The organism is Pseudogracilibacillus auburnensis (genome assembly GCF_003201975.1).
Classification (GTDB): domain Bacteria; phylum Bacillota; class Bacilli; order Bacillales; family Amphibacillaceae; genus Pseudogracilibacillus; species Pseudogracilibacillus auburnensis.
This window is the reverse complement of record NZ_QJJQ01000003.1, coordinates 115,343-173,013: the sequence shown is the minus strand read 5'-3', so window position 1 is coordinate 173,013 and position 57,671 is coordinate 115,343. Positions and strand designations below refer to the sequence as shown.

The following is a 57,671-nucleotide window of genomic DNA, read 5'->3' as shown; positions in this document are numbered from 1 at the left end:
CAGGTTCTAATACGATTCGTAGTCCATTTTTACATGTATATGTTTCGATCATGATGGTTCCCCCTGAAATATTGTATTTTTTATCTCTCTTCACTAAGTAAATGCTCAATTGTTCCTATTTCATACTCTTTTTGTTTTATTTCATCTATTAAAGTTTCCAATCCTTGGGCAACTGGTTCTGTTGGATGCATCAAAATCGTTGCTCCTGGATGAATATTTTTGATAACTCGGTTAATCATAACAGAAACAGAAGGATTCTTCCAATCAATTGTATCAACTGTCCAAAGTATTGTTTCCATTTCTAATTCATGGGCAGTCTGGACTACTTGATCATTAAAACTCCCACTGGGTGGGGCGAACCACTTAGGTCGGTACCCAGTAATCGCCTCAATTATTTCATTTGTATTTTCAATTTGATTTCTCATTTCTGCTACTGATATATGAGCCATATCTGGATGATTATATGCATGGTTTCCGATTAAATGATCTTGTTCAACAATCATTTTAACGATGTTTTTATTTTCTTTTGCCCATTTCCCTTCAATAAAAAATGTGGCTTTCACATTTTTCTTGTTTAAAATCGTTAAAATAGTTGGTATATGTTCCGTTCCCCACGAAACATTAATTAACAAGGCGACCATTTCTTTTTCTGGATGTCCTCGGTAAATAGGAGAAGATGGCAATTCATGTAATGAAACCGATGGGGGTACTTCATCAAAAACGAGTAAAGAATCATTAAATTGACCTGACTTTTTCATCTTTTTATATGATTTTTCTATATTTACTTTTCGCCCATTTCTTCCGGGAGTCTTCTTCCAAACGCGATCGACATATGCATCCTCTGGCTCTTCTTCATATTCTTTTGCATTTGTTTTAATTTCCGTTAATAATTTATCACTCTCTTTAGTCGTTGTAATAGTAGGTTTGCCTTCTGCTTGAAAAAATGGATTATTATTAGCTGTAATGATCGTGATGATAGTAAGAATAATAAGGCATGTATACATTTTTCTTTCGTTTGTATTCATTTACGATTCACCCCTTACCATATAATATGAAAGAGGTAAATTGAAATATGACTCGTACAACGAAAACAACGATCATAAGGTAAAAAAAGAACCAAAAGCGCAAGCGGTCGTATTCATAAGTAGGGTCTACTGAATAAATAGAAATTCCACCTAAATCAATAGTTTGTACTCGTTTTTGTTGATATAATGTGCAAGGTAATTTAGGGGAAGCTAAACGATAGCAAAGGTAATGATAACCTTATGCATAAAGTCACTAGAACATGGCGATTAAGGGGATTACCAAAATAAATTGGAGCAATGCTTAGCGTGATAGAAGTGCAAAGGGCTTGATTGTTTGACCAAAAAACCTTTGCACAAAAGTGGAAACTAGAATCCTATTGCAATGAATGACTCTAGTTGGCCGGAGCGAAAGTGACTGACTCCAGCGGGAAAAGCAACAGAGGAACGCATTTTGTTCAGCAGATTCAACTTAAATTCCTATAAAATTAAAAAAGAAACTGGATTTCCAGCTTCTATTTAATCATTCTATTTCGATTTCAATTTTTCTTTTCCATCTCTTTCTTCTTTTAGGACATCTTTTCGGGATAAATTAACTCTTCCTTGTTGGTCAATTTCTTTCACTTTTACCATTATTTTATCACCGATTGAAACGACATCCTCGACTTTATTTGTTCTCTTTTCTTGTAGTTGAGAAATGTGAACTAAGCCATCTTTCCCTTTAAATAATTCGACAAAGGCTCCAAATTTTTCAATTCTTTTCACAGTTCCTAAATAGATTTGCCCGACTTCAACTTCACGAACGAGATCTTCAATAATTTTCTTCGCTGCTTCGTTCATTTCAGGTTCAGTGGAAGAAATGAATACTGTACCATCTTGTTCGATATCAATTTTAACGCCAGTTTCTTCAATAATTTGATTAATTTGTTTTCCGCTTGGTCCAATGACATCACGAATTTTATCTGGATTTATCTTCATTGTAATAATTTTTGGTGCATATTCAGACAGTTCTTTGTTCGGTTCATTGATCGTAGCAAGCATTGATTCTAAAATCTTCATTCTTCCAACTTTAGCTTGCTGTAAAGATTCTTCCAAAATACTCTTCGATAATCCATCAATTTTAATGTCCATTTGTAATGCGGTAATGCCTTTTTCCGTTCCTGCAACTTTAAAGTCCATATCCCCTAATGCATCTTCTAACCCTTGAATATCGGAAAGAATCGAATATTGATTTCCTGTTTTGACAAGTCCCATCGCAATACCGGCCACCGGTGATTTAATTGGTACTCCAGCGTCCATCATCGCTAATGTACTTGCACAAATACTTGCTTGTGAAGAAGAACCATTTGATTCTAATACTTCAGAAACGAGACGGATAGTATAAGGAAATTCCTCATCAGATGGTACCACTTTTTCAAGAGCACGTTCCCCTAAAGCGCCATGGCCAATTTCACGACGGCCAGGTCCTCTAATCGGTCCTGTTTCACCGACACTAAATTGCGGGAAATTATAATGGTGCATAAATCGTTTCGACTCTTCTAAGTCTAATCCGTCAAGAATTTGCACATCCCCAAGTGCACCTAGTGTACATACACTCAATACTTGAGTTTGCCCACGTGTGAACAATCCTGAACCATGTGTCCGAGGTAAAACATTTATACGTGATGAAAGTGGCCTAATTTCATCAATTTTCCTTCCGTCAGGACGTACTTTTTCTTCTGTAATTAGTCTACGTACTTCTTCTTTTAAGAGGTGATCTAACGTCATTTTAACGTGGGAGATCACTTCATCCTCTTCTTCTGCGTATGCCTCTAATGCTTCTTCTTTTACTAATTGAATGGCATCTTCTCGAGCATGCTTTTCTTTCACTTGGATTGCAGCGATAAGCTTCTCTTTTACTCGTCCCTCTACTTTTTGCTTTATTTCTTCATCAATCTCAAATAGTTCAATTTCTGCTTTTTCTGCACCGACACGTTTGATAATTTCTTCTTGAAATTCAACGAGTCGCACGATTTCCTCGTGGGCAAACATAATCGCATCTAACATTACATCTTCTGCGATCTCATCAGCACCAGCTTCCACCATATTAATAGCATCTTTCGTACCCGCAACGGTTAACTCAAGATCGCTTTTTTCTTGTTCTTCGATGGACGGATTAATAATAAATTCCCCATCAACTCGTCCGATATTAACACCGGCAATTGGTCCCTGAAACGGGATGTCTGAAATCGATAATGCAATAGATGAGCCAATCATAGCAGCAATTTCAGATGAACAGTTTTGATCGACACTCATAACCGTACTAATTACTTGGACTTCATTACGAAAACCGTCTGGAAATAGGGGTCTAATCGGACGATCAATTAAACGGGATGAAAGAATTGCTTTTTCACTAGGTCTCCCTTCACGTTTAATAAAACCACCTGGAATTTTCCCTACTGCATATAATCGTTCTTCATAATTTACTGTCAATGGGAAAAAGGGTAAATCTTTCGGTTCTTTTGAAGCAGTTACTGTCGCTAAGACAGCGGTATCTCCATAATGGATCATACATGCGCCATTTGCTTGCTTTGCTAATTCTCCGACTTCAACTGTAAATGAACTACCATTAATTGTTGTGGAGAATACTTGCTTTTGTTCTTCTGCCATACTTTATTGTACTCCTTTCAATACAACATACTGTTATCTATTTTATAGGTTCCATGTAAAAAAGTAAATTTTCTATCCATTTTTAGTATAGCCAGTAAAGCTAAAGTATAATGGAACTTCTTTGGAAAACGAATTTCCGCCTAGAAATTTGCTAGTACTGACGTTATGACGAGTAATCGAAGGAGCATTTTTCAATGCGCCAATGCTTCTCGATTAGACAAGTACTTACAGTCCTAGAATGTTACGCTTTTGTTCTTTACGAAAAAAAAGCAGGATTTCTCCTGCTTTCTTTTTCGTTATCTACGTAGTCCAAGCTTTTGAATTACTTCACGATAACGGGCAACATCACTCTTACGTAGGTAATTTAATAAATTACGGCGTTTACCTACCATTTTTAATAAACCACGACGTGAATGATGGTCTTTTTTATGAGTACGTAAATGTTCGTTTAAATTATTAATTTCATCTGTTAGTATTGCAATTTGTACTTCTGGAGATCCAGTATCATTGTCATGTACTTTAAACTCATTAATAATCTCTGTTTTACGTTCTTTTGAAATAGCCATATTTTGGCCCACCTCCTATTTATTCTCTATCCCCATTCCCCTAGCAAACGTCGGAGTTACATTTTGCCAAGCGAAGGTTCCATTTATTAGAATAACTCGTTTTTAACATTTTTGCAAGACAAAACGTACTGTTAACGGAAATAATTTCGAATTGTTTGTTCATCTTTTTCTAGCTGGGCAACAATTTCCGCTATCCCATTAAATTTTTTTTCATCTCGTATATATTGATACCAAAGGACGACAATTTCTTCTCCGTAAATATCTTGATCAAAATCAAAGATAAATACTTCTACGGACGGCTTTAACTCACCCGAAACAAATGTCGGCTTTACACCGAGATTTGCCATCCCGTTATACGTGTTGTTCTGGTAAATAACTTTCACTGCATACACGCCTTGTTTCGGTAATAATTTTTCATTACTAATTTGCATATTTGCAGTTGGAAAGCCTAGTTTACGTCCTCGTTTGTCTCCTTCAATTACCGTTCCTTTCGTCGTATATACTCGTCCTAACAATGGCTTGATGTTGTCGACTGCCCCTTGATGTAAATATTTTCTAATTCTCGTTGAACTAATCTTTTCCTCTTTACATTCAACTTTCCGAATGACAGATGTCGTAAATTCCCTGTTTGTATATTGCGAAATATTGTCCATATTACCTGCGCCTTTATGCCCGAAGGTAAAATCAAACCCAGCAACAACGTGTTTGATATGCAAATCAATTATAAAATGATTTACAAACTGTTTTGGTGTCAATTTAGATAATTGTTTATTAAATGTAATGATATATAATCGGTCGACATTCATTTCACTTAATAGCCGCTCTTTTTCTCCTACTGGTGTAATATATTGTACTGGTTTATCTGGATCGTTTAAGACGACAGATGGGTGGGGGTGAAACGTAATTACTGCACTTTCCTTTTGTTGTTCTTTTGCTAATTGAACCGCTTGTTGAATAACTGCTTGATGTCCCTTATGTATCCCATCAAAAAAACCAATTGCAGCAATTGTTTCTGGTACATTATTTGCTTTCAGTGTATGTGGGTATGTTAGCTTAATCGTCTGCATTTGTTTCACCTACATTCTCTTATGAATATTAAAAACACGGATCGGTTTTATTTCATTTTTATTTATTTTATGTTTTTCATATATTGCAAGTAACTCATTTTCGTGCATGATGATAAAAGGGTCTGTTTTTGGGCATTTTGTTGGTATTGGTAATTTTTGACCTTGTAACACTTTTTGCTTAAGATCCCTATCAACAAAAAAAACATCTAAATGACGGAGTCCACGTTCGATTGGATATAGCAGTTTTTCTACTTCCTTTTTATGAATCGCCTCTTCTAGTTCGGGAAAAGTGACTGTTTCAGACATCATAAATGAATCACTTTCCGCCCGTTTTAAATAAGACATATGTGAAGGGTATCCAAGTTCTCTGCCAATATCAACACATAATGTTCGGATATATGTACCTTTTGAACAAGTTACTTTTATTCTAAAAGGATTGTTCAGCTTTTCTTCTAATCGAGTTAGTTCATAAATAGTGACAACACGTTCTAGTCTTTCTACTTCTTTATTTTCACGTGCATATTCGTATAATTTTTTCCCTTTTACTTTTACAGCTGAGTACATTGGTGGTACTTGCTTGATTTCTCCGTGGAACTTTTGTAAAACATTATTTATTTCTTCGTTTGTTGGCAGAGAAACTACTTCTTTTTCAGCTACTATCTCACCTTCTCGATCTTCTGTTGTCGTTGAATAACCGAGATAAACGTCTGCGATATAGACTTTTTTTAAGTGTAACAAAAAAGGAATAATTTTAGTAGCTTCACCTATACAAATAGGTAAAACACCTTCCACTCCAGGATCAAGAGTTCCTGTATGACCAACTTTTTTAATATGTAATAATTTACGAACTTTCATGACACAATCGTGTGATGTAAATCCTTTCGGCTTATATAAAGGTAAAATTCCGTTCATCGTTATTTCACTCCATTAATTAGTAGGAAAAAAACATCTGCTGTTATTAGTTTATGTACCAAAAATCTGACTCGTTTAATGAAAAACGAAGTCAGATATGGATTATTCTTTATTTAATTCACGGAGGATGGCATCAATTCGATTTCCATATTCGTGAGCCTCATCAAACTGAAAAGTAATATCTGGTACTTTTCTTAGTCTAATTCGTTTTCCTACTTCCGAACGAACAAACCCACTTGCTTTGGCTAAACCAATCAATGTGTCCTGCTTTTCGTTATCATTTCCTAATACAGAAATAAAAACGGTCGCATGTTGCAAATCATTTGTTAGTTCAACATCTGTCACTGTCACAAAGCCGATACGTGGATCTTTTAATTTTTGATTTAAAATTTCACCAATTTCTTTTTTCATTTGCTCGGCTACTCGATTTGTTCGCATATTTTCCATTTCTTTCACCCCATTTTATGTTCATGACATGATAGAAAACATTTTCCTTACTTGTTTTGCTGCCTTTATTTATAAACGGTCGATCGTCGTAATCGTTCTTTCTAGTTCAGGGTCGTGATCGATTAATTTCAGTACTTCTTGCATCACTTTTTCTGCATGTTTTAGCTCATTGGAAACAGTCACAATCGCAAGTTTTGTTCGTTGCCATAGATCTTGATAATCAATCTCTGAAATAGATACGTTAAAATCTTTACGAATTTTCGCAATTAATCTCTTTAAAATAGAGCGTTTCGCTTTTAACGAATGAGTATGGTAGAGGATACATTCTATTTCAGCATATAGAATCATGTTCTGTCAATTTCCTCCATGACAAAAGCTTCAATGGTATCACCAGTTTTAATATCGTTAAAATCTTTAATCGTAATTCCGCACTCATAGTTTTGTACAACTTCACGGACATCATCTTTAAATCGTTTTAATGCCAAAAGTTCACCTTCATAAAGGACGACACCGTTTCTTATTAACCTTACATTCGCATTACGTGTTATTTTTCCATTTGTCACGTAACTTCCAGCAATTGTCCCGATTTTGGACACTTTAAATGTTTCTCTCACTTCTGCTTGACCAATTACCTTTTCCTCATATTCTGGATCAAGTAATCCTTTCATTGCTGCTTCCATCTCTTCAATCGCTTTATATATAACACGGTGCAAACGAAGGTCAACTTTTTCGGATTCAGCTGCTTTTTGTGCATTCACATCAGGTCTAACATTAAACCCGATGACAACTGCATTGGAAGCAGATGCTAAAATAACATCCGATTCTGTAATTGCCCCTACACCTGTATGAATGATATTAATTTGTACATTTTCGACTTCGATTTTACGAAGAGATGCGGCAAGCGCTTCTGCAGATCCTTGTACGTCTGCTTTGATAATAACGTTTAAATCTTTCATTTCACCTTGTTTAATTTGTTCAAATAAATCATCTAAACTGATTTTCGCTTGGGAACCACGGCTTTCAACAATATGTTGTTGTTGTCTCGTCTCCCCAATTTGCCGCGCTTTCCGCTCATCTGTAAATACTAAAAACTGATCACCTGCTTGAGGAACGGCATTAAGCCCCGTAATTTCAACAGGTGTCGATGGTTCAGCTTTATCGATTCGTTGACCTAGATCATTCACCATCGCTCTAACCCGGCCAAACGTGTTACCAACTACGATGGAGTCGCCAACGGATAAGGTACCATCTTGTACTAAAAGACTTGCGACCGCTCCACGTCCACGATCCAATTGGGCATCGATAACCGTACCAAATGCTGCTTTATTTGGATTTGCTTTTAATTCCTCCATTTCAGCAACGAGTAGAATCATTTCGAGTAATTCATCGATTCCTTCTCCTTTAATCGCAGAAATTGGGACAAAAATAGTGCTACCTCCCCAATCTTCAGGGATTAATTGATATTCAGTTAATTCTTGCATAACACGATCTGGATTGGCCGTTTCTTTATCCATTTTATTTACCGCAACAATAATTGGCACTTCAGCAGCTTTAGCATGATTGATCGCTTCAACTGTTTGTGGCATCACACCATCATCTGCAGCAACAACTAGAATAGCAATATCCGTAATTTGTGCTCCACGTGAACGCATACTCGTAAATGCTTCGTGACCAGGTGTATCTAAAAACGTTACCTTTTTTCCATCATTTTCCGCTTGATAGGCACCAATATGTTGCGTAATTCCACCAGCTTCACCTGCTGTTACTTTCGTATGACGGATGGAATCAAGCAATGTCGTTTTCCCATGGTCTACATGTCCCATAATTGTAACGACAGCGGGACGCTCGATTAGATCTTGTTCATCGTCCTCTTTTCGATATTTATCAAAATCGGTATCCTCTAAAATAATTTCTTTTTCAACTGTCACATTATAATCACTACAAATTAATTCTACGGCATCATCATCTAAATCTTGGTTTTTAGTCGCCATAATGCCTAAAAACATTAGTTTTTTAATAATTTCTGAAACATCTTTATGAAGTTTTTCTGCTAAACCATTCACTGTTAATGTTTCACTATAAACAATATGTTTAGGAGTTTCCTGAACTTGTTCCTGTTGTTTTATCTGCATAGCACCTTTTTTATTTCTTCCTTTTTGTTGTCTATTTTGTTGTCTGTTTTTTTGCTTATTTCCTTGTTTCTTTTGTTGGTTTTTAGACTGATTTGACTGTTGTTTTTGATGTTGTGCTGTTTTCTTACTTGCTTTTTCTGTTTGAGCTTGATTATTCGTTCCTCGAGACGTTTCTTTCGCCTTCGTTTCCTTGTTTTTATGGAACGTTTTTTCTAATTTGTTTCTCATTTCAGCCGTTATAGAAGACATATGGTTTGCAACTTCTACATCTAATTTTTTCAATTGCTCAATGACTTCTTTACTCGTCTTATTCTTTTCTTTAGCATATTCATATATTCGCATTTTACCCATACGTTCACCCCCAAATTTATTTACGAAAGTAGAGATTGTATTTTATTAGCGAACCCTCCATCTAATATAGCAATAGCGACTCTTTCCGACTTTCCTATCGCTTGTGCCAATGTGGCACGATCATCTACTTCAATATAAGGTACATGATATGAATTACATTTATCGATAAACTTCTTTTTCGTTTGTGGAGCTATATCGTTTGCAATTAAAAGTAGTTTTACTTTTTTTGCTTGAATATCTTTAACGATTAACGCTTCACCTGTTGAACATTTTCTAGCCCGATACGCTAATCCAACCATATTTAAATAATTATTGTTCATCTTGTTCACTCGTTAATTTACTTAAATCGTCATATAAGGACTCATCGATTTTCACTTGAAATACTTTTTCCAAGACTTTTTGTTCTTTCGCTTGTTGAATTACGTCTTGATCAATCGTTAAATAGGCGCCACGTCCATTTTGTTTTCCTGTCGGATCGATAAAAACTTCTCCATCTTTATTCCGGACGATTCGAATCATTTCCTTTTTCGGCTTTAATTCATTCGTAACTACACATTTCCGTTGAGGTATTTTTCTTTTTTTTGCCAATGTAAAATCCCCCCGCTAATCGAATAAAAAGTCGTCTTCGTCGATTTCTTGAATTTCCTCCGACAATAACCCTTCGTTTCTTGCAACTGATTCACTTTTAATATCAATTTTCCAACCTGTTAATTTAGCTGCTAATCGAGCATTTTGTCCCCGTTTGCCAATTGCTAGAGATAACTGAAAATCGGGAACAATAACCGTTGTAGCTTTATTTTCTTCATCTACTAATACATCAATTACTTTGGAAGGGCTTAAAGCATTTGAAACATAGACAACTGGATCTTCTGACCATTCAACAATATCAATTTTTTCACCATTGAGTTCATCAACGACTGCTTGAACTCGTTGTCCTTTAGGACCTACACAGGAACCGACTGGATCAACATCAGGATTACTTGCATATACGGAAATTTTGGAACGATCGCCAGCTTCACGTGATATCGACTTAATTTCTACTATACCATCATATATTTCTGGTACTTCCATTTCAAACAATCTTTTTAAAAGACCTGGATGAGAACGAGAAATATATATTTGTGGTCCTTTATTTGTGTTCTCTACCTTTGTGACGAATACTTTAATCCGGTCATGGACATGGTATTCTTCCGAAGAAATCTGCTCTGATTTCGCTAGTTTAGCTTCAATTTTCCCTAAATCAACATAGACGAAATTCGGATCTGTTCGTTGAATAATTCCCGTCATGACATCTTCTTCTCGGTCTGCATACTCACTAAAGATCACACCACGTTCTGCCTCTCTTACTCGCTGTGTGACAACTTGTTTAGCAGCTTGAGCAGCAATACGACCAAAATTTCTCGGTGTTACCTCGATTTCAACAATATCACCGACTTCATAGCTTAAATTAATTTCGCGTGCTGCATCAAGTGATATTTCTTCTTGTTCATCTTCCACTTCTTCGACTACCGTTTTTCTAGCATGAATTTGCATGGTCCCTTCTTCTTCATCGAATTTAACCGATACATTGTTTGCAGATTTGAAGTTTTTCTTATAAGCAGAGATTAATGCTGCTTCCAATGCTTCAAGTAAAATGTTTTTATCAATACCTTTTTCTTTCTCTAAATAATTAATTGCATTAAACAACTCACTGCTCAACCTTTATTTCCCCCTTTTATAACATCACAGCAAGCCTAGCTTTGGCAATTTTTTCAAAAGGAATCTCTACTTGCTTTATGCGATGCTTACATTTGTAATCAATTGTAGCAATATTGTTGGTGAAATCAGTTAATTTTCCTTCATATTCCTTTTCACCATCAATATGGACATATAGTGAAACAGACACATTTTCATTTATATGATCGATAAAGTCTTGTTTCGTTTTTAGTGGTTTTTCGGCCCCAGGAGAACTTACCTCCAAAAAATATGCGCCTTGGATTGGATCGTGCTCATCGAGCTTTTCACTGAGACGCTCTGATACAATCCCACATTCTGTTAAATCCACTCCACCGTCTTTATCAATATAAATACGTAAAAATGTATTTTTTCCTTCTTTTACATATTCTATATCAGCAAGACTTAAATGACGTTCTATTAAAACCGGCTCTAGTAAATCTTTTACTTCAGACAATACAGCTTCGCTCAATTCATTTCCTCCTTTACATCCTTCTTTCATAGTATGAACATGAATAAGATTTTTCATTTCAACAATTTTTGTATCACAATATGATGATGCTTATTTGAAAAACAGCATACACCTACCTAATCATATAAATCGTATCGTAACGCTCGCAAAGATAAAACCCTTGCCGAAACGAAGGCAAGGGGGCTGATTCTCGCTGTTTATAGAAGAAAGAGTGGGATTTCCCACTCTTTGTACTTGACATTAATTCGACATTCCTTTGCTATTATAGCATAAACCAAAAATGAATACAACGATTTTGGTAAATAAAGATAACATATTAAAAAAGCGATAATTGATTTTCCTCTTCCATGCCCTCTAAACAACCATGTGCATCTAGATATTGTAGCACTGTTTTGGAAATTTTGCTTCTTTCTCGTAAATCTTCTTTCGATAAAAATTCGCCATCTTCACGTGCTTTCACAATATTAATTGCCGCATTTGTTCCTAGACCATCTACCACATTAAATGGTGGGATTAAACTATTACCATCAACTAAAAACTCTGTTGCACTTGAACGATATAGATCGACACGTTGGAAATCAAACCCTCGTTCACACATTTCTAAGGAAACTTCTAAAACAGTTAACAAACTTCTTTCTTTTGGTGGAGCGTCATTTCCTTTTTCTTTAATCTCTTGAATTCTTTTTCGAAGGGCTTCCGCTCCGCGAACCATCGTATCTAGTTCAAAGTCACTCGCACGAATGGAAAAGTATGCAGCATAAAAGAATATCGGATAATGCACTTTAAAATAAGCAATTCGTACAGCCATTAGTACATATGCCGCCGCGTGTGCTTTCGGGAACATATATTTAATTTTTTTACAAGATTCAATATACCAATCGGGAACATTATTTTTTTGCATTTCCACAATCCAGTCATCTTGTAATCCTCGCCCTTTTCGTACTGATTCCATAATTTTAAATGCGAGCGATGCTTCGAGTCCTTGTTGCATTAAATAAACCATAATGTCATCTCGACAACCAATAACTTCCCCAATTTCACAAATTCCATTATTAATTAATTCTTGAGCATTACCAAGCCATACATCGGTACCATGAGAAAGTCCAGATATAATAACCAATTCCGCAAATGTACTCGGCTTCGTTTCCTCCAACATTTGTCTAACGAAAGAAGTTCCAAACTCAGGTACTCCAAGTGTGCCTGTTTTACAATCAATTTGCTCTGGTTTAATACCTAGTGGATCGGTACTTGAAAAAATACCCATCACTTCTTTATCATCAAGCGGAATTGTCCGTGGATCAATCCCACTTAAATCTTGTAGTTTACGAATAACAGTCGGATCATCATGACCGAGTATGTCTAACTTTAACAAATTATTTTCAATCGAATGGAAATCAAAATGGGTCGTTTTCCATTCACTTTTCCGATCATCTGCTGGATATTGAATTGGGGTAAAATCATAAATTTCTTTGTCTTTTGGTACAACAATAATTCCACCCGGGTGTTGTCCAGTCGTTCGTTTTACACCTGTACAACCGTGGACAAGTCGATCAATTTCTGCTCCTTTAAAATGGATATTTTTATCTGTTGCATATCCTTTTACATACCCGTATGCAGTTTTCATTGCAATCGTTCCAATCGTTCCAGCCCGAAAGACATTATCTTCCCCAAATAGTTCTTTCGTATAATTATGTGCTTTTGGCTGGTATTCCCCAGAGAAGTTCAAGTCAATATCCGGTACTTTATCCCCTTTAAAGCCTAAAAATGTTTCAAAAGGAATATCTTGTCCATCTTTCATTAACGGTTTATCACAATTTGGACATTGCTTATCTGGTAAATCGAAGCCACTTGCATATGACCCGTCAGTAAAAAACTGATGATAATGACAGCTTGTACAGACATAATGAGCTGGAAGTGGATTTACTTCGGTTATTTCTGTCATCGTCGCAACTAATGAAGAGCCGACAGAACCCCTTGAACCAACAAGATACCCATCCAATAACGATTTCTTTACTAGTTTATGAGAAATTAAATAGATAACTGCAAATCCGTGTCCAATAATACTATTAAGCTCTTTTTGTAGCCGGGCATCGACGATTTCTGGTAACGGTTTACCATAAATCGCTTCCGCATTTTGATAGGAAAGATTGCGAACTTCTTCTTCAGCCCCTTCAATACTAGGAGTATATAAATCTTCTTTGATCGGAGAAATTCTTTCTATTTTTGCTGCAACTTTTTGACTATTTGTCATAACGATTTCTTTTGCTTTCTCTTCCCCTAAAAAAGTAAATAATTGGAGCATTTCATCTGTTGTTCTAAAAGGAGTATTTGGTAATGTGACTCGATTTAACGGATTTCCTTTTTGGGAAGCAATTAAAATTTGGCGGTACATTTTTTCATGTTCATCAATATAATGAGCATTACTCGTTGCTACCACTAATGTATCTGTGCGTTTCCCTAGCTCCAATATGTTACGAATAATATCTAAAATTTGTGCTTCCGTTTGAATTAATTCCCTTTCGATGAGATGACCATAATTTTCTGGTGGTTGAACTTCTAAATAATCGTAAAACTGTGCAACCTCTTCCGCTTCATCGACCGATTTTTGCATTAATGTTTCAAAAATTTCCCCTTGATCACACGCAGAACCGACGAGGATTCCTTCCCGTAATTTATTTAATAAAGATCTGGGAATTCTCGGTACACGATAAAAATAGTTTGTATGAGAAAGGGAGACTAGTTTATATAAGTTTTTTAGTCCAATTTCATTTTTAGCAAGTAGCACACAGTGAAATGGACGCGAGTGTTGATAACTATCTCCTTCTCCCATATGATCGTTTAACTGATTTAGATTTTCTATTTTTTCTTCATACAATAATTCTACTAGCTTCCAAAATAAAAAACCCGTTGCTTCCGCATCATAAATAGCCCGGTGATGTTGAGTTAATTCGACATTCATATGTTTACACAGTGTATTTAAGCGATGATTTCCTAAATCAGGAAGTAAAAAACGAGCTAACTCAAGTGTATCAATGACAGGAGTGTCTATTTTTTTAATGCCAATTTTGGCGTACCCTTGATTTAAAAAACCAATATCAAATGTTGCATTATGAGCAACTAAGACACTATCGCCCACCCAATCATAGAATCGCCTTAATACATCATCTACCTCTGGTGCACCGACGAGCATATCATCTGTTATTCCGGTAATTTCAATTATTTTATCAGGTAAAGCTCGGTGCGGATTAGCAAAGCTTTCAAAACGATCAATAATTTCTCCATTGTGCAATTTTACCCCTGCAAGCTCGATGATCGTATCATAGACAGGAGAAAGTCCAGTCGTTTCCACGTCAAAAACAACATAAGTACCTTCTTTTAAGGCCAAATCAACCGGTTGGTAAGCAATTGGTATCCCGTCATCAACAACATTAGCCTCTACTCCGTAAATAACTTTTATATCATGGTTATTTCCTGCCATATGTGCTTCTGGAAAACCTTGGACTGCAGCATGATCGGTAATTGCGATCGCTTCATGCCCCCACTTTGCTGCTTGTTCGATTAGCCTAGTTGGACTAACGACCGCATCCAACTGACTCATTGATGTGTGGGCATGTAACTCTACTCGTTTTTCCCCATCCTTCGCTTGATCTTGTCGTAACTCGACAGAAATTTGCTGGATATCATTTGCCATCATCGTTAATTCGTTTGAATATAAGTCTGTTTGAATCCGTCCACGAGCCTTTACCCATATTCCTTCTTTAGCAAGTGCAAACATTTGTTCATCTTCATCATTTCTGGAAAATAGTTTAATTTCTAAGGAATCTGTGTAATCTGTCACTTTTAATATTAATAAACTACGTCCCGAGCGTAGCTTTCGTACTTCTGAAATAAAAACAAAACCTTGGACAGTGATGCGACGTTCCTCTTCAATAATTTCTTCCATATGAACTGGTTCATCTTGTATTTGATAGCCGATAATAAAGTTTTGAGCCACTTGCTTTTTACCATTTCGTTCTCTTTTTTCTTGTTCTTGTTTCATTGTACTGACAATTTTTTTATCTTCTTCGGTCGTTTGCTTACGAAAGTTTTCCAGTTCTTTCTGTTCTGTCTTCACGTGAAAAGCTAAAGGGTATTTTTTCAATCCTACCTTTTCGCAAAACTGTTGAAACGGCTGTTCAATTCTTCTCTTTAAAGAAACAGCCTCGGCTTCCGTTTTTACAGAAATATGTATCTGTTCATTTTCCATTATCAGCTCTTGATGCTGTAATAATTCCATATGCGCTGGTAGTAGATCTGGAAGAGACTTTAGAAAGTGTTTCCAGTAGAGCTTTACGTCCTTTTCTTCACAATCTAGATGAACATTATGTAAGGTTAGTTGCACAGTTGCAATGGCTTGAAATGATTGCTGTAATTGCTCGTAAAATAAAGAATAAACCTCAAATGGTAAAACTTGTTGAACTTCGATATGAAAATGCCAAATTTTTTCCTGTTTAAATACAATTAATTTCGTTATTTTACTATCTTTAAAGTGCGTTTCAATTATTTCAGCTGGAAGTTGTAATTGTTTCAGTAATATCTCCATTTTCGCCTGATTTGAAAGGCTCATCTCTCATTCCTCCAGTTCTATTTAGGGCCTCCTGAACAACTAAAAATCGTTCCACACTACCGTTTTCTTCCGTGAAATGTGACCATACCCCTTAGCGTGTACGGGAGGACACTGAAAAAGTCCCTTTGCTGTTGATTTCCACTTCAAGTGGACGCTTTCCACGGGCAACCCCGGGCTTCCTGCGGGATTTTCGGTTGTTGCTTTTCCCGCTGGAGTCGCCACCTTACGTTCCAATCAACTAAGTATGCTCATAACCTTTAGTTTTTCAGTAGCTCGTGCACGGCGCTCTGTCTTCGACGTACAATGTTTATTACGACGAGTAATCGTAGTCGCAAAAATTTTCGATGAGACGAGCGGAATGTGCAGTCCGAAGACGTGCTAGTACGGGTGTTGCTATTCCCGTTAAAGTCAGTCACTTTCGCTCCAAACAACTAGGCTAGTTCATTGCAGTAGGTTTCTAGTTTCAATATACGTACAACAACGGTTTTTTCGTAAAGTAGCCAAAATCCTTGCACTTTTAAAATGGTAAGCATCTATCCTGTTTCTCTTGGAAATACCATTAAAAAACACTATGTTCTAGCGATTTTATGCATAAGGTGCCTTTGCCTTGCTTTCATTTTAGCAACGCCTATTTAGCATTAGGATCAGAAATAAAACATGGCTTTCCAACTAAAAGCAAGAAAGCCATCATCCATTATAGAAAAAGACGTTGAATATCGTTCCATGTTACGACGATCATAAGTAACATTAACAGAGCAAAACCAATGACGTGAACAAGTCCTTCTTTTTGTGGATCAATTGGTTTTCCACGTACTGTTTCAATCGCGACGAATAGGAGACGCCCTCCATCTAGTGCGGGAAGCGGAACTAAATTGATGATTCCTAAATTGATACTTAACATTGCTGTCCACATTAAGAAATTCATAAACCCGGTTTGGACTACTTTATCTGTAACATCATAGATGCCGACAGGTCCTGAAAGCATGTCAATGGATAACTGTCCTGTAACTAGCATGAATAAATTAGTTAATATTAATTTTGTCGTATGATATGTTTGCATAAAACCATATTTAAACGTTCCTAAAAATGACTTTTCAAATCCAGGAGCTAAACCTACTCCAATTTGCCCAACTTTTGCTTTTGCATCTTCTCTTTCCACTTCTTTTGGAATAACGGTTAGTTCTTCTGTCTGTTCTGCTCGCTTTAAGACAAGATCAATTTCTTTATTTGCGCTTTTTTCAATAATAGATATAAATTCTTCCCGAGAAGAAATGGAGCTACCTTCGATTTGAATAATTTCATCTCCAGATTGAATTCCCGCTGCTTCAGCAGGGCTATTAGGTTGAACTTCTCCAATAAAGGTCTGATCATTAGGAACACCTTGGACAAGACCAATGATGATAAAAATGACGATCGCCAAAATAAAGTTCATCATGGGGCCAGCAAATAATTGCATCGCTCTTTGCCCGACCGTTTTAGAAGCAAATTGTCGGTCATATGGGGCAATTTGTGTTTCTCTCTCATCCATAATAAAAAATGCTTTTCTGTCAACAGAAAATCGTTTTCTTTCCGACTCGTCTCCAATATCATAACCATCAATAATAAGTTCATGGTCTAAATCAACAGACTCTACTTCTATTAGATGAGCATTTGGGTGCTTATCTTTATTATTAACGATTATTTTATCCACTTTTCCGTCCTGATTAAACTCTAGCCCAATATGATGTCCAGGTTTTAATTCGATAATCTCTGGATCATCACCTGCGACACGTACATATCCACCAATTGGTAATAAACGAATCGTATATAATGTTTCATTTTTTGTAAAAGAAAAAATTTTCGGACCAAATCCAATTGCAAATTCACGTGCTAACATACCAGCTCGTTTTGCAAAAATTAAATGACCCCATTCGTGGACAGATACGAGAAGTCCAAACATTAAAATGAATGCAATAACCGTATTCAAAGAAAACACTCCTTTTATTCTTGAGACAAATTAAGAAATCTTTGCAAATATGGATCGTATAATTATGTTCACGTTGAACATAATTATACAAATTGCAAAATATGTAAAACAATTACTACAAAAAGCAAACTATCTAGCCTATCTAATATTCCACCATGTCCAGGAAATATTTTTCCAGAATCTTTCACATCATAATGCCGCTTTATTGCTGAGGCGACTAAATCACCAATTTGTCCAAAAATTGAAATGACGATCGTAATGAAAATAATAGTAATAAGCGATTGTTCGAAAGGATAAATCAAATGAAAACTAATTCCAACGACTAACGCAATTCCTATTCCACCAATTGCCCCGCCAATTGTTTTATTTGGACTAATATCTGGCCAAAGCTTTCGTTTTCCAAAAGCCTTCCCGACAAAATATGCACCTGAATCTGTCGCCCAAATAACAAAAAGAATAAACAAAAAGTAGTTTAATCCGACAAATCGTGTATTCATTAAAAAGTAAAAGGCTGTTCCAATATAAATTGTCGCTAGTAACAAAAAGCTTGCTTGATCAAATGTAAATCGATTTTTTGATAAAACAGTAATGGTGAGAAGAAGTACAACAAATAAAACAATGACTTCGAATTTGGTGATCGTAAACGTATAAACCATTATTTCCGGACTAGGGAATAGCAAGAGCCATAAAAACACCGTTGAAATAAGTAAGTATAGCCATCCTTTTTCGGCATGATACATTCTCATTAACTCAAATAGGGCGACTGTTGCTAAAAAATAGGCAATAACGATAAAGGGCCAGTGACCGTATACGATAATTGGTGCTATGATAATTAAGGCGATGAACGCAGTTAAGATTCGTTGCTTCATGATTGATTCAACTCCCTCATATTCCCCCATATCTTCTTTTACGACTTTGATAATCAAAGAGGGCTTGTTCAAATATTTCTTCATTAAAATCCGGCCATAATACATCCGTAAACCAAAATTCTGCGTAAGCCAACTGCCATAATAAAAAATTACTTAATCGTTGCTCGCCACTTGTTCTAATGAGTAAATCAGGATCTTGCATCTTATTCGTATACAAATAGTTTGAGAAAACTTCCTCATTCAGATTTTCAATGTTCATTTTACCGTTATCCAAATCCAGAGCAACATGCTTGATTGCCCGCATGATTTCATATCTACTTCCATAGTTTAATGCAAAGTTTAATAATAAACCATCATTATTTTTTGTTTTTTCTTTCGCGTGGTTAATCGCGTCTTTTGTATGGTTGGGCAATTTGTCAAATTCACCGATCGTATCAATTTTTACATTGTTTTCGATCATTTCTGGTAAATAGATATGCGAAAATTCTTTTGGGAGTTTCATTAAAAAATCCACTTCTGGTTTTGGTCTTTTCCAATTTTCCGTGGAAAAAGCATATAAAGTTAAAATTTTCACCTCATGTTTAACGGCAGCTCGTACTATCTTTTGAACGACAGTCATGCCTTCTTTATGACCTGCTATACGTGGTAGACCTTTCTTGCTTGCCCATCTTCCGTTTCCATCCATAATGATCGCAATATGATTAGGTACATTTTCAAGTCGAGTCTTTTCTACCACTTTTTGTTTACTGTTAAAAAAAGAAAACCATTTAGACATCTTCTATCCCCCAAAAGGATTGAACTCGTATATTAATTACAATTTCATAGATTTTTATTATTTTATATGCGTTACATAAATTATATGACTATCTATTTGTAATTATTATTTTCAGGTTCGGAGTAGAAATCCTTTGTCTTTATTTTGCATTCTGCACGTAGGAGTATGACTAAAGTTTATGTTCCCAATACATACCTTAGCCTCCCTCTAAATTATACTCAATTGTACATTAAAAAGTGAAATAAAAGCCCTCTTGAATCAAGAGGGCGGCTTTGATCAATTTTTTATCTGTGGTGCTATTATTTTAAACGCTTGTTGTAAAAGCAGCGTAATAAGAATGATAGTGCACCTTAAATAAAGTACGTATTTTACTTATGTTTTTTATTTTTTAAACTTCCATAATCTCTGTTTCTTTATTTGTTGCTAGTTGATCAATTTCAGCAATGAAACGATCTGTTTCTTTTTGTACATTATCTTGTGAAGTGCGTAGTTCATCTTCTGTAATAACTGTATCTTTTTCCAACTTCTTTAACTGTTCATTTGCTTCCCGACGAATATTTCTCACTTGAACTCTGGACTCTTCGGCATATTTGCCAACAACCTTTGTTAAGTCTTTTCTTCTTTCTTCTGTTAAGGCTGGAATATTAATCCGAATAACATTGCCATCACTTGAAGGTGATAAACCAAGATCCGCTTTTTGAATCGCTTTTTCAATATCACCGACAGATGATTTATCAAATGGAGTAATGACAAGAAGTCTCGCCTCTGGTGCCCCAATTTGAGCTAGTTGATTTAAAGGTGTAGGTGCACCATAATAGTCGACAAATACAGTATCAAGTAAACTTGGATTTGCTCGTCCTGCACGTACTGTAGCAAGATTTCGTGTAAAGGCTTGGATCGCTGTTTCCATTTTATCACGCATATTTTTTAACACATCATTTGGCATCCTTATTTCCCCCTTATTGTCGTTCCAAGTACTTCCCCTTGAACGACCCTTTTAATGTTACCTTCTTCTGTAATAGAAAATACGATTAATGGGATATCATTATCCATACATAGTGATGAAGCGGTTGAATCCATTACTTCAAGTCCTTCATTCAACATGTCCATATAAGATAGTTTATCATATTTTTTAGCTTGTTTGTTTATTTTCGGGTCATCACTATATACCCCGTCAACATTATTTTTTGCCATTAAAATCACTTCTGCTTCAATTTCTGCTGCCCTGAGTGCTGCTGTCGTATCTGTTGAAAAGTACGGATTTCCAGTTCCAGCAGCAAATATTACAACGCGTTTTTTCTCTAAATGTCGGATTGCCTTCCTTCTTATGTAAGGTTCCGCAACTTGTCTCATTTCAATCGAAGTTTGTACTCTCGTAGGTATCCCCATCGATTCTAAACTGTCTTGTAATGCGAGTGAATTCATTACCGTTGCAAGCATTCCCATATAATCAGCATTTGCACGATCCATTCCCATCTCACTACCTACTTTACCTCGCCATATGTTTCCGCCACCAACAACAATAGCGATTTCAATGCCTAACTCAGCTACTTCTTTCACTTGTTGTGCAATGGACTGAATGACACCAGGCTCAATTCCATATCCTTTATCACCACTAAGGGCTTCACCACTTAACTTTAGTACAATTCTACGATAGCGCGCTGTCATAATAACCTCCACAAAGCATAATATTATTTAGTTGAATCAAATTCTGTAACTTTTATGTTGAGAAATAGGGAACACCACCGTGTCCCCTATTTAATCTTAAAAATTACTTTTTCATTTGGCTCATTACTTCTTCAGCAAAGTCTTCTTCTTTTTTCTCAATTCCTTCGCCAACTTCATAACGAACAAATTCTTTCACTGTTGCACCTTTATCTGAAACAAATTTCTTTACTTTTACATCTGGGTCTTTAACGAATTGTTGATCTAATAAGCAAATTTGTTCGAAAAACTTACCTAAGCGACCTTCAATCATTTTCTCTACAATATGTTCAGGTTTCCCTTCATTCAATGCTTGTTCTTTTAAGATTTCTCTTTCCCTATTTACTTCGTCTTCTTTTACATCCTCACGTGAAACATAGCTCGGATTTGCAGCCGCAATGTGCATTGCTACATCTTTAGCAACTTCTTCATCTGTTGTACCTTCAACCACAGTTAATGCACCAATTCGTCCACCCATATGCAAGTAAGAACCGAAAGCATCGTTATCTGTTTTAGTTAAAAGAGCAAAACGGCGTAACGTAATTTTTTCTCCAATCGTAGCTACAATAGAGTTAATATATTCTTCGGCCGTTTGACCAACTGCTTCAACCGTTTCCTGTAAAGCCGCTTCTAAATTTGCAGGCTTGTTTTTCGCAATATGACTCGCTAAATCAGCAACTAACTTTTGAAATTTATCGTTTTTTGTAACAAAGTCTGTTTCACAGTTAACTTCTAATAAAACAGCGTCATTTCCATTTACTTCGATGAAAGCTGTACCTTCAGCAGCGATACGTCCAGCTTTCTTAGCCGCTTGAGCTGCACCACTTTTACGTAAAAAATCAACCGCTTCCTCCATATTTCCATTTGTTTCTGTTAGTGCTTTTTTACAATCCATCATACCTGCACCAGTTTTTTCACGTAACTCTTTTACCATTTTTGCAGTTATAGCCATTTTATTTTCCTCCCGTTATGAATCTTTTTCCATAGTTTATACATCTTTTGGATGAACAAACCAGAAAATGCGTTCTTTCGTCTTCATTTCTGTAAAAAAGGTGATAAAAGGTTGTCCCCTTATCACCTCTTGCTAGCAAAAATTATTATTCTTCTACAGCTACTTCTTCCGCTTCTTTTACTTCTTCCTTTGTTACTGCTTCTGTTTCCTCTAACTCTGTTCCTTGCTTTCCTTCAACGACAGCATCGGCCATTTTACCTGTTAATAATTTAACGGCACGAATTGCATCATCGTTTGCTGGAATAACATAGTCTATTTCATCTGGATCACAGTTTGTATCAACAATTCCGATAATCGGAATACCAAGTTTACGAGCTTCTGCAATTGCAATACTTTCCTTACGTGGGTCAATAACAAAAAGCGCATCCGGTAACTTTTTCATATCTTTAATTCCGCCTAAAAACTTCAAAAGGCGTTCTTTTTCTTTCAATAAGTTAACTGTTTCTTTTTTTGGAAGAACATCAAAAGTTCCGTCTTCTTCCATACGCTCAATTTCTTTTAATCGATTGATACGTTTACGAATTGTTTGGAAATTTGTTAACGTACCACCTAACCAACGTTGGTTTACGTAAAACATTCCTGAACGGTTTGCTTCTTCACGAACAGATTCTTGTGCTTGTTTTTTCGTTCCAACGAAAAGTACTGTTCCACCATCTTCCGCAAGTTGTCTTACGAAATTATAAGCTTCTTCGATTTTTTTAACCGTCTTCTGAAGGTCGATGATATAAATACCATTTCTTTCTGTAAAAATGTATTTCTTCATCTTTGGATTCCAGCGACGAGTTTGGTGACCGAAATGAACACCAGCTTCTAGTAATTGCTTCATTGAAATAACTGACATTTAAATTTCCTCCTTTGGTTTTTCCTCCGTTTAAATCTTGTTTCTATATAACCGAATGAAACGGCACCATATATAGAAATCATTAAACGTGCGTAATCTTTGTCAATTTATTACCACTGATTAAAGTAACATATTAAAAACAATTTATCAAGTATTTTCAGCTTTATTGCTATGTAATTTTAGAATTAATGCAACCTCTGTTTTACCACGGTTTAATGTTTTAGCAATGTCATCAATTGATTGCCCTTGGTTATACATACTAAAAATTTTACTTTCTATAGAAGTTTCTAAAAGTTGATCGTTTTTTTCTTCTTGTAATAAATTGAAAAAATTGTTCTCTTTATAATGTTCAGCCTTATTTGTTATCGATCTGTTTTTAGTAAGAGTCATTTCTTCTTTTTTTCCTTCGTTTTTTGGAGGTGGTTCGTTTATTAACTGACTTTGCAAACGTTCATTTTCTATTCGAATCTCTTTAAGAAAATCCGCAAATAATATTTCGAGTTCCTGGTCCTTACTACGTTTAGATAGCTGTAATTGTTGATATAAATGATAAACTGCCATAATAAGTGTAATGTGCAGTAAAAAACTAATGATGAGTAATAATGAAACCATGTAATCCCTTCTATCCACTATAATCAAATTTTGTTCCTAAATAAGGATGATCTACTTTTTGTTCATTGTCTTGATTGTTTTTTTGTTTCTGCTTTTTTTGTTTTTGCTCTTCTTCTCGTTTACTCGTTTCATCCTCATCGTTTATCATTTTCTTTTCCACATTGTCAAATTCATTTACTCTTGAGCGATTGATTATTTCTTCACGTAACTGTTGTTGGGTTAGAGTATCTTGAAATTGCTGAGATTGCCTCATCATTTGATCTTGCATTTTCCCTGCATCCTGTGATCTCGGAATCGCTACTTGCAATTCAATTGACTTAAAACTCATCTACTATCCCCACCCTTTAATTATTGAGAAATAATTATTGGTATGATTATATCACAAGCTCAACTTTTGCAGAGTAAATGGACAAAAAGTCTTCATAGAATAAAGTAGGATGAAGATACAGTGCTCAAGTTGACTTCCGATTAATTGTTTGCTCTAAGCGGTTTGTACATATTTAGACTCCACCCGCTTTTTTCGTTAAGTCTGTTGCTATTAACACACACTTGAAATAAACTACGCAGTAACTTCAATTAGTGAGATGTCCCGTCGCTATGGAAAGACACTCCGCTTTCACCACAGGGCATAAGAACGACATCTATTCAACCTACGCTATCGCTTGCTTTCACAGTGTCTCTTTTACCGCGGGCGGCTGATAAGCCTAAGGCTTTTACAAGGCTGCTGAAAAAGTCCCCAAGGTTTGTGTACATGTGTTCCACCCGAATCCACTTCGCTTTCCGCGGGCAACGCCTCAACTAATTTCAAACGTTTTATTCAAAACATTTGAAATGGATTTTCGGCTGTTGCTTTTCCCGCTGGAGTCTTCGTGAATTCGGATTCCACACAAACGGAATGTTGACTTTTTTCATCCTATTGAATTAGTGATACAACCGGCATGGAAAACATGCCTTTTGGTCATTAAAACAACCTAGCAGTTACGTCGCAGTTTAGTTCTTATGTGTAATAAGCAACAAGTCTATTTGGTAGGAGAAGTTTTCGCATTATCTATCCTTTGAAAAGCAGTTTATTATACCAAGGTTGTCATGGATATAGTTGGAAGTATCCCGAGCATAACCAAGCAAACTGTTTAAATTCATTTTATTGGTGCGAAAGTTTAGTTACAAGGTGACAAATTGTTAATAAGGTGAAATCGCAATATCATTTCTTTCCATTTTAATCGTAACATTATCATAGTTTCTGTCAATTGTTCGCCGATATTTTCCGAAAGAAACGACCGCATTTGGAAAAATGGTTCCTTTTACTTTTAAGAAAGTATCTTCAAGACTACCTAGACTAGCATTGATCGATTCTAGTTGACTATCAATATCATCGAGTTGTTCTTTCGTTTTATTAAATGAATGCCTCAATTTTAAAAGTGTTATCCTATTTTGACTATTTTTCAAATGTGTTTCTTTTTCCATTTTAGCTTTTAATAATTGTAATTTACGCAAATTGTCCTTTAAATTTTCTTTCTCTGTTTCCAATTTAACTTGCTCATCAAATAATTTCTTGTCCACACCAAAAGATAGCTCTGTTAGCGTATTCATTCTATTCCCAATATCTTTTCCTTTAATAGCTCTTCCTGCTGATAAGACACCGCCAATTATATTTCCTCGTTGACATTTTATATCAACTCTAGCAGAACATTCACTATGAAGGATAGAATTTTCAACTAAAATACTATTTCCCGCAATTACATTTCCTTGGTTTATGTAGCCAATATGCACATCTTCATTTGCTTGAATGGTTCCTGTTTTCAGCCCCGCCATTCCTTCAGAAATAAATACGGAACCTTCTGCGATAATAGTTGCAGCTTCCACAAGACCAAATATCTTAATATCTCCTGATGCTTTCACTGTAAAACCGGTCGGCACATCTCCTCGAATGACGACCGTTCCGACAAAATCAATATTGCCGGTTTTCATCGAAATATCTTCATGTACTTCATAAACAGTATAAACATTGATTGACTTTACACCAAAATTCACTTGTCCTTCAGCTGTCGCATAAAAAGTTTGGTCTGTTTCACTAAATCTTACATTTTTACCTGGTCTCATTAAAACTGGTTTGCCAGGTCTTGCTAAAACATCTTTGCCGAAGACGTTTTTACCGTTCTTTCCTTTGGAAGGGGGGATAATCGTGGCAAGCTTATCCCCTTTTTGTACAGTTGGTATACGCATTACCTCTCGAAAATCCCAGCCATCTGAACGGTCAATTTCCGTATTTAGATCAAGTTTATAGATGAGCTTACCGTCTTTCCCATCTTCTTTAGAAATCCCTTTTGCAATCGATACCGGAAAATGGTGAGAAGAGATATTGGTTGTAATTTCAGCGATTTTTTGTTCATCAATACCAAATACAATATTATTTTCTTTCAACATCTCCATTAATTCTGCACAATTTATGTTTATACTTCTCGCTTCTTCTGGTTCATTGTAATATAATTCTGCACTTAATTGATCTTTTGCTATTTTTATGTCAAATAGCTCATGTAAGTCCTTCATATTTTTTCCCCCTTTCAAGGAGTAGGTGAATATGAAACGCGCATTTTTTCCAGGATGTTTTTAAGCTTAAAAATGGCTCGTTTATGGATCTGTGAAATTCTTGATGTCGTTAAATTTAATACTTGTCCAATTTCCGTTAATGTTAGTTGCTCTACATAAAATAAACTAATCACAATTTGTTCGTTTTTATTCAGTTCTTTAATGCCATTACTTAATTCCTCTTTGAGCTCTATATATAGAACTTGTTCGTCTGGAGAAATGGAATGATCATCCACAATTGTTGCGCCTATCGTTGTCATATCCTCAGAATCTACCTGCGTATATTTTGTATCGATTGAAATAACATTAGCAAATAAAGTATTACTAATAGTCGATTCGACTTCCTCTTGCTCCATTCCTAATTCATTAGCAATATCTTCGGAAGTAGGCGTTCGTTTTAATTGTTGCTCTAATTCTTCACTTACTTTTTCAATTTTCTTCGCTTGATCTCTTAATGATCTTGGTAACCAGTCCTCTTTTCGTAATCCATCCATAATAGCTCCACGTACTCTAATCGTTGCGTACGTATCAAACTTTAAATTACGGGTAGGATCAAACTTATTTAGCGCATCATATAAGCCCATTAACCCTAAGCTCTTTAGGTCATTTTTATCGTAACTGACCGGAATATAGCTAGCTACTCTCTCTACATGAAACTGAACTAAATACATATAGTGATCTAACAGTCCATTTGCAGCTTCTTCGTCGCTATTTTCAATCCAATTATTCCATAACTCTTGAACATAATGGGAGTTATTTGCTGACATCTTTTGCTCCTCCCCGCTTTTGCTACAGAACACCCATCATGTACTATTTGATGTTTGTTCTGATAACTATTTATTAGATTAATTTTTCGCCCTTATTGACAGTTCGTATTTTTAAATTCCCAGAAATCGGGTCAAATTCTATCGTTCTACCACTGTTTCCACCCACATCAGATGCTACAATTGGTATACGATGCATATGAAGTATTTTTGTCACAGCTTCTACATTTCTCGGACCAATTCTCATTACGTCAGTTGCCGAATTCAATTGAAACATTTGCGCTCCACCAGCTATTTTAGCTTTGATACTAAATTTCCTTACATCCTTTTCTATGAGTTTATCAATTAAAATGTCGATTGCCGTATCCGCATATTTATATTTATTATAATTTTTTTGTTTTGTTAAACTTGAGTCAGGAAGCATAATATGAGCTAGTCCTGCTACTTGTTTCGTTAAATCATATAAAACAATACCAACACAGGATCCTAAACCCGAAGTACGTATTTTATCAGGTGATTGGATAATATTTAAATCAGCAATCCCCACTTTTACGACGGTCTTATTCATGTTGATTAAGTCCTAATGCACTAAATAGTTCTGGAATGGATGCTGGATCTGGTATTAATAAGAAATGACCTTTTGCACCTTCTCCTTCTTCATTCCCGGTAATTTTTGTATCGATAATAATGGCATAATCAGTTACTTGAGATAATTCAATTAACCCAGTAACTAAAGTAGCAGCCGCCATATCGATACTTAAGTATGGTATTGTAGGCTTCATATTTAATTGTGTAAAATCGGCTAAGGCAGATAAATAAGATCCTGTTAATATGTTGGCAACTTCTTGTAAAACCGAAACGGCTAATTCGTCTGTTTCCCCATTTTCTAAAATGGACAGTTCGTTATTCATTGTCATTTGACGAACTAAATATTCCGCTTCTTTCAATGTTAAGACGAAGTAAACAGTGCCGGTAATTTCTCCTTTAATTCTAAAGAAAATCGCGACAATGAGCTTTTCTGGTCCACCAATAATGTCCATCATTTCATTGATTGTAACTACCTTTACAGAAGGTACTTTCATCATGACTTGTTTATTAATTAGTTGTGACATAGAAGTAGTTGCATTACCAGCACCGATATTACCAATTTCTCGTAATACATCTATTTGTAAGTCTGATAATTTCTTTGACTTCATATCCTTATCCTTCCAATGTTCTTAATTCCGTCATATCAGCTTTATTCAACACTTTCTCCAAGTCTAGTAAAATGAATAACCGCTTTTCTAATTTAATGACCCCACTAATATATTCAACGACGGCAGAACCAACTGCTTCAGGAGCTGGCTCAATTTGATCTTGTTGAATATCAAGAACATCATTTGCTTCATCCACGATTAAGCCGACTGTTATATCATCAATATGAACAATAATAATTCTTGTTTGTTCTGTAAATGTCGTTTGTTTTTCGTGAAATCGCTCTTTCAAATCGATCACAGGTGTGACCACTCCCCGTAAATTAACTACACCTTTTACAAAACTTGGTGTCGATGGAACCCGAGTAATCGGTAAAATTCTTTCGATCGAACCAACTCTTTGAACAGAAATAGCATATTCTTCCCCTTCAAGTCTAAAAACGATTAATTTATTTTCCAATCCATTTACTTCATTCATCCATCTAACCTCCCATTCCAATCCTAAAATTATTTAACTAAGGAATTGCTATCAATGATGAGGGCGACTTCTCCATCCCCTAATATCGTTGCTCCTGAAATCGCAAACACATTTGTCAAATAGTCACCTAGTGATTTAAGAACTACTTCTTGTTGACCGATAAAGGAATCGACAACTAAACCAGTCAATTTATTCCCTTTTCGTACAATTACAATGGAAACATATTCATCCACTTCTTCCTTATCTGATGGAACATCAAAAATGTTGTTTAAAAAAGCGAGTGGTACTACTTTCCCACGAAAATCGATCACTTTATTATTATGAGCGCTAAATATTTCTTCCTTTCTTAATATAGCTGTTTCAATAATCGATGATAATGGTATTGCATATTTTTCATTTTGAAGTTCGACTAATAAAACAGAGATAATCGATAATGTTAGTGGTAACTGAATGGAGAAAGTGGAGCCTCCACCTGGTACCGCATCGATCGAAATATTACCTCCAAGTGATTCAATGGTGTTCTTAACAACGTCAAGGCCAACGCCTCGTCCTGAAACATCAGAAATTTCCTCATTCGTTGAAAAGCCACTTTCCAAAATAAGTTCAAATGCTTGTTGGTCTGTTAACACTTCCGCTTCGCTTTGTGTTATGACCCCTTTTTCAATTGCTTTATTTTTCACTTTTTCTTTATTGATTCCGGCACCATCATCTGATATTTCTACAAACACATGGTTTCCGCTATGATAAGCTTCTAACGTAATTTTCCCTTGAGATGGTTTACCTTTTTCTGCTCTTTCTTCAGGTGTTTCTATCCCATGATCCATCGCGTTTCTAATTAAATGAACTAAAGGGTCACCAATCTCATCAATTACTGTTCGATCAAGTTCTGTATCGGCTCCGATTATGTCAATCTCCACATCTTTATGTAATTCTCTAGCCAATTGTCGAATCATTCTTGGGAATCGATTAAATACGGTATCAATTGGTACCATACGCATCGTTAAAATAATATTTTGTAAATCACTAGACACTCTAGACATTCTTTCAACTGTTTCTTGTAACTCATTGTTATTTAAATCTAGCGAAATTTGTTCTAAGCGCCCGCGATCAATTACTAATTCCTCAAATAAGTTCATTAAAATATCTAATCTTTCTATATTGACACGGATCGTCTTTGATGGTGCAGCTTTTGCAACATTTTTCACTTCTTTTTTCGTTGCTTTTTTCGTTGCTTCCACTTCTTTCATTTGTTTCCTTGGTTCCTTATCTAAGACCTCGTCTTGCGCTTCTTTATACGCATCCAATGAAAATGGCGTTACCGTTACCTCTTCCACTTCCGACACTTTCATTAGTTTCGCTTGAATATCATTCGCTTTTTCTTTTGTAACGAACATCACGGTGAACATAAAATCAAAATTTTCTTCTTCTAACTCATTGACAGTAGGATTTGAATGAATTACCTCTCCCATCTTTTCGAGTAACTCAAAGACCATGTATACCCGTGCACCTTTAAGCAGGCAATCTTCTCTAAGTTGAACCATTATTTCGTGATTATCAAACCCACGGTCTTTTGATTCACTTAAAATCGTTAGTTGAAATTCATCTAATTGTAAGGTGGTAGTGTTCAAGCTTTCTACTTCTTTTTTAGGACTCGACTCTTCCTTCGTAATATTTTCACCTTTTTCAATTTTATCCAATTGGTTCACTATATCAGCTACATCTCTTTTTCCGTCCCCACCATTAGCAACATCTTCCACCATGGCATTTAAATGATCAACAGCTACAAATAAATAATCCATCATTTCTGTTTGAACAGAGATTTTGTCGTAACGAATTCCATCGAATATGTTTTCTAATTTATGTGTTAAGCTCGCCAAATCTTCGAAACCCATTGTAGCTGACATCCCTTTTAACGTATGGGCAGCTCTAAAAATTTCTTCAATGATTGCTTTTTCTTGTGGATTTTTTTCAAGTGCTAAAAGTTGTTGATAGAGTGTGTCTAGGTGTTCTGTACTCTCGTCAATAAAAATGTCTAAATATTGTGTTGTTTCCAACATAATTCCCCCTATCTATTTTGAGTATTCTATTAGTGCCTTAGCGATCTCGTCTAAACGAATCACTTCGGTGACACTGTTTGTAGCAATTGCTGCACTTGGCATGCCATCAATAATTGCTGTTTCTCTCGACTCGGCGATGATAATTGCTTCATCATCTAATTGTTTTATTTTTTTGACGCCTTCTGCTCCATCTTTTCCCATCCCTGTAAGAACTACTGCTATTTTATGAATGTCATCAATCATTGCAAGTGATTTAAATAAAATGTCTACAGAAGGGCGATGCCCAACATTTTCTTTTTCTTGATTAATTTCAATCCTTAATTCAGCCGCTATTTGTTTCACTTGCATATGATAATTGCCTGGAGCAATATAGGCGGTTCCCTTTTTAATTACTTCATTATTTGTTGCTTCTTTTACACGGATCTGACCTATTTTATTTAAACGGACGGCTAAAGACTTTGTAAATGTTGCTGGCATATGTTGGACAATTAAAATTGGAGCTGGAAAATCTTTTGGGATACCTTCAATAATACGTTGTAATGCTCTAGGACCACCCGTTGAGGTACCTATTGCAATAATAGGTGCCCTTGTATGAGATTGTTGTTTTTTTCGGTTTTCCTGCCTTATTTTTAATTGTTTACCATGATTAATAGGCTGATTTCTCCTTGTCGAACGGATACGCTTCGTACTAATAGCTTGTGTTATTTTTGATAAGACTTCTCGTTCATATTGGCCTTTACTATTCGCAGGGATCGTTTTTTTGATAAAATCTACCGCACCATTCGCCATTGCTTGTACTGTTTTGGCGGTCTGTTGAACAGAACCGTCCGATAGCACGATGACTGGTATTGCCTTCATATCTAACATTATTTCTAAGGCTGTCTTTTCGCTTTCTGTCGGTAAATTTACATCTAATAACATAAGATTCGGCGATGTAGTTTTTAAATATTCGGTTGCATCTACTATTTCTGTCGCAATCCCAACAACTTCCACTGTTTCATATGTAAGAAGCATATCTTCTAATTGTTTACAGACTGAAATAGATTGATCAACAATGAAAACTTTTATTTTTCGCATGATGATCCCCTCTATTCCTTAGACAAAAAGTGTTTCAATTTTTGCACAAATGAGACCCGCTGTAATTCATTTAATTCATTCGTTTGTTGTAAAAAATTCGTTACTATTTCATTTAATGCTTTCGAAACGGGAGCATTTTTATTTAATAGTATGTAAGGTGTTTGCCTAATAACAGCGGTGGACACGATTTGATCATTTGGAAGCATCCCCATTTTGATAATATTACTATGTAAAAAGTGGGAAACTACTTGATTAAACTTTTCTAATGTTCGGACTCCTTCTTTTCGACTATTGCATCTGTTCATAATGACTGAAATGGGCATATCTTTCCGTTTTAAAATAATATGTTTTATCATACTGTAAGCATCTGTAATCGATGTTGGCTCAGGTGTTGTAATAACGACACATTCATCTGATGATAGTACAAATGACATACTACTTATGGATGCCCCCGCACCAAGATCAAATAAAATATAGTCATAATCGTTAACTAACCGATCATATTGTTCATAAAAATAGTTTAGTTTATCTTCATCAAGTTGAATAAGTTCATTTAAACTAGAACCACCTGCAATATAAGATAGGCCTTTAGGTCCTAGTTCTATAATATCATGAATCGGTAAAAATTCGTTAAATAAGTTTACGATCGAATGTTTAGATTCATTGCCTAGTAATATATCAATATTCCCCATGCCTACATCTAAATCAAAAAGCAACACTTTCTTCCCTCTGTTTTGTAATTCGATGGAAAAATTAAGAGCTGTATTCGATTTGCCAACTCCGCCTTTTCCACTTACAATCGCAATCGTTTTTGCTTGTTTATCCTGACCTTTTAAACGATTCCGTAAACGTTCAGCTTGATCATACATTGGCATACCTACTTAAAATTAATTGACTAACCTTTTGTTTATTTGGTTTAACTAAATCGTCTGGGACATCTTGACCATTTGTAATGTATGCAATATCGATATTTTCAGAGGCTCCAATATTTAATATGCTACCAAATGTTAATGTTTCATCCATTTTCGTAAAGATAACTTTCTCGACAGGTAGCCATGTAAATTGGTGATAAATATCCATAATATCTGTTTTCTTAGCTGTAAGGGATAAAACTAAATACGTCTCTACTTGATCCTTTTTAAAGTCGAGCATGTTTTTTAGTTCTTGTACATACCGTTCATCGCGAAAGTTTCTACCCGCGGTATCGACAAAAATATAATCAAAATGGGCAAATGTTTGTAATGCGCGTTCATAATCCTCTACAGAATAAGCAACCTCGACTGGGACATCTAAAATTCTCGCATACGTTTTTAATTGTTCAATTGCTGCAATACGGTATGTATCTGTTGTAATAAACGCTATTTTTTTACGATGCTCTAACATACTAAGAGCGGCTACCTTTGCTAAAGTTGTCGTTTTTCCAACACCAGTTGGTCCAACGAATTGAATGATTCTTTTAGCTTCTGAGATTCCTTTGAAAGATACATGTGCTAACCTTTTTTCTATTTCTTCATTTAATAATTCTTTCATTTGAACTTTTGTTACATGTTCATCTTCTTTTCCTTTTTTTACGATTGATTGCATTATTTCTAGTGCAAGAGTGTCGGAGACTTCTTGTTCCAGTAAATATTTAAATGCATTCTCATAGACTGGCGGAAAATTATTTTCTGACTGAAATGATTGGGTAGCAAGTAATTCCTTTAAATGTTTAATTTCATCTAAAACTTGTGATTGTTCTGCTTGTTTAGTCATGTTATATTGTCGGGTTATTACTTGTTTCGATCCCTTTTTTGGCAAGGTTGGTTCTTTATCAATCGCCGCAATTACTTCCATGCTTTTTTGCTGGAATAATCCTAAAATTCCCCCAGATTTAATTTCTTTACTATTTAATATGACAGCATCTGGACCTAACTCTTTTTTTATTTCTTTCATGGCCTCTTGCATCGTTTTTGCTACATACTTTTTTACTTTCACGCTACATTCACCACCCCAACACTTTGCACTTGGACATTTGGTTCTAATTCGTTATAAGACAGAACTGCTATTTGCGGTAATGACCGTTCTAACAACTGTTTCATATACATTCGCACAGTCGGTGAGCACAATACGACAACATTTTCATGTTGTAAGGAAACTTTTTCTACTTCTTTATATACATTTTGAATGATATTTTCTTGTGACTGTGGATCTAATGCTAAATAACTCCCATGTTCTGTTTGCTGGATATTAGTTGAAATTAAGTTTTCCACGTCTGCTGAAGTTGTAATGACTTTTAAAGCATCGCTCTCACCCGCATATTGTTTCGTAATTTGAATAGCTAAAGATTGTCTGACATACTCGGTTAATAAGTCAGTATCATTCGTCATCTTTGCAAAGTCAGCTAACGTTTCGAAAATAACAGGTAAATTGCGAATGGAGATATTCTCTTTTAATAAATTTGCTAGTACCTTTTGAATATCCCCTATTGATAATGGATCAGGTGTTACCTCATCTACTAAAATAGAGTAGTCTTCACGTAAATGATCCATTAATTCTTTCGTTTCTTTTCTTCCTAATAAATTATGAGCGTTTCGTTTCATTTCCTCTGTTAAATGTGTTGATACAACAGATGGTGGATCAACTACTGTATAACCGAAAATTTCTGCATCTTCTTTTTTATCTTCACTAATCCATTTAGCTGGTAAACCAAATGCTGGCTCTTTCGTTTGAATACCGTCAATATGATCATCATCCAAATCTGGTGTCATTGCTAAATAATGATCGAGAAGCAGCTCCCCTTTTGCTACTTCATTCCCTTTAATTTTAAGCCGATATTCGTTCGGTTCTAGTTGAATATTATCGCGAATTCGTACGACTGGAATAACCACACCGAGTTCGATGGCGAGTTGCCTACGAATCATCACAATCCGATCTAATAAATCCCCGCCTTGACTTGAATCAACGAGAGGGATAAGTGCATAACCAAATTCGAATTCGACTGGATCCACACTAAGTAAATTAACAACATTTTCTGTTGACTTCATACTTTCACTATCTTCTTCATCCAATGCTTCATCAGGAACTTGTTCTGTTTCTTTTGTTTTTTGTAATAAAACATATCCGCTTATCGCCAAAAAAGCAGCAATGATCGTCGTTAACATAAAATTAATTGGTGTTAATCCTAATAAAAATATCGTCCCCGCCGCTATAAATAGTAATTTCGGATATTGAAGTAGCTGATCTGATACATCACTTCCTAAGTTACCTTCTGTCGTTACACGTGTTACGACAATACCGGTAGCTGTAGCAATTAACAATGCTGGGATTTGACTTACTAAGCCATCCCCAACTGTTAAACGCATAAATGTATTTATCGCTTCTTGAAACGTCATATCCATCTGAACCATACCGATAATTAAGCCAAAAATGATATTGATTAAAACGATAATAATTCCGGCAATGGCATCTCCCTTTACAAATTTGGAAGCACCATCCATTGACCCGTGAAAATCTGCTTCATTTTCTACCTTTTCTCGTCTTTCTCTTGCTTCTTGTTCTGATATAAGTCCAGCATTTAAGTCGGCATCTATACTCATTTGTTTTCCGGGCATTGCATCTAATGTAAAGCGAGCAGATACTTCCGATACACGTTCGGCACCTTTCGTAATAACGATATATTGAATGATAACGAGAATGATAAACACAACGAATCCAACTAATGGATTATTCCCGATAACAAATGAACCAAACGTATCAACTACCCCGCCAGCATCTGCTTTAGATAAAATAGATCTCGTTGTGGAGACATTTAATCCGAGGCGAAATAAAGTTAGTAATAATAATAAGGAAGGAAAAATCGAAAACTGTAAAGCTTCCTGAGTATTCATCGATACAAGTATGACGAGAAGCGCTAGCGAAATATTACATAAGATGAGCACACTTAATAACCATCCCGGTAATGGAATGACTAACATAATTATTATTAAGATAACTCCTAAAAGTACTGATAAATCTCGTAATTTCATTCAAATACCCCTAACTAATTCACTCTTTTTTCATTCTGATAAACGAATGCTAATATTTCTGCTACCGCTTGATAAAATTGTTCTGGAATCACATCATTTACTTCGACTTGATCATATAAAGCACGTGCTAATGGCTTATTTTCCATTGTCATCACTTGATGCTCTTTGGCAATTTCCTTGATTTTCTGTGCTGTCTGATCCGTTCCTTTTGCAACAACATATGGCGCTGAAGTAACGGATTCGTCATATTTAATTGCTATCGCATAATGGGTTGGGTTCGTAATAACGACATCTGCTTTAGGAACCTCAGCCATCATACGTCGCATTGCTACTTGGCGTTGTTTCTCCCGTAGCTTTGATTTAATTAATGGATCACCTTCTACATTTTTATGCTCATCTTTAATATCTTGTTTTGACATCCTGATGTTTTTTTCAAAATCATATTTTTGATACATGTAATCAAGGACGGCAAGAAAAAGAAGTGCGATGGTGGCAGCGATCCCCATTATAATCGTCACTTTTCCGAAAAAAGCTACTGCATTTTCCGGATGTTTTAAAGCTAACATCATCATTTCATCTTTAAACATCCAAATGACGGTAAAGGTAATTGTCCCGATAAAAACAATTTTTAAAAGTGACTTTAATAGTTCAACAAGGGCTCGAATGGAAAAAATACGTTTAGCGCCTTTGATTGGATCAATTTTTTTTAAGTCAAATTTTAATGGTTCTGTCGTAAATAGAAATCCTACTTGTAATAAATTTGCTGCAATGGATATGATAAAAGCGATGGTCATCACTGGTGCAACAATGAAAGCAAATTGAATTAATACTTCTTTCAATAATTTATTACTAGATTCCAAATCGACTTCCCAATGAATAAATTCAGTGAACGTAGTGGCGTATAAAGATAACATATGCTCTTTCATATACGTTCCCATGACGAAAAGTAAAAAGAAGGAAGCTAGCAAAAGCAATGCTGTATTTATATCTTGGCTTTTTGCGACCCTACCTTTTTTACGTTCATCTTCCCTTTTTTTCGGAGTAGCTTTTTCTGTTTTTTCACCAGCAAAAAATTGTAAATCTAATTTCAATCGCACGTTAGCCACCTCCGAGAATGACCATCAAATCTCTCATCGTTTCAAACATCGTCTCAAATAACAATTTTGCCAAAACGATATATATGCTAATAAAAAATAAAAGTACGGTAAAACTAACAGCAATTTTTAATGGTAATCCGACGACAAATACGTTAAGTTGTGGTACGGTTCTAGCGATAATACCTAAAGCAACATCGACTAAAAATAAACAACCAACTAAAGGGATTGCCATTTGAAACGCGATGAGAAACATTTTGTTAAATGTTTGGATAATAAATTCACTAAAAATATCATTAAATGATAGAAACGAATCGATCGGAATAAATTGATAACTATTAAATATTCCATCTATTAATAAATAATGGCCATTAACCGATAATAAAAAGAGAAGTGCAAACATATAAAAATATTGCCCAACAAGCGGACTTTGTGCCCCTGTCTGTGGATCGATCACATTGGCGACCGCAAAGCCCATTTGAAAATCGATAAAACCACCCGCAATTTGGACAGCGGATAAAATAATATAAGCGATTAATCCAATGAGTAATCCGACTAGGACTTCTTTTAATAATAAAAAGATAAATAAATGATCCACTTCAATGATACCGACATCTAAGCTCGATACCATCATGAGACTTAGGAAAAAACTAATACCAATTTTAAACATCGTCGGTATCGTCCGATAAGAAAACAATGGTAAAGCAACAAAAAAAGCAATGATTCTAGCAAATATTAGTAAAAACGTAGGAATGGTTGATAAATCAATTAAATCTAGCATTTTTTACCCTACAAAAAGATTTATATTTTGATATAAATCTGTCGTAAATTCAACTAATTTTGTTAACATCCAAGGTCCAAAAAAAACGATGCCAATGAGGACAGCGATAATTTTGGGGATAAATGCTAGTGTTTGCTCCTGGATTTGTGTCGTTGCTTGAAAAACACTAACAGCTAAACCGACTGCTAAAGCTAATAATAGAATCGGTCCAGCAACTAATAATATAGTGAAAATCCCTCTTTCAGCAAGCGTTAATACTAGTTCATTACTCAAGCGAAAACACCTTCTTTTTGAAAAAAATACGTTAATAACCTTGAAGCAACGAATAGGTAATTAAATACCAACCATCAACTAAAACGAATAATAATATTTTAAAAGGTAAAGAAATCATTACTGGTGGCAACATCATCATACCCATAGACATTAATATACTAGCAACAGCCATATCGATAATTAAAAAAGGGATAAAGATCATAAACCCCATTTGAAAAGCTGTTTTTAGTTCACTAATAGCAAAAGCTGGAACGAGTGTCGTAAGTGGTATATCTTGTACCGTTTCTGGTGGTTCTTGATTTGTATAATTTAAAAACAATGCTAAATCTTTTTGCCTCGTATGCTTAGACATAAACTCTTTAATCGGAACAGAAGCACTTTCATACGCTTCATCCAACGTTACTTCTTTTTGAAATAATGGATTTAACGCCTCTTCATACACTTGATTAAACGTTGGAGCCATAATAAAAAACGTTAAAAACAGTGCAAGTCCAATTAGCACTTGATTTGGTGGCATCTGCTGAGTTGCTAATGATGTTCGAACAAATGATAACACGATAATAATTCTCGTGAAACACGTCATTAAAATTAATATGCCCGGTGCTATAGATAATATGGTTAATAAAAGGATAAGTTTTACGGATGTCGATATGGCAGAAGGGTCAGAGCTAGAAAATAGATTAATAAACTCATCCATGTCGATCATCCTTCTCTTTCATATGATGTATCATTCGGTGCCGCTTATCTTTTATCTTGTTTAACTCCTTTTCAAGTGTGCTAGTAAATTGTTTGTTTTTTTCATCGGATCGAAAACTTCCCTTTTGTAAAAAAGCTCCTATGAATGTTGAAGATTGAGCATTCTGTTCTTCTTCTTCCAATAATGTATGTACTATTTCTTCATCCGTTATTTCTTGAAGCATTTCGACATTATCACCAACACCAATAAGATAAACTTTTGCGCCAATTCTTACTAGTTGGATCGATTTGTTCGTTCCCACTGTAATCCCACCAAGGTTCTCTAATACATGTACATTTGAAAATAGTCTGTTTCGTTTTTTAATAAACGTTAAGATGAAATAAATAAGTGCAAGTACGAGAAGTAATGCGAATATCATTTTAATAAAATTCATAACGATTGAAGTAGAAGGTACTGGTTCGTCTTCAACTAAATGATTACTATCCCCTTGAACAGGTTGTTTTAGTTCTTCGCAATCTTCACTTGCTTCTAAACAATCTTTGACATTTTTCACTTCTGCATTACTTATATTGGTTGCGACAAATAAAGAAATCATTGCACTGAATAAGATGATGAAGCTTATTTTTCTACCCATTGTATTCACTCACTTTTTATGCTAACGCTTTTGATACTGCCTCAATCACCCGATCAGCTTGAAAAGGTTTTACGATAAAATCTTTTGCTCCTGCCTGAATTGCATCAATTACCATCGCCTGTTGTCCCATAGCTGAACACATGATTACCGTTGCATCTGGATTCAGGGCTTTTATTTCTTTTAAAGCTGTAATTCCATCTTTTTCTGGCATTGTAATATCCATCGTAACTAAATCGGGAGTTAATTCCTTATATTTCTCAACTGCAATATTGCCATTTTCTGCTTCTCCTACCACGTTATAGCCATTTTTAATTAAAATATCCTTAATCATCATTCTCATAAAAGCTGCATCATCAACAATTAGAACACTTTGTGCCACATTATTCACCTCATAAAAATTAATTAAGTTTCATTAAACGGTCTTTTTGACTAACAATATCTGTTATCCGCACTCCAAAGTTCTCATCAATTACAACTACTTCCCCTTTTGCAATTAATTTATTATTGACGAGAACATCGACTGGTTCGCCTGCTAATTTATCTAACTCAACGATTGACCCTTGCGTTAATTCTAATATGTCTTCAACCGTTTGATTCGTTCTTCCTAATTCAACAGTTACAGTTAATGGAATATCAAGTAGCATATCTAAATTTCGCTGCTTAGTTTCTGAAAGCTCTACTGATTCAAAATTTGAAAATGACGCCGTTTGAATCGTCGAATTTTCATTCATATGTGTCCCGATATGTTGCGGACTCTGATTAGTAGCTACTGTAGGTTGTTCGACCATCTTGTTCACTTGAGATTTATGCTCCATTTGCTCTTGTTCCGCAACAGATGGTTTTTCGGGAGCTTCGGTTGCCGCAATCTCTTCTTTTGGATTTAATAATTGATTTACTAACACTTTGGCAAAGTCAAGTGGAATTAGTTGCATAATATTCGAATCAATTAAATCACCCACCTTTAATTGAAAAGATACTTTTACAAACACATCCCCTTCAATTTTACTATGCACTTCCTCTAGTTTATCAATGTCTTCATATTCAACGAGTGGTGGTGATATATCAACCCGTTTATTAAAAACAGTCGACATACTCGTTGCAGATGCCCCCATCATTTGATTCATCGCCTCTTGAACAGCGCTAAGTTCAATTTCAGATAATTCTTCTTTAGGAGAATGTCCATCTCCCCCTAACATAATGTCAGAAATAATGGCAGCGTCTTGTGCCTTCATTAGGAAAATATTTTCACCATCAAACCCGTCCATATAATCAACTTGTAAACTTACATGTTCGTATGGAAATTCTTCTTTAAATCCAGTCTTTTTAACGATCGATACAGTTGGTGTAGTTATTTCTACCTTTTGATTTAATAGAGTAGATAAAGTTGTTGCTGAACTTCCTAATGAAATATTACCTATTTCGCCTAATGTATCCTTTTCAAGAGATGTTAAATAAGGATCCTCATTTGTTGTTTGTTCAGTCTCCTCATCATTATCTTCTGTTACATTTAATAGTGCATCTATTTCATCTTGTGATAACATGCCGTCATCCATCACTTGAAAACTCCCCCCTTTATTTCTTCCAATACTTGAACCGCAATTCTATTTTTCATTTGACCTGCCTGAACAAGCATTTTAGGTTCATTATTAATAACAAATTGTAGGGCTTCATCAATCGATTGATTAAGCGAAATAATATCATTTCTCTTCAAGTTTAATAGTTCATTTACCGAAATTTTCGACTGACCTAAGATTACCTTCGCCTCTACTTGTACTTGCTTAATATGTCTTGAGATTTGCTCATATGTTTCCGGATCCCTTTCCTTCGTACCAGTTTCCATCCAATAATGCACAGATAGCTTCGGAATAATTGGTTCCAACACGATATGTGGGATACAAATATTAATCATCCCACTTACATCTCCTATTTGCGTGTTTAACGAAACGACAACGACCGTTTCATTCGGTGATACCATTTGTAAAAATTGCGGATTCACTTCAAATTCTTCAAGGATTGGATTAATATCAACGATTGTTCCCCAAGCCTCTTGTAAGTTCGTGACCGATTTTTCAAATAGTTGCGACATAATTAATGTTTCAATTTCGGTTAAATTATTCGCCTGTTTATCACTATGCCCTTTCCCACCTAAAATCCGATCCATCATACTGTATGCGATATTTGGATTTACCTCCATTAACACTCTGCCTTCTAAAGGCTCCACACTATAAACGTTTAATATTGTCATCTTTGGTATTGATCGGATAAATTCTTCATACGGAATTTGGTCAACCGATGCGACGGTAATATTAACATATGTACGTAATTGTGCAGAAAAAAAAGTCGTTAATAGACGAGCATAATTTTCATGGATTCGCGAAATACTGCGAATTTGATCCTTCGAAAAGCGAAGTGCACGTTTAAAATCATAGACTCTAACTTTTTGCTCTTGTTCTTCTTTTTTTAATTCTTCTGCATCCATTTCACCAGACGTGATAGCAGATAATAGTGCATCTATCTCATTTTGGGATAATATTTCTTCTGGCAAAATCAATCACCTCCTAAGTGGAGCATTCACATTACTGTAATATTTTGCTAACTGTATACACATCGGTAATGTCCCCGTCAGTCATCACTTCATTTAAACTACTTTGTAATGTTGCTTCTAAGTCAGATAACCCTGTTTTAAAATCCTCTTCTGTCATTACGGCAAGTTCTTTAATTAAAATATTTTTAATTTGAAATTCGCGCTTTTCTACTTCTTTTAGTCCTTTTTTGCCATCTGCAATAATTTGAAATTGAATTCGCACAAATTTACCATCTTTTAAATCAGTCGTAACTTCTGGTGTTTCATAGGAATATTCATTCATCTCATCTATTGAACGTCCCTCCCCTTTCGTACTACCTTTATTAAAGTTTAGTACAATAATTAAAGCGGCCACTCCAATAACGAGAAGAATTACTAAAGATGTTATCATCGTTTTTGCTAGACTATTCATTCTTTCACCTGCTTCTCCTCTATACCAAATAAACCGATTAATTGATAATAATCTGTTATTTTTCTAATTACTTCTGATTCATTCGTTTGTACGACGATCTTTTTCCCATTCGTTAACGTTATCGTCGTATCTGGTAATGATTGTATTTGTTCAATCATAAATGCGTTTAATGTAAATGTTTCCCCATTTAACCTCGTAAGTTCAATCATAGTATGGCGGGGTTAGGACAAAATGTTTTTATCAAAGAAAAAGCCGAACTAACTAGAAATTATGATAGGTGCATATAACTCGCTCTAAAAAATACTTCGTTTTCCGTGGGAGGCAGGTGAGCCTCAACCACAGGTTGTCATCGACCTCGTGTTAGCGCACTACCGATGTCTTTCTCCCCGCGCTCGCACAATGTTTATTGCAACGATAATCGCAGTCCCAAATGTTTTCGATGGGACGAGCATTTAGCTAAAGGATCAGAACATGACCACTTTTAGCCGACCAGGAGTCTGCTATATTTCCTCCGTTAAGGTAGTGAATTATTCGTCTTTAGATTTGATCATTTTCGTTATGTCCTTGCCCCTACCTCCTTATTATCGTTTTAAGTTTACTAACTCTTGTAAAATTTCATCTGAAGTTGTAATAATTCTCGTATTTGCCTGAAATCCACGTTGTGACACAATCATTTCTGTAAATTCTTCCGCCAGATCAACGTTGGACATTTCGATAGCATTAGAGATTATTTTCCCCATTCCATTCGCATCTGGTGCTGCCAGTCCAGTATATCCAGCATTTGGCGAATTTAAAAAGAGATTACTTCCCACTTTCTCCAAGCCTCCTGGGTTTGAAAAGTTAGCTAGTCCTATATTTCCAGCAACTTGAGGATCCCCATTAGCATCTACATAATTCACTGTTCCGTTTTCAGTAATACTAAAGCTTTGTGCATCTTCAGGAATGTTTATAGGTGTGTTACCATCAACGTCTACTAAATAATAACCGTCTGGGTTAACAATATTACCGTCATCATCAAAGTAAAAATTACCTGCTCGTGTGTAATAGGTTATGGTTCCATCTGTTACCGCAAACATCCCATTCCCCTCAATTGCTAAATCAAGTCCATGACCTGAATTTTGGACAAATCCATCTGTATGGATGTTATCAATAGAGCCTACTTTAGAGCCTAGTCCGACTTGGATTGGATTAATTCCACCACGTGCTCCAGGAACTGCTGCCTGTGCTCCTCTTGTCGTCTGGGACATCATATCTTGGAAAGTAACCCGACCTTTTTTAAAACCGAGAGTGTTCACATTGGCAATATTATTTCCTATAACATCTAATTTCGTTTGAAATCCTCGCATTCCTGAAATTCCTGAGTACATTGAACGTAACATAATAATTCATCCCTCTCTTAATTTATCAACTATATCCATCAATCAATAGTTGTCTAAAGGCTTCCCAAAAAGGGACCAGCCTATATTAGTATCGTTCCGTTTATATTTGTAAATATTTTATTTGTTGCCTCATTGTTGTTTAACGCGGTAACGACCGTATTATTTTTTGTACTAACAACAAGTGCAGCATCATCCAAAACGATTAAAGCATCTGTTACCCCTTTTAGCTTAGCTTCATTCATCTTGTAGCCAATTTCTTCCCATGTATCTTTATTTATGTCGATCTTTCGTTCTTTTAATCTCATTTCTGCATGTTTACTAATTTTTACTGTATCGACTTGCGATAAAATGTCTTTAAATTGGGTTGGAGGCTTCTTTACTTGTTTTGGTGATTGGTTTTGATAATGTTGTTGAAGTGGATGAATATAATTATTCATCATTTTCGCCTTCTTTTAATTGCTGTTCTTTTACTTTCAACACACTATCCGCATATATTTTTTCCCCATTATCTAGCTCTAAAATTGCCCAACCGTCTTTTTGACTTACAGCAACAACTTGACTCGTTACGATACTTTTCTCACCCGTTTTTTCATTTTCTGATTCATAGGTAACTTCTTTTCCAATCATATGACTATATTGAATGACTGGGGAGACGAGCTGATTATGAACTAGTGTATCAATCGAACTTGCCATATGCATCATTTGCTCAAGCTGTGAAAATGTCGCCATTTGCGCGATGAATTCTTTATCCTCCATTGGATTAAGTGGGTCTTGATTTTGTAATTGCGTCATCAATATTTTAATGAATTCATCTTTACCTAAATTAGGACTAGGCGCCCTATTTTTCGGCTGGTTTGATAAATAAAGTGATGAATCTATTTTATTCATCTATTGTTCTTCCTTTCTACTTAACTGCTGTAAAATGTCTTGAAAATCAATCTCAGATGCATTTTCGTCTTTGTTTTCATGTGCATCTCGTTCTTCAGAGAAAGAGTCTTCTTCCTGTTTATCCTGTTCTTCATCTTGGAGAAAAAATTCTTCATCTGATATCGACTCATCCCGTTCGATCATTACTTGATGTGGGGAAAACATATGCTTTAATTGATGCATATTTGATTCAAGCATTTCTTTAGCAACTTGGGAAGTAACGATAATTTTAACGGACATCTCCCCATCCACCTGCATAAATCGAACTGTCATATTACCTAAATTCTCAGGTTTTAAGACGATGGATAGTTGATTCAACTCATTTTTATTCGTTAAAAATCGACTTTCCCGAATGATATTCGTAAATTTGTTAACAATCTCCTCACTTACCCTTTCAATTTTATCTAACGACTGAGCATGGATGGTATATTGTTCAACCTTTGTCATTGGTATTTGTGAGTCGGTCGTTATAGGAGCTGTTCCTGTTACTTTTTCTTCTTGTTCTGCATAGTTACTAAATGCTTGTTGTAACCAACTCATCACATCTGATCGCGTGACAGAAGCATCTGATTGATATACATTTTGCTCTGAAAAGAATGTTCTTTTTCCATAAGTATTAATTAAATGTCTCCAAACATGAGCATCTTTTTCGTTTAGCTCATTATTGATTACTTTTTCTGTTGCTTCACTATTTTCCTTTTTAATTGTTGACCACTGTTGTAATAAAGGAAGTAATTGACCTGCCTTTTCTTTTAAAGGAATCATTCCTTCCTTTTCATTCAAAATACGATTTATTTCACCGATGAGCTGAATCATTTCGTTATGTAACATATTTTCTAGGGTGAGATCACCTATTGTTTCAAGAAATTCAATTTCATTTTGCTGATCGGTTATTGCGGAGTCATTTTCAATCATCTTGTTTATTTGTTGGATAATCGTTTCGTCATTTTTCCAATCAGCGTTTTCCTGTACTATTTTCTGTAACTGGTTTACTTGTTGTTCACCTAGGGAAATTCCTGTTACATCATGTTCATGGTTCTGTAATAAAGCAATTAGTTCAGTTACAATAGAATCAAGCATTTGGTCCTGCTTATCGTCAGAGCTTTCTTCCTTATAACTTGAATCATGGAAAGTCTCTACGTTATTGGTTATTACTGTATTTGAGTCGGCTTCACCTAGTTGATTAGAGTGGATTACCGGCTGTATCATATCTGAGTCATTCTTTTTTGAATGATCTGTCATTTGTTCTTCATGTATAAAGGGCAACGCTTCTTCACTATCTGTATCTGAAGGTAAAAATGACTGAAATGATAGAGAGTTTTCTTCTTGTTTATTTGGTCGTTTCAGATTATTACCTGAAATAATTTCCGGGGCAAAAACAGAACCTACATTCAATTTCTCACCTCCTTTTCTGCTTTAAAATAGTTATTTTTGGAGCATATCTTCCATCAACTCGGCTGCTAGTTTTGGTTCCATTTCAGCTAATATGCCACCTCTAACATCTCCCGATAGACTTGCTAAAACGGCAACAGCCATATTTTTATCCAGATTCTGAATGATATCAGCAGCTTTTTCTTTGTCCATCTTTCTAAAAGAAGCAGCTACTTTTTTTACCTCTTCATCAATCTCTTGGGCTGAATCATCGTTCGTTACATTTTCCTCACTTTTATTGCGGTTTTCTAGTCTTTTCATATCCATTTCTAAATCGTCGATCAATCCTTCTAAACTATCAATCTCTTTATTTAGGTCGTCCAATTCATCCTTTTGCGCCGCTATTGTTTCATTTGCTTTTTCTAACTGTCTTTTAAGATCTTTATCTTCCTTTGTAGTCACCATACTGGAAATGATAGGTATATTACTTCCCTTTTCTTTCGCCCAACCTGTTACATCGATTCCAGCGACAGATAAGATGACGATTGCTATACCGAAAGCTAATAAGACTGGAATAACGATTGCAAATAAAAACCACAATATCGGATTACGCTTCTGTTGTTCCTTTTTAACTTTTACCATATTTTCACCTATTTTGAACTTGTGTGTTAAATTGCCTAATCGAGATCTCATCCATCATCATAGACTCTAGTTTTTCTTTGTGTGCAATTATTTCTTTTTCTCGATGCCCAATCATTGTTTCAATCTTTTTTACTTCAACATGTGCTTCTGTTAAAATTTCTTGTTTATCTTCCATTTGCTTACGAGCTTGTTGTACCTGTTGTTGTAATACCATTATTTTTTTATTTAATGCATGGATATAAAGTGATTGTTCTTTAATTTTAGTAATCGCAGAACTTGCTTGCATGTAGTTGTCAAGTGTTTGTTCAGCTTGTTCCTTCGTCTTTAATTCACTATACAATTGTGTTGCAACTTCTTCGAAATAGTTTCTCGCGCTTATTTGTTCCATTTGAGCATCTTTTTTCTCTTGTTCTCGGACATGTAATATTTTATGTAATACGGCTGTTTGCGACATTATGAACCACCACCAGTAAGTAATTGATGCATTTTATCGATTGATTGTTGAAAAAGTTCTTTTTCCAAAATACCTTGTCTCAAAAAAGCTTGAATCGTTGGATAAAAAGAAATTGCTTCATCAATTTGTTTATTTGTTCCGTGTTTATACGCACCGATTTGAATAAGTTCACTATTTTCTTCATAAATTGCCATTAAGCTACGTATTCGCCTGGCTGTATGTAAATGCTCTTCATCAACGATTTGATTCATTACCCGGCTAACAGACTTTAGCACATTAATGGCCGGAAATTGCCCCATTTCGGCAAGTCTTCTTTCCAAGATAAAGTGCCCATCCAAAATTCCCCTTACAGCATCAGCAATCGGTTCATTCATATCATCACCATCAACTAAGACAGTATAAAAAGCAGTGATTGTCCCATGTTCATTTGTTCCTGTTCGCTCTAATAATTTAGGCAAGGTTGCAAACACAGAAGGAGTGTACCCTTTAGTTGTTGGGGGCTCTCCGATTGCTAACCCGATTTCTCTTTGGGCCATGGCTACTCTTGTGACAGAGTCCATCATTAAATTTACGTGTAAGCCTAAATCGCGAAAATATTCACTAATCGCAGTTGCGGTATAAGCTCCCTTAATTCGCATTAATGCTGGTTGGTCTGATGTAGCGACGACGACGATTGATTTTTTTAATCCTTCTTCACCTAAATCTTTTTCAATAAACTCTCTTACTTCTCGACCACGCTCACCAATTAATGCAATGACATTGACATCCGCCGCGCTGTTTCGCGCAATCATACCAAGTAATGTACTTTTCCCGACACCACTTCCGGCAAAGATTCCAATTCTTTGCCCTTTTCCTACCGTTAATAAGGAATCGATCGCGCGGACACCTACTTGGATTGGCTCGTCGATTGTTGGTCGCATCATTGGATTGGGTGGAGTTTGTTCCGTAATATAATTTTTAAGTCCTTTCGGTAACGATGATTTATCTAAATTATTACCCAAGGCATCGATCGTACTACCAATTAAACTTCGACCAACTTTGATCATTAACGGTTTTCTCGTTGATTCCACTAAACAACCTGGTCCGATTTCTGTTACTTCGGTGTACGGCATTAGAATAATTTTTTCATTATGAAAACCGACAACTTCAGCTAATATTGGTTTTTGCAAATTAGATTCAGGATGAATGATACATACTTCTCCTATATTTGCCGCAGGGCCAAGTGATTCGATCATTAAACCAACAATTCGTAACACTTTTCCGTATCGTTTATATGTATCAGCCTGTTCAATGACTTTTAGTAATGTGTCGATTTCCATCATCAATTCTCCGTTACATTTTCTTCCAAAGCATTTTTTAGCTGTTGGAGTTGAAGGTCGATACCAACATTAATCTGTCCAAACGGATGTCTTATGACACAATCACCTTGATGTAAATGTTGATCGACATAAATGGATAGAAGTTCGCCTTCTTCCAGGATTTGCTCTAATTCTTCTTTTTGCTGACAAATGAATGTATAATCATGCGGACTTACATAAATGGCGATAGTTGATTTGTCTTTTAATTCATCCATTGCTTTTACGACAATTGCTGTGAAGTAATCCTGATTTTTTGAAATTTGATCATTTATTATTTTCTCAGCAGCAGAAATAGCTAGTTGAATAATTGCCTGTTGATGTTTTTCAATCGTTTGTTCATAATCGTGTTTTGCTTTACTTACGATTTCATTTGCTTGTGTAAGAAGTTTTTCGTATTCTTGTTCCGCATTTTCTTGTCCTTTATCATAGCCGATGCCATAACCAATTTTTTCTGCTTTTTGTCTTTCTATTTCCTTCTCTTTGAGCCATACTTCTTTTTCCTTTTTGATTGCCTCTTTCATATCGTTTAACATTTTTTCTTTTTGTTCTTGTAACGTAGCTAATTGTTGTTTTGCTTTTTCTATTTCTACTTGTATAGTGGCATGTTGCTCGTCCATATTTAACTCGTCGAAATCAGTTTTATGCCTATTCATATTGGTCATTTTTTTAATAGAAATCACTTTATGATTATGATGCATTTTATTTTGATCCATCGTCTTAGACAATAATATCGTCTCCCCCGCCACGAGCAATGACAATTTCTCCAATTTCATCAAGTCTACGAATTGTACCAACAATTCTCGTTTGAGCCTCTTCAACATCTCTTAAGCGAACAGGCCCCATGTATTCCATTTCTTCTTTAAAGGTTTCTGCCATTCGTTGTGACATGTTTTTGAATATGACATCTTTTACTTCATCACTAGCAACACGTAAAGCAAGACGTAAATCTTCGTTCTCAACTTCACGTATAATACGTTGAATTGCGCGATTATCCAATATAACGATATCGTCGAAAATGAACATGCGCTTTTTAATTTCTTCTGCAAGCTCCGGATCTTGTATTTCAAGTGTATCTAGAATAGTTCGTTCCGTACTTCGATCTACTTCGTTTAATACTTCTACAACAGCTTGAATTCCGCCAGTCTGTGTATAATCCTCTGTCAAGGAACTAGAAATATTTTTTTCAAGCACTTGCTCTATTTCTGTAATAATATCTGGCGGAGTTGAATCCATCGTTGCGATTCGACTTGCAATATCTGCTTGAACATCCTCCTCTAATTCAGATAGAATTTGGCCAGCTTGTTCCGGATCTAAATAAGAGAGAACTAGTGCAATAGTTTGTGGATGTTCACCTTGAATAAAGTTTAATACTTGGTTTGGATCTGCCTTTCTTGCAAAGTCAAACGGCCTTACTTGCAAGGAGGATGTTAATCGATTAATAATACTTAATGCTTCTTGTTTTCCAAACGCTTTCTCTAAAACTGTTTTTGCATAACCTACACCGCCTTGAGAAATATAATCTTGCGCAATTGCGATTTGATGGAATTGCTCCAATATTTCTTCTTTTAAATGTGTATCCACTTTTTGTACAGATGAAATTTCTAAACTTAATTTCTCAATTTCTTCCTCTGTTAAATGTTTATACACTTCTGCGGAAACATCTGGGCCGAGTGAGATTAAGAGTATGGCAGCTTTTTGTTTTCCTGTTAATTGCTTCATTTTTCTAGCTATTTCCATCTCCTCCTAATCATCTGAAATCCAGCTTCTTAATAATTTTGCAAAATCCTCTGGTTGATCTTTTGCCATTTTCTCCAATTGCTCCCTTTGTACATCAGCTTCAGATTTAGGTTGATTACTAATATCGGGAACTTCAGGCTCTTCAGTCATGTCAAAAGAATCAACGCTCGGCTCTTCCTCTTCTTTTCTTCTATTTCTAAGTAGTAAAACAACTAAAATAATGATGACGACTAAAAGTATTGAACCTACTATGTACATCCACATCGGAATGATTGGTGTTGTATTATCAGGAATCGTTGTATCGCGTCCATTAAATTCTTGGAACACGATGGATACCTTTTCTTCCGGATCGACTTCACCATATTCTTTATCGATCGAAGTGGTAATCATCGAATTTACGATCGATGCAATTCCATCCTCGACTGTATTTTGTTCTTGTTGTGTCAATAGTTCAACATTGTCACCATCTACTTGCCGAACACTATCAACTACGACTTGAATTCCTAAATCACGGATTTTATAAGGTGATTCAGCGATATCCTTGTGGATTCGGTTTAGTTCGTAATTAATTGTTTCCTTTGCTAACTCATAATCCCCTTCTTCACCTGCCGCTACACCTGGATAATTAGCAATATCTTCATCGCCAGTTCCAGCTACACCACCTTGTGCTTGATTTCCTTCAAACGTTTCTTGAATTGTTTCGATACTTACTGGGATACCTTCCATATTATCGATATCAACTGGCTCGACTAATTCTTCTACCCGGTTTTCATTTGTAAAATCTATATCTGCGGTAACAGAGGCAATTACTTTATCCATACCAACCATTGTACCGAGCATTTGTTGTAATCGTTTCTGAATATCTCGTTCAATATCTCTTTTTATATTTTGTTGCTGTGAAAACTCATTTTCTGCCCCACTGACAGATAATTGATCAAAATATTCAAAGTATTGGTTCATGATAACGATATTTTCTGCCGGTAAATTTGGTATAGCTTTGGAAACTAAATGATATAGTGATTCAATTTGATTTCCTTTAAATTCATATCCATATTGTGTATGTAAAACGATGGATGCACTTGCATTTTCGATAGAATCACTAACAAAAACAGATTGTTGCGGTAAATTGATCATCACTTTAGCATCTTCAATACCGTCGACGCTTTTAATTAAGTTTGCTAATTCTGTCTGCATAGCATCTAACTTCATCATATTAAATTCATTATCTGTAATACCCCAGGAGGCGTTTTCACTAAAAAATGAATAATCTATGTTTCCACTATGCGGTATTCCTTGACCTGCTAAATCTACTAACAGTTGTTCACTCTGTTCTTCAGGAACTTTTATCGTCGTGCCTCCACTTTCCAATTCATACGGAATATTTCTGCTATCTAATTCTTCTTTTATTTGTCCTACCTCTTGAATCGATAAATTAGTATACAGCGGTACAAAGTGATTGGATGATGTAAAGATTGTAATAGCGGCAATGAATGCAATAACGATACCAAAAATACTAAAGAAAAGAGTTTTTTGCTTTTTTGAACTATTGATCCATAATAATTTAATTTGTTGGCTTATTTGCTCCCATTTTTCCTTCATATAATCCCACCGACATCAAGTAATAAAAAAATGAACTATTAAAACTAAGATTTTGCTTTTTTCCATTAGAAAACTTGGCATTTACTGAAGAAAACACACCGATTGGCAAGCCGTTAGGCGACGCAAAGGTGATGTTGTAATGATAAAATAAATGATTAGCTTATTTGCCAAGCTTCTGGCAAGAACGAAAGTTGCACTTTCGACGTATACTATTTATTGTGGAAAATAATCGTAGTCGAAAAAGTCTTCGATGGGACAAGCGTAAACACGGTCCCAGGACGTCGCGCTTTTAGTCAGTGTACAGTATAAAAAGGATTTATCCTTTCTTACTGCTAAAAAGGATACGCAACATCTTACACTTGCATTCGCATCATTTCATTATAAATATCGATTACTTTTTGTTGAACTTGTACTGCGGTTTCTACGGTAATACTTGCTTTTTGAGCTGTGATCATTACATCATGAAGATCGTCTATCTTTCCTTTTGCTAACAGTTCTGTCTTTACGTTCGATTCGTGCTCTTGCTTACTTATTTGATTTAGTGCTGATTTTAAGACGTTACTAAAGTTATTATCTTTTGATGGTTGATCAATAATTAATCGGTTTTCTGTTTGCTGTAATGGTGATACAGTTGAAATCGCTCTAATTTGCTCTGGCAATTTTCACTTCTCCTTTATCACTAAAATTATCTACCAATCTCTAGCGCTTTTAACAACATGTCTTTTGTCGCATTTAAAGAGGTAATATTTGCTTCATATGACCTAGAAGCACTCATTAAATCAACCATTTCCTTTAATGGATCGACGTTTGGGTAACTCACATATCCATCCTCATTTGCATCTGGGTGTGTAGGATCAAAGACCATCTTGAATGGCTCTGTATCGTCAACAATACCAGTAACTTTTACACCGTTTGTTGGGGATGAATAACCATATCTTGCTTTATGTAAATATGTTTTAAACTCGTTTGATTTCGGAGCCATCGTCACCATTTTCCTTCTGTATGGTTCAAACTCCCCATTTTCATTTATTGTTGCTCTTGTCGTTTGTTGGTTGGCAATATTTGCAGCAGTTACATCCATTCGTAATCTTTGTGCGGTTAGGGAACTAGCACTAGTATTAAACGCATGAAATATCGACAATTTTACCTACCTCCTCTAATTACAGTTTGTAAATTAGATAATTTTCCATTCATCCGATCAATCAAGCTTCGATAATAGATTTGATTTTTGGCTAAATCAGACATCTCTTTATCCATATCGACATTATTTTGATTATGATTGTATAATGTATTTTTTTTCGTGATCGTCCTAAATGGTTCATTATCTTCTAGAAATGGAATATGTTTCGGATGAGTTCGTTTTGTTTCCAATTTACTAATTTCGTCGTTTAATGCATGTTTAAACACGACATCCTGTGATTTATAGTTCGGTGTATCTACATTGGCAATATTATTCGTAATAACTGCATTTCGTTTTGTCGCATAATTTAATGATTGTTCCAATGTATTCATTGTTTGATCAAATAATTTCACGGAAATACGCTCCTTAGTCAAAATTCGACATCATGTTCAGTTTTTGTTTATTTTTATCGAATACATCATTATTTTAGATGATATTGTAACTAAAGTCTACTAATTATCTACTATTTTGCAATATAAATTTAATAATTGAGCCTATAGGACTAATGATTTTTTACATATTATTACTATTTAAATGAAAAAGGGGTCTTTTATCCTATTATTATATTTCATTTTATTTTCATTTTTATGACACTATGCAAAAAGTCCTTTCGATAAAAATGACTATTATAAGCACCTTTTTACAAAAAATAGAAGAAAAGTAGGATAAATATTGATTGGTTTTTTCGAACATATCGATAAATAGAACTATATACTTTACATTAAAATTAAAAAACAGCTACAATAAGTAGCTGTTTTTCATTATGTTTCTTATCTAGTTATTTAGTTCTTAGTTTATCGAGTTCTACTAAAAACTTTTCGTTTAATACTTTAATATATGTTCCTTTCATTCCAAGAGAGCGAGATTCAATAACTCCTGCACTCTCAAGCTTTCTTAGCGCATTTACGATAACTGAACGGGTAATTCCTACTCGATCAGCAATTTTACTTGCAACAAGTAATCCTTCCTTCCCGTTTAACTCTTCAAAAATATGATCAATAGCTTCTAACTCACTAAAAGATAATGAACTAATCGCCATTTGTACGACAGCTTTACTTCTTGCTTCTAACTCAATTTCCTCCGCTTTTCCTTGAAGAATTTCCATTCCAACAACAGTTGCTCCGTATTCAGCTAAAATTAAATCATCATCATTAAAGCTTTCAGTAAGTCGCCCTAGAATGAGTGTACCTATTCTTTCTCCTCCACCAATAATCGGAACAATTGTTGTTAACCCATCTTGGAAAAGTTCACGATTTTCATATGGGAACACAGTATAAATACTTTCTGTATCAATGTTTGCTGTCGTCTCTTGGACATTTAATATTTCTTTCGTATATTCTTCTGGAAATTGACGCTCTTCCAACATGTTTTTCATTCGTTCATTTTCAATTTCTTGATTAATAGCTACTCCAAGTAATTTTCCTCTTCTACTTAGAATGAAGACATTTCCGTTAATAACTTCCGATAGTGTTTTTGACATATCATTAAAGTTCACTGGTTTACCTGCTGATTTTTGTAACAATGCATTTATTTTCCTAGTACGTTCTAAAAGATTCATTACTTCCATCCTTCCGTGTATATGTTATCATGTTTTTTCTCTATTTTTTATATGAATTGCTGAAATGCAATGTATATCATCCACTTCAACAATGTCCAAATATGTTTATGAAACGTTATAAAATAAATTGGCTTAATTTTTTATCATCCACAATATCATTAAGCTTCTCATTTACATAATTCGTCGTTATTTCCACCGTTTCCAAATTAATATCAGGTGCTTCGAACGATAAATCTTCTAATAGTTTTTCTAAAATAGTATGCAATCTTCTTGCACCGATATTGTCTGAATCTTGATTTACTTGATAAGCAATTTCGGCAAGCCTCTTCACAGCTTCGTCAGTAAAAACGACATTTATACCTTCTGTACTAAGTAACGCTGTATATTGCTTTAAAAGTGCATTTGATGGCTCTGTTAAAATTTTCACAAAATCATCGACTGTTAGTTTATTAAATTCGACCCTTACTGGAAATCTCCCTTGTAATTCAGGTATTAAATCAGATGGCTTAGCCATATGAAAGGCACCAGCTGCAAAAAAGAGAATATGATCGGTTTTCACAGGACCATATTTCGTTATGACAGTTGAACCTTCTACAATTGGTAAAATGTCTCGTTGCACTCCTTCACGCGACACCCCTGGTCCATGCTGATCGGCACCTACCACTTTATCAATTTCATCGATAAATACGATGCCAGCTTGTTCTGCACGATTAATTGCCTCTTGTTGCGCTTCTTCCATATCAATCATTTTTTGAGCCTCTTGTTGTGCTAACACTTTTCTCGCTTCTTTGACGGGAAGTTTACGTTTTTTAATTTTACCTGGTAAAAGCTGACCAAAAGCATCTTGCATGCTCATTCCCATTTGTTCCATACCAGATCCTTGCAACATATCGAACATAGATGGAGCTTGCTCTTCAATTTCTACTTGGACGATTTGATCTTCTAATTCGCCAAGTGCAAGTAATTTTGCAACATTTTTTCGTTTCTCTATCATATTATCGGTATCTTTTTGTTTATCTTGATCCATTTCTTCTGAATCGTCCATATTTGAAAATAACATTTCAAAAGGGTTTTTCATTGTTTTTTGTTTTTTAATTTCTGGAACGATTAATTTCACAAGCTTTTTATTCGCTTCTTCTGTTGCTTTATCTTTTACTGCTTCCATTTTTTCTTCTTTTACGATACGCATCGCCATTTCAACAAGGTCACGAATCATGGATTCAACATCACGACCGACATACCCCACTTCTGTAAACTTTGTCGCTTCTACTTTTATAAATGGAGCTTTCACTAACTTCGCTAATCTCCTAGCAACTTCTGTTTTTCCAACCCCTGTCGGGCCAATCATTAAAATGTTTTTCGGAACTACTTCATCTCTCATCGTTCCTTCTAATTGCATTCTACGGAACCTATTCCTTAATGCAACTGCAACAGATCGCTTTGCATCTTGTTGACCGACAATAAACCGATCTAACTTCTCTGCTATTTGCTTAGGAGTATAATTAACTTCCATTTTTCAATAAAACTCCTTTCCATCCAACCCATTATTACTCAATCACTTTTGTTGTAATTTGCTCATTCGTATACACGCAAATATCACTCGCTATTTTTAATGCTGCTTCAGAGATTTCTTTCGCTGTTAAGTTAGGGGAATATTGTGCAAGCGCCCTCCCAGCACTTAAAGCATAGTTACCTCCAGAACCAATTGCAAGTATACCATCATCAGGCTCTATTACTTCACCTGTACCCGATAATAAAAACATATGCTCCTTATTCATTACAATAAGCATTGCTTCTAATCTGCGCAACACTTTATCACTGCGCCATTCCTTCGCTAATTCAACAGACGCTCTCATTAAATTTCCATTATATTCTTCTAATTTTCCTTCAAATTTTTCAAATAAAGTAAAAGCATCTGCAACAGAACCTGCAAATCCAGCGATTACTTGATCTTTATATAATGTACGAACTTTTTGAGCCTTATGCTTCATTACAACGGTATTTCCGAGTGTTACTTGCCCATCACCACTCATTGCACATTGCCCTTTATGCTGGATTGCAAAAATAGTCGTAGCATGCATTTCATTTGACATCTAGCATCCGCTCCCTTTCGAAAACTTGGCTTCATAGAAAAGCCACCATTTACATGTATGCGGCAGATCAATAGACCTATGTTTTATTTTATTTCCCTTCATTATATCCATCTAGTTTTGCCCGAGGATGACTATTTAAATAAACATTTCGTAATCTATCTTTGGTCACATGAGTATAAATTTGAGTAGAAGATAAATTTTCATGCCCAAGCAACTCTTGAACTGCACGTAGGTCAGCTCCTTCATTAAGTAAATGAGTTGCAAATGTGTGACGTAGTTTATGTGGATGCATATTGACTGTTAATGATGTTTTTTTCACCATTTGTTGGAGTGTATAATGTATTCCTCTCGTCGTTATTGGATTTCCTCGCGCATTTAAAAAGACATGATTCGAACTGAACGATGCTTTATTCAGCAATTTGCTTCTTCCATCTTTAATATATGTAGATAGTGCATCTTGTGCATATTGTCCAAACGGTATATATCTTTCCTTTCTCCCTTTCCCAATCACATTTAATATGCCAATCGAAAAGTCGATATTATCAAGCTTAAGTCCTTGACATTCACTGACACGAATACCTGTCGCATAAAAAACTTCAAGCAATGCTTGATTCCGTTGGCCTAAGGGAGTTGTTAGATCACTAACCTCAAATAATTCAGATAACTCTTTCAGATAAAAAAAGCTAGGAATACGTTTATCCTGTTTCGGTAAAGGAATGTGAATAAAAGGATTTCGTTCAATAACATGGTCTTTTTCTAGAAATTTATAAAATGTTCGTAAACAAGAAAGTGTTCTAGATACAGACTTTCTACTAAGTTTCCGTTTATATAATTCTGTTAAGAACAGTCTTACTACCATTGGGTCTACATCAGCTATATCTTTTACTTCTTCCTTAACTAAAAATTGAAAGAATAACTGTAAATCGCTTTGATAAAAAGTAATCGTATAATCAGATGCATTTTTTTCAACTTGTAAATATTCAATAAATCGTTTTAGATGCGTATTTAATCGCTGCATCATCT

General features: G+C 35.3%; 60 protein-coding genes (1 of these 60 cut by a window edge). All 60 read right to left on the bottom strand.

Features of this window, described 5'->3' with window-relative positions; translation table 11 throughout:
* Positions 1 to 52, bottom strand: partial view of a M16 family metallopeptidase gene (locus DFR56_RS05775; RefSeq protein WP_110394491.1) — the 5' end (the start) only. It extends 1,160 nt beyond the left edge of the window; only the first 52 of its 1,212 coding nucleotides appear in the window; its start codon is at positions 50 to 52; the stop codon falls past the left edge of the window.
* A 28-nt stretch (positions 53 to 80) separates the two neighbouring features.
* Entirely contained in the window at positions 81 to 1,025 is a 945-nt protein-coding gene (locus tag DFR56_RS05770) for a polysaccharide deacetylase family protein (protein ID WP_110394490.1), read from the bottom strand.
* Positions 1,026 to 1,550: 525 nt separating this feature from the next.
* Entirely contained in the window at positions 1,551 to 3,671 is a 2,121-nt protein-coding gene (locus tag DFR56_RS05765; RefSeq protein ID WP_110394489.1) for a polyribonucleotide nucleotidyltransferase, read from the bottom strand.
* A gap of 296 nt (positions 3,672 to 3,967) precedes the next feature.
* A complete protein-coding gene (gene rpsO / locus DFR56_RS05760) occupies positions 3,968 to 4,237 on the bottom strand; it encodes a 30S ribosomal protein S15 (RefSeq protein WP_110394488.1) in 270 nt (89 codons plus the stop codon).
* 131 nt (positions 4,238 to 4,368) lie between these two features.
* On the bottom strand, positions 4,369 to 5,304 hold the full coding sequence (locus DFR56_RS05755; RefSeq protein WP_110394681.1) for a bifunctional riboflavin kinase/FAD synthetase: 936 nt from the start codon (positions 5,302 to 5,304) through the stop codon (positions 4,369 to 4,371).
* A gap of 9 nt (positions 5,305 to 5,313) precedes the next feature.
* Positions 5,314 to 6,216 (bottom strand): tRNA pseudouridine(55) synthase TruB, encoded by a 903-nt coding sequence (gene truB, locus DFR56_RS05750; protein ID WP_110394487.1) that lies wholly within the window; start codon positions 6,214 to 6,216, stop codon positions 5,314 to 5,316.
* 102 nt (positions 6,217 to 6,318) lie between these two features.
* On the bottom strand, positions 6,319 to 6,663 hold the full coding sequence (rbfA, locus tag DFR56_RS05745; RefSeq protein WP_110394486.1) for a 30S ribosome-binding factor RbfA: 345 nt from the start codon (positions 6,661 to 6,663) through the stop codon (positions 6,319 to 6,321).
* 69 nt (positions 6,664 to 6,732) lie between these two features.
* A complete protein-coding gene (locus DFR56_RS05740) occupies positions 6,733 to 7,011 on the bottom strand; it encodes a DUF503 domain-containing protein (protein ID WP_110394485.1) in 279 nt (92 codons plus the stop codon).
* Complete coding sequence (gene infB / locus DFR56_RS05735) at positions 7,008 to 9,146, bottom strand: translation initiation factor IF-2 (RefSeq protein WP_110394484.1); 2,139 nt, start codon at positions 9,144 to 9,146, stop codon at positions 7,008 to 7,010. The genes DFR56_RS05740 and infB overlap by 4 nt, the downstream gene beginning before the upstream one ends.
* Positions 9,147 to 9,166: 20 nt before the next feature.
* A complete protein-coding gene (locus tag DFR56_RS05730) occupies positions 9,167 to 9,466 on the bottom strand; it encodes a L7Ae/L30e/S12e/Gadd45 family ribosomal protein (protein WP_110394483.1) in 300 nt (99 codons plus the stop codon).
* Positions 9,456 to 9,734, bottom strand: a complete 279-nt coding sequence (gene rnpM, locus DFR56_RS05725) for an RNase P modulator RnpM (protein ID WP_110394482.1) — start codon at positions 9,732 to 9,734, stop codon at positions 9,456 to 9,458. Before rnpM ends, DFR56_RS05730 begins: the two co-directional genes overlap by 11 nt.
* 15 nt (positions 9,735 to 9,749) lie before the next feature.
* Positions 9,750 to 10,844 carry a transcription termination factor NusA gene (nusA, locus tag DFR56_RS05720; protein ID WP_110394481.1) on the bottom strand — a complete coding sequence of 365 codons (1,095 nt, stop codon included), beginning with the start codon at positions 10,842 to 10,844 and terminating at the stop codon, positions 9,750 to 9,752.
* A 16-nt stretch (positions 10,845 to 10,860) separates the two neighbouring features.
* Positions 10,861 to 11,331, bottom strand: a complete 471-nt coding sequence (rimP, locus tag DFR56_RS05715; protein WP_110394480.1) for a ribosome maturation factor RimP — start codon at positions 11,329 to 11,331, stop codon at positions 10,861 to 10,863.
* Positions 11,332 to 11,647: 316 nt separating this feature from the next.
* Complete coding sequence (locus DFR56_RS05710; RefSeq protein ID WP_110394479.1) at positions 11,648 to 15,937, bottom strand: PolC-type DNA polymerase III; 4,290 nt, start codon at positions 15,935 to 15,937, stop codon at positions 11,648 to 11,650.
* A gap of 694 nt (positions 15,938 to 16,631) precedes the next feature.
* Positions 16,632 to 17,903 (bottom strand): RIP metalloprotease RseP, encoded by a 1,272-nt coding sequence (gene rseP / locus DFR56_RS05705; protein WP_110394478.1) that lies wholly within the window; start codon positions 17,901 to 17,903, stop codon positions 16,632 to 16,634.
* Positions 17,904 to 17,986: 83 nt separating this feature from the next.
* On the bottom strand, positions 17,987 to 18,772 hold the full coding sequence (locus DFR56_RS05700) for a phosphatidate cytidylyltransferase (RefSeq protein ID WP_110394477.1): 786 nt from the start codon (positions 18,770 to 18,772) through the stop codon (positions 17,987 to 17,989).
* A gap of 16 nt (positions 18,773 to 18,788) precedes the next feature.
* Positions 18,789 to 19,547 carry an undecaprenyl pyrophosphate synthase gene (locus DFR56_RS05695; RefSeq protein ID WP_110394476.1) on the bottom strand — a complete coding sequence of 253 codons (759 nt, stop codon included), beginning with the start codon at positions 19,545 to 19,547 and terminating at the stop codon, positions 18,789 to 18,791.
* A 388-nt stretch (positions 19,548 to 19,935) separates the two neighbouring features.
* On the bottom strand, positions 19,936 to 20,493 hold the full coding sequence (frr, locus tag DFR56_RS05690) for a ribosome recycling factor (RefSeq protein ID WP_110394475.1): 558 nt from the start codon (positions 20,491 to 20,493) through the stop codon (positions 19,936 to 19,938).
* Positions 20,494 to 20,495: 2 nt separating this feature from the next.
* Positions 20,496 to 21,218: a UMP kinase gene (pyrH, locus tag DFR56_RS05685; RefSeq protein WP_110394680.1), complete on the bottom strand. Its 723-nt coding sequence runs from the start codon at positions 21,216 to 21,218 to the stop codon at positions 20,496 to 20,498.
* Positions 21,219 to 21,318: 100 nt separating this feature from the next.
* Positions 21,319 to 22,203: a translation elongation factor Ts gene (gene tsf / locus DFR56_RS05680; protein ID WP_110394474.1), complete on the bottom strand. Its 885-nt coding sequence runs from the start codon at positions 22,201 to 22,203 to the stop codon at positions 21,319 to 21,321.
* A 145-nt stretch (positions 22,204 to 22,348) separates the two neighbouring features.
* Entirely contained in the window at positions 22,349 to 23,104 is a 756-nt protein-coding gene (rpsB, locus tag DFR56_RS05675) for a 30S ribosomal protein S2 (RefSeq protein WP_110394473.1), read from the bottom strand.
* Between the two features lie 147 nt (positions 23,105 to 23,251).
* Positions 23,252 to 23,716, bottom strand: a complete 465-nt coding sequence (locus tag DFR56_RS05670) for a DUF6115 domain-containing protein (protein WP_110394472.1) — start codon at positions 23,714 to 23,716, stop codon at positions 23,252 to 23,254.
* A gap of 10 nt (positions 23,717 to 23,726) precedes the next feature.
* On the bottom strand, positions 23,727 to 24,044 hold the full coding sequence (locus DFR56_RS22835) for a hypothetical protein (protein WP_158525512.1): 318 nt from the start codon (positions 24,042 to 24,044) through the stop codon (positions 23,727 to 23,729).
* An 851-nt stretch (positions 24,045 to 24,895) separates the two neighbouring features.
* Positions 24,896 to 26,263: a flagellar assembly protein A gene (locus tag DFR56_RS05665; protein WP_110394471.1), complete on the bottom strand. Its 1,368-nt coding sequence runs from the start codon at positions 26,261 to 26,263 to the stop codon at positions 24,896 to 24,898.
* 14 nt (positions 26,264 to 26,277) lie between these two features.
* Positions 26,278 to 27,069 carry a FliA/WhiG family RNA polymerase sigma factor gene (locus DFR56_RS05660; RefSeq protein WP_110394470.1) on the bottom strand — a complete coding sequence of 264 codons (792 nt, stop codon included), beginning with the start codon at positions 27,067 to 27,069 and terminating at the stop codon, positions 26,278 to 26,280.
* 73 nt (positions 27,070 to 27,142) lie between these two features.
* Positions 27,143 to 27,634 carry a chemotaxis protein CheD gene (locus DFR56_RS05655; RefSeq protein ID WP_110394469.1) on the bottom strand — a complete coding sequence of 164 codons (492 nt, stop codon included), beginning with the start codon at positions 27,632 to 27,634 and terminating at the stop codon, positions 27,143 to 27,145.
* A complete protein-coding gene (locus DFR56_RS05650) occupies positions 27,627 to 28,262 on the bottom strand; it encodes a chemotaxis protein CheC (RefSeq protein WP_110394468.1) in 636 nt (211 codons plus the stop codon). The genes DFR56_RS05655 and DFR56_RS05650 overlap by 8 nt, the downstream gene beginning before the upstream one ends.
* A gap of 4 nt (positions 28,263 to 28,266) precedes the next feature.
* Positions 28,267 to 28,737, bottom strand: a complete 471-nt coding sequence (locus DFR56_RS05645; RefSeq protein WP_110394467.1) for a chemotaxis protein CheW — start codon at positions 28,735 to 28,737, stop codon at positions 28,267 to 28,269.
* A 29-nt stretch (positions 28,738 to 28,766) separates the two neighbouring features.
* On the bottom strand, positions 28,767 to 30,791 hold the full coding sequence (locus DFR56_RS05640; protein ID WP_110394466.1) for a chemotaxis protein CheA: 2,025 nt from the start codon (positions 30,789 to 30,791) through the stop codon (positions 28,767 to 28,769).
* Between the two features lie 15 nt (positions 30,792 to 30,806).
* The gene (cheB, locus tag DFR56_RS05635) at positions 30,807 to 31,871 is read right to left on the bottom strand and encodes a chemotaxis-specific protein-glutamate methyltransferase CheB (RefSeq protein WP_110394465.1); all 1,065 of its coding nucleotides are present in this window, start codon (positions 31,869 to 31,871) and stop codon (positions 30,807 to 30,809) included.
* Between the two features lie 11 nt (positions 31,872 to 31,882).
* Positions 31,883 to 32,740 (bottom strand): MinD/ParA family protein, encoded by an 858-nt coding sequence (locus tag DFR56_RS05630; RefSeq protein WP_110394464.1) that lies wholly within the window; start codon positions 32,738 to 32,740, stop codon positions 31,883 to 31,885.
* On the bottom strand, positions 32,733 to 33,845 hold the full coding sequence (flhF, locus tag DFR56_RS05625) for a flagellar biosynthesis GTPase FlhF (protein ID WP_110394463.1): 1,113 nt from the start codon (positions 33,843 to 33,845) through the stop codon (positions 32,733 to 32,735). The genes DFR56_RS05630 and flhF overlap by 8 nt, the downstream gene beginning before the upstream one ends.
* Positions 33,842 to 35,875: a flagellar biosynthesis protein FlhA gene (flhA, locus tag DFR56_RS05620; protein WP_110394462.1), complete on the bottom strand. Its 2,034-nt coding sequence runs from the start codon at positions 35,873 to 35,875 to the stop codon at positions 33,842 to 33,844. The genes flhF and flhA overlap by 4 nt, the downstream gene beginning before the upstream one ends.
* 14 nt (positions 35,876 to 35,889) lie before the next feature.
* Positions 35,890 to 36,972 (bottom strand): flagellar biosynthesis protein FlhB, encoded by a 1,083-nt coding sequence (gene flhB / locus DFR56_RS05615; protein WP_110394461.1) that lies wholly within the window; start codon positions 36,970 to 36,972, stop codon positions 35,890 to 35,892.
* Between the two features lies 1 nt (position 36,973).
* Positions 36,974 to 37,750, bottom strand: coding sequence for a flagellar biosynthetic protein FliR (gene fliR, locus DFR56_RS05610; RefSeq protein ID WP_110394460.1), 777 nt, complete (start codon positions 37,748 to 37,750; stop codon positions 36,974 to 36,976).
* Positions 37,751 to 37,753: 3 nt separating this feature from the next.
* Positions 37,754 to 38,023, bottom strand: coding sequence for a flagellar biosynthesis protein FliQ (gene fliQ / locus DFR56_RS05605; protein ID WP_110394459.1), 270 nt, complete (start codon positions 38,021 to 38,023; stop codon positions 37,754 to 37,756).
* Positions 38,024 to 38,054: 31 nt separating this feature from the next.
* Positions 38,055 to 38,720 (bottom strand): flagellar type III secretion system pore protein FliP, encoded by a 666-nt coding sequence (gene fliP / locus DFR56_RS05600; protein ID WP_110394458.1) that lies wholly within the window; start codon positions 38,718 to 38,720, stop codon positions 38,055 to 38,057.
* Positions 38,713 to 39,354, bottom strand: a complete 642-nt coding sequence (locus DFR56_RS05595) for a flagellar biosynthetic protein FliO (protein ID WP_110394457.1) — start codon at positions 39,352 to 39,354, stop codon at positions 38,713 to 38,715. The genes fliP and DFR56_RS05595 overlap by 8 nt, the downstream gene beginning before the upstream one ends.
* A 16-nt stretch (positions 39,355 to 39,370) precedes the next feature.
* Positions 39,371 to 39,733, bottom strand: a complete 363-nt coding sequence (locus tag DFR56_RS05590) for a response regulator (protein ID WP_110394456.1) — start codon at positions 39,731 to 39,733, stop codon at positions 39,371 to 39,373.
* A 19-nt stretch (positions 39,734 to 39,752) separates the two neighbouring features.
* On the bottom strand, positions 39,753 to 40,910 hold the full coding sequence (gene fliY / locus DFR56_RS05585) for a flagellar motor switch phosphatase FliY (protein WP_110394455.1): 1,158 nt from the start codon (positions 40,908 to 40,910) through the stop codon (positions 39,753 to 39,755).
* Positions 40,907 to 41,899, bottom strand: a complete 993-nt coding sequence (gene fliM / locus DFR56_RS05580; protein ID WP_110394454.1) for a flagellar motor switch protein FliM — start codon at positions 41,897 to 41,899, stop codon at positions 40,907 to 40,909. Before fliM ends, fliY begins: the two co-directional genes overlap by 4 nt.
* A gap of 31 nt (positions 41,900 to 41,930) precedes the next feature.
* A complete protein-coding gene (fliL, locus tag DFR56_RS05575) occupies positions 41,931 to 42,350 on the bottom strand; it encodes a flagellar basal body-associated protein FliL (RefSeq protein WP_110394453.1) in 420 nt (139 codons plus the stop codon).
* On the bottom strand, positions 42,347 to 42,559 hold the full coding sequence (locus DFR56_RS05570) for a flagellar FlbD family protein (RefSeq protein WP_110394452.1): 213 nt from the start codon (positions 42,557 to 42,559) through the stop codon (positions 42,347 to 42,349). The genes fliL and DFR56_RS05570 overlap by 4 nt, the downstream gene beginning before the upstream one ends.
* A 372-nt stretch (positions 42,560 to 42,931) precedes the next feature.
* Positions 42,932 to 43,729 carry a flagellar basal body rod protein FlgG gene (gene flgG / locus DFR56_RS05565; RefSeq protein WP_110394451.1) on the bottom strand — a complete coding sequence of 266 codons (798 nt, stop codon included), beginning with the start codon at positions 43,727 to 43,729 and terminating at the stop codon, positions 42,932 to 42,934.
* A gap of 80 nt (positions 43,730 to 43,809) precedes the next feature.
* Complete coding sequence (locus DFR56_RS05560; protein WP_110394450.1) at positions 43,810 to 44,166, bottom strand: TIGR02530 family flagellar biosynthesis protein; 357 nt, start codon at positions 44,164 to 44,166, stop codon at positions 43,810 to 43,812.
* On the bottom strand, positions 44,159 to 44,617 hold the full coding sequence (gene flgD / locus DFR56_RS05555) for a flagellar hook assembly protein FlgD (protein ID WP_110394449.1): 459 nt from the start codon (positions 44,615 to 44,617) through the stop codon (positions 44,159 to 44,161). The genes DFR56_RS05560 and flgD overlap by 8 nt, the downstream gene beginning before the upstream one ends.
* Positions 44,618 to 46,051 (bottom strand): flagellar hook-length control protein FliK, encoded by a 1,434-nt coding sequence (locus DFR56_RS05550; protein WP_110394448.1) that lies wholly within the window; start codon positions 46,049 to 46,051, stop codon positions 44,618 to 44,620.
* A gap of 30 nt (positions 46,052 to 46,081) precedes the next feature.
* Positions 46,082 to 46,669, bottom strand: a complete 588-nt coding sequence (locus DFR56_RS05545; protein ID WP_158525511.1) for a MotE family protein — start codon at positions 46,667 to 46,669, stop codon at positions 46,082 to 46,084.
* A 4-nt stretch (positions 46,670 to 46,673) separates the two neighbouring features.
* Entirely contained in the window at positions 46,674 to 47,123 is a 450-nt protein-coding gene (gene fliJ, locus DFR56_RS05540) for a flagellar export protein FliJ (RefSeq protein WP_110394446.1), read from the bottom strand.
* Positions 47,123 to 48,442, bottom strand: a complete 1,320-nt coding sequence (gene fliI / locus DFR56_RS05535; protein ID WP_110394445.1) for a flagellar protein export ATPase FliI — start codon at positions 48,440 to 48,442, stop codon at positions 47,123 to 47,125. Before fliI ends, fliJ begins: the two co-directional genes overlap by 1 nt.
* A 2-nt stretch (positions 48,443 to 48,444) precedes the next feature.
* Complete coding sequence (gene fliH / locus DFR56_RS05530; RefSeq protein ID WP_158525510.1) at positions 48,445 to 49,206, bottom strand: flagellar assembly protein FliH; 762 nt, start codon at positions 49,204 to 49,206, stop codon at positions 48,445 to 48,447.
* Positions 49,199 to 50,218, bottom strand: coding sequence for a flagellar motor switch protein FliG (gene fliG, locus DFR56_RS05525; protein ID WP_242694730.1), 1,020 nt, complete (start codon positions 50,216 to 50,218; stop codon positions 49,199 to 49,201). The genes fliH and fliG overlap by 8 nt, the downstream gene beginning before the upstream one ends.
* A gap of 6 nt (positions 50,219 to 50,224) precedes the next feature.
* A complete protein-coding gene (gene fliF / locus DFR56_RS05520) occupies positions 50,225 to 51,817 on the bottom strand; it encodes a flagellar basal-body MS-ring/collar protein FliF (RefSeq protein ID WP_110394443.1) in 1,593 nt (530 codons plus the stop codon).
* Between the two features lie 353 nt (positions 51,818 to 52,170).
* Positions 52,171 to 52,476: a flagellar hook-basal body complex protein FliE gene (gene fliE / locus DFR56_RS05515; RefSeq protein ID WP_342353142.1), complete on the bottom strand. Its 306-nt coding sequence runs from the start codon at positions 52,474 to 52,476 to the stop codon at positions 52,171 to 52,173.
* A 26-nt stretch (positions 52,477 to 52,502) separates the two neighbouring features.
* The gene (flgC, locus tag DFR56_RS05510; protein WP_110394442.1) at positions 52,503 to 52,958 is read right to left on the bottom strand and encodes a flagellar basal body rod protein FlgC; all 456 of its coding nucleotides are present in this window, start codon (positions 52,956 to 52,958) and stop codon (positions 52,503 to 52,505) included.
* 2 nt (positions 52,959 to 52,960) lie between these two features.
* A complete protein-coding gene (gene flgB / locus DFR56_RS05505; RefSeq protein ID WP_110394441.1) occupies positions 52,961 to 53,350 on the bottom strand; it encodes a flagellar basal body rod protein FlgB in 390 nt (129 codons plus the stop codon).
* Positions 53,351 to 53,775: 425 nt separating this feature from the next.
* A complete protein-coding gene (gene codY, locus DFR56_RS05500) occupies positions 53,776 to 54,555 on the bottom strand; it encodes a GTP-sensing pleiotropic transcriptional regulator CodY (protein WP_110394440.1) in 780 nt (259 codons plus the stop codon).
* A 115-nt stretch (positions 54,556 to 54,670) separates the two neighbouring features.
* Positions 54,671 to 56,068 (bottom strand): ATP-dependent protease ATPase subunit HslU, encoded by a 1,398-nt coding sequence (hslU, locus tag DFR56_RS05495; protein WP_110394439.1) that lies wholly within the window; start codon positions 56,066 to 56,068, stop codon positions 54,671 to 54,673.
* A 34-nt stretch (positions 56,069 to 56,102) separates the two neighbouring features.
* Positions 56,103 to 56,648, bottom strand: a complete 546-nt coding sequence (hslV, locus tag DFR56_RS05490) for an ATP-dependent protease subunit HslV (protein WP_110394438.1) — start codon at positions 56,646 to 56,648, stop codon at positions 56,103 to 56,105.
* A gap of 88 nt (positions 56,649 to 56,736) precedes the next feature.
* On the bottom strand, positions 56,737 to 57,666 hold the full coding sequence (gene xerC, locus DFR56_RS05485; RefSeq protein WP_110394437.1) for a tyrosine recombinase XerC: 930 nt from the start codon (positions 57,664 to 57,666) through the stop codon (positions 56,737 to 56,739).
* Between the last annotated feature and the right edge of the window lie 5 nt (positions 57,667 to 57,671).

Bases quoted from the DNA above. Each gene is read 5' to 3' on its own strand.
- DFR56_RS05770 (WP_110394490.1), bottom strand. From the start codon at position 1,025: ATGAATACAAACGAAAGAAAAATGTATACATGCCTTATTATTCTTACT.
- DFR56_RS05765 (WP_110394489.1), bottom strand. From the start codon at position 3,671: ATGGCAGAAGAACAAAAGCAAGTATTCTCCACAACAATTAATGGTAGT.
- rpsO (WP_110394488.1), bottom strand. From the start codon at position 4,237: ATGGCTATTTCAAAAGAACGTAAAACAGAGATTATTAATGAGTTTAAA.
- DFR56_RS05755 (WP_110394681.1), bottom strand. From the start codon at position 5,304: ATGCAGACGATTAAGCTAACATACCCACATACACTGAAAGCAAATAAT.
- truB (WP_110394487.1), bottom strand. From the start codon at position 6,216: ATGAACGGAATTTTACCTTTATATAAGCCGAAAGGATTTACATCACAC.
- rbfA (WP_110394486.1), bottom strand. From the start codon at position 6,663: ATGGAAAATATGCGAACAAATCGAGTAGCCGAGCAAATGAAAAAAGAA.
- DFR56_RS05740 (WP_110394485.1), bottom strand. From the start codon at position 7,011: ATGATTCTATATGCTGAAATAGAATGTATCCTCTACCATACTCATTCG.
- infB (WP_110394484.1), bottom strand. From the start codon at position 9,146: ATGGGTAAAATGCGAATATATGAATATGCTAAAGAAAAGAATAAGACG.
- DFR56_RS05730 (WP_110394483.1), bottom strand. From the start codon at position 9,466: ATGAACAATAATTATTTAAATATGGTTGGATTAGCGTATCGGGCTAGA.
- DFR56_RS05710 (WP_110394479.1), bottom strand. From the start codon at position 15,937: ATGAGCCTTTCAAATCAGGCGAAAATGGAGATATTACTGAAACAATTA.
- DFR56_RS05700 (WP_110394477.1), bottom strand. From the start codon at position 18,772: ATGAAGCAACGAATCTTAACTGCGTTCATCGCCTTAATTATCATAGCA.
- DFR56_RS05695 (WP_110394476.1), bottom strand. From the start codon at position 19,547: ATGTCTAAATGGTTTTCTTTTTTTAACAGTAAACAAAAAGTGGTAGAA.
- frr (WP_110394475.1), bottom strand. From the start codon at position 20,493: ATGCCAAATGATGTGTTAAAAAATATGCGTGATAAAATGGAAACAGCG.
- tsf (WP_110394474.1), bottom strand. From the start codon at position 22,203: ATGGCTATAACTGCAAAAATGGTAAAAGAGTTACGTGAAAAAACTGGT.
- rpsB (WP_110394473.1), bottom strand. From the start codon at position 23,104: ATGTCAGTTATTTCAATGAAGCAATTACTAGAAGCTGGTGTTCATTTC.
- DFR56_RS05670 (WP_110394472.1), bottom strand. From the start codon at position 23,716: ATGGTTTCATTATTACTCATCATTAGTTTTTTACTGCACATTACACTT.
- DFR56_RS22835 (WP_158525512.1), bottom strand. From the start codon at position 24,044: ATGAGTTTTAAGTCAATTGAATTGCAAGTAGCGATTCCGAGATCACAG.
- DFR56_RS05665 (WP_110394471.1), bottom strand. From the start codon at position 26,263: ATGAAGGACTTACATGAGCTATTTGACATAAAAATAGCAAAAGATCAA.
- DFR56_RS05660 (WP_110394470.1), bottom strand. From the start codon at position 27,069: ATGTCAGCAAATAACTCCCATTATGTTCAAGAGTTATGGAATAATTGG.
- DFR56_RS05655 (WP_110394469.1), bottom strand. From the start codon at position 27,634: ATGAATAAGACCGTCGTAAAAGTGGGGATTGCTGATTTAAATATTATC.
- DFR56_RS05650 (WP_110394468.1), bottom strand. From the start codon at position 28,262: ATGAAGTCAAAGAAATTATCAGACTTACAAATAGATGTATTACGAGAA.
- DFR56_RS05645 (WP_110394467.1), bottom strand. From the start codon at position 28,737: ATGAATGAAGTAAATGGATTGGAAAATAAATTAATCGTTTTTAGACTT.
- cheB (WP_110394465.1), bottom strand. From the start codon at position 31,871: ATGCGAAAAATAAAAGTTTTCATTGTTGATCAATCTATTTCAGTCTGT.
- DFR56_RS05630 (WP_110394464.1), bottom strand. From the start codon at position 32,740: ATGTATGATCAAGCTGAACGTTTACGGAATCGTTTAAAAGGTCAGGAT.
- flhA (WP_110394462.1), bottom strand. From the start codon at position 35,875: ATGAAATTACGAGATTTATCAGTACTTTTAGGAGTTATCTTAATAATA.
- fliR (WP_110394460.1), bottom strand. From the start codon at position 37,750: ATGCTAGATTTAATTGATTTATCAACCATTCCTACGTTTTTACTAATA.
- fliP (WP_110394458.1), bottom strand. From the start codon at position 38,720: ATGGATGAGTTTATTAATCTATTTTCTAGCTCTGACCCTTCTGCCATA.
- DFR56_RS05595 (WP_110394457.1), bottom strand. From the start codon at position 39,354: ATGGGTAGAAAAATAAGCTTCATCATCTTATTCAGTGCAATGATTTCT.
- fliL (WP_110394453.1), bottom strand. From the start codon at position 42,350: ATGAATAGTCTAGCAAAAACGATGATAACATCTTTAGTAATTCTTCTC.
- DFR56_RS05570 (WP_110394452.1), bottom strand. From the start codon at position 42,559: ATGATTGAACTTACGAGGTTAAATGGGGAAACATTTACATTAAACGCA.
- flgG (WP_110394451.1), bottom strand. From the start codon at position 43,729: ATGTTACGTTCAATGTACTCAGGAATTTCAGGAATGCGAGGATTTCAA.
- DFR56_RS05560 (WP_110394450.1), bottom strand. From the start codon at position 44,166: ATGAATAATTATATTCATCCACTTCAACAACATTATCAAAACCAATCA.
- flgD (WP_110394449.1), bottom strand. From the start codon at position 44,617: ATGAATAAAATAGATTCATCACTTTATTTATCAAACCAGCCGAAAAAT.
- DFR56_RS05545 (WP_158525511.1), bottom strand. From the start codon at position 46,669: ATGGTAAAAGTTAAAAAGGAACAACAGAAGCGTAATCCGATATTGTGG.
- fliJ (WP_110394446.1), bottom strand. From the start codon at position 47,123: ATGTCGCAAACAGCCGTATTACATAAAATATTACATGTCCGAGAACAA.
- fliI (WP_110394445.1), bottom strand. From the start codon at position 48,442: ATGGAAATCGACACATTACTAAAAGTCATTGAACAGGCTGATACATAT.
- fliG (WP_242694730.1), bottom strand. From the start codon at position 50,218: ATGGAAATAGCTAGAAAAATGAAGCAATTAACAGGAAAACAAAAAGCT.
- fliF (WP_110394443.1), bottom strand. From the start codon at position 51,817: ATGAAGGAAAAATGGGAGCAAATAAGCCAACAAATTAAATTATTATGG.
- codY (WP_110394440.1), bottom strand. From the start codon at position 54,555: ATGAATCTTTTAGAACGTACTAGGAAAATAAATGCATTGTTACAAAAA.
- hslU (WP_110394439.1), bottom strand. From the start codon at position 56,068: ATGGAAGTTAATTATACTCCTAAGCAAATAGCAGAGAAGTTAGATCGG.
- hslV (WP_110394438.1), bottom strand. From the start codon at position 56,648: ATGTCAAATGAAATGCATGCTACGACTATTTTTGCAATCCAGCATAAA.
- xerC (WP_110394437.1), bottom strand. From the start codon at position 57,666: ATGCAGCGATTAAATACGCATCTAAAACGATTTATTGAATATTTACAA.